Origin of the sequence: Paraburkholderia sp. BR14312, assembly GCF_040948675.1 — a bacterium.
Taxonomy (GTDB): domain Bacteria; phylum Pseudomonadota; class Gammaproteobacteria; order Burkholderiales; family Burkholderiaceae; genus Paraburkholderia; species Paraburkholderia nodosa_A.
Genome location: NZ_JBFPKI010000003.1, coordinates 336,730 through 394,400, shown reverse-complemented (window position 1 = coordinate 394,400; position 57,671 = coordinate 336,730). Strand labels below are relative to the sequence as shown.

Here is a 57,671-nt window from a genome sequence, read left to right as displayed (position 1 = left end):
AAAGCGTCAACATGAAGAGACAGGCAAATGGAGTGAATACCCCTTTCACCCAAACACCGAGACCAAGGACCAGACCGAGCGAAGTTGCGGTCAAAAGGTCTTTGCGACGAATCAGGGAGAGAAGCAGGCCGGAAGCCAGGAGGAAGCCGGTGGTCACAAGCAAGTCTGGACACGCGGCTGAAACGGAATCGAGCGCGAGACAGGCGCCAAGAAAAACGCAAACCCCAATCCAGACGGTGAACGGGTGCTTGCCCAGCGCAAGCGAACCAGGCGAATACAGCGCGAGCGCACTCCGGATCAGTCCGCGCCAGGCGGCATAGGCAACGAGATAGATTACCCAGTTGACTGCCGTAATGGCATACCACTCGCCGTCCGGCGTGGGCGCGGCCAGTGCCCGGGCGCCGGCAACCAATGCGGGATAGCCGGGATTCCAGAAGGGGTTGAAAATTTCGCGCCAGTCGAGGTGCGTGACGGCCCAGCTGACATTGAGATAGGAAATCCAGTCGCCATAATATTGCGTCCGACCGTAGAGGCCTTCGACGATACCGAGTATGCCGACGACGATCCAGGACAGGATCAAATGCACATTCCCCCGTGACCACTTTATTGTCATGTAGCACCTCCACGCTTGCAGCTAGAAGATCAGTAGATAAGGGAGTTAACCGCCCAGTGGCCCAATCAGCAAAATGAGCTATTAACGCCCAATATCAGTCGAGGTGTGAGCACGGGCCGCTGTTCGCCTTGTCGGACGCAAACGCCGGTACGGTCCGGAGCGATCCAGCACAATGTGGCGAATCCTCGGAATGGATGGCGTGTTTCTGCACGCCCGTTCGTCGCTCGATGTCGTCCCGGCCGTCACATGACAGCAGGGCGTCTCGCTTACGGTCGTGCAGGCAAGTCACGCGATGAATTTAGCCGGTCGAATCGAACCTCTCTGTGCGTTGGGCAACGCGGGCTTTCGATCGAGCGAGGCAGATTCATCGGCGTGTGCGTGCGCACAGACAATTCCCAGATTCGCCGAAAGGGGAGCGGCGTTCAGGACGGCGGTGCATCGCCTGCCGTCGGGACCTGATTCGACGCATTGGAGGCCGCTCCGGAAAAGCGCGCCTTTTCGTTGAACGTCCACGCCGAGTTGAGCAGATAGGTCAAGCCGAGAACGAGGGCAGTCGTGACCAGCTGCGCAATGAGATAGTTCAAACCAAGACTGGTGACGAAGAACTTCATGCACACACCGTTCATCAATACGCCGAGCAAGGCGATGATGGCGAACTTCGGTGCGGTCGACAGGGGATTGCTCTTGCTTCGGAACGTGATCTGGCGGTTGAGGCTGTAGTTGACGATCGCGCCGACGGTCGCCCCGGCCATGGAACTGACCGCCGGGGAGGCAAGACCGGAGTGGACCATCGCAATCAAAATCGCATACTGTGCGACGGTGCCGATCGCACCGACGCCCGCATAGACCACAAACCTTCTTGCCGCGCGCAGATCAGGCATCGCTCGTGCCCGCAGATTGATAGCGGTGGCGGATCAGGTAAACCGGCCGATTTTTCGATTCGTAGTAGATGCGGCCGATGTATTCGCCAAGTACGCCTATACCGATCAACTGAACCCCGCCGAGCAGGAGCACGGCCGAGATCAATGACGCGTAGCCAGGTACGGCGACCCCTTGAATCAAGGTTCGCACAATGAGAAACGATGCATACAGTATCGCGATACATGCCACGAAGCTGCCGACGTAAGTCCATACGCGAAGCGGCAGCGTGCTGAAACTCGTGAAGCCCTCCAGCGCGAAGTTCCACAGTTTCCAACCCGAAAACTTCGATCGGCCGGCGAGGCGAGGCTCACGCACATACTCGACGACTGCGGTCCGGTAGCCGACCCAGGCAAACAGCCCCTTCATGAACCGCCGCGTCTCGGGGAGTTGTTTGAGGGCGTCCACGACCTCCCTCGTGATCAAACGGAAGTCACCCACGTTCTCCGGGATCTTCGTGTCGCACATCGCGTTGTGTATGCGATAAAAGATTGCCGCGGTCTGGCGCTTGAGGAAGGAATCCGTGAGCCGGCTCACACGTTTGGCAACGACGACATCGTGGCCTTCGCGCCATTTCTCGACCAATAGCGGAATGATTTTCGGCGGGTCCTGCAAATCCGCGTCGAAAGGAATCACAATGGCGCCGCGCGCTTCGTCGAGTCCTGCAGAAAGTGCAGCCTCCTTGCCGAAGTTGCGCGTCAGGTCGATGACACGGATGCGGCTGTCTTGCTTCGACATGCGAATCAGCATGCCCAGCGTGTCATCGCGGCTGCCGTCATTCACGCAGACGATTTCAAACCCGGTTCCGTCAATCGATTCAAGTACAGGAATGACCGTGCTGAAGAACGCGCCGATCATCTCCTCCTCGTTATAGAACGGCACGACGAGCGACAACAGGCAGGGCTCACTAACCGAGGGAACCTCCATAAGCGCAGGATTGGACCGCGCAGTCGTCTCGCGCGCGCCTGCCGGCGAGGTTGACGCTTCCCTCAGGAGAGGCTCCGGAGCCAGAAAGTGAGGGCGGCCGATATAGTCCATGATTACCTCGCGCAGATGCCGCGGTTGTCCGACTGGCGTAACGATTTCATCGCGGGCGCTCAGCGTTTGACCAGACGCCGAACCGCGTTCAGCGGGGACTTCAATCGGGTTACCGGCGAGTGAACGACTTCCGCAAATGTTTTGGGATGGCGATGTTCGAGCGTCGAGATGACTTTTCTTTTCAAACTGTCGCGCAATGGCGAAACACCGGGTGGCAACGGCTTCAGCCCCATCATGCGCAGAACGTAGTTAGCCTGGTAAACCCGCGCGCGTCGCTCGAGCGACTTCATGCAGTAGTTGATGCTGATACTCACCGAAATGTTGTCGTCGTTCTTGACCCAATGCGGCGCCAATGGAGGGTGATGCACCACTTCGCCCGGGTTGAGCCGGAAGATCGTGCCGCGACTCTGCAGTTGACGACGATAACGCGCGGCCTCGAAGTTGCCCGCGTAGTAGCGTTCCACTTCCTGGTCCGGAACCAGCTCGCGATCGGTAGCCGGGAAGAGGCATACGTCTTTCGAGCCTTGCAACTGGAACAGGAAGTTGGTTTCGTGATCGATGTGGAAGGGCGTCGAGATATTCGGCGACGAGACCAGCAACGTCATCGTCACAAGGGTGATGTCGCTGCGCAGCGGGTAATCGGACAACGCCTCGAGCTCGGCTGTAATCGTGTCAAGGACCTGGGCGTAGTCTGCGTCGTAAAGGTGTGCCTGAGTGAGCTTGATCCAGGAGTCGTTTTCGTGAACGCTCGCAAACGCTTCTTTCAGCCGCGTGCTGTGGGGCATGGCGCTGAATCTGGCTTCCAGCGAACTATTCTTGAAGTTGATCGCGCGGACGTTGCCATTCTTTTCAAGCATCCGCAGGGCGACCTCCTCGATCCTTGGGATCTCGAACAAGCCGCTTTCATGCAACAGGTGGTTGAATTTGAACGGATGCAGATTGAAGTTGCTTTTGAATTCCTTGTTGCAGGCGTGCAGGATTTTTCCGTCTGAGGTGAGTTGGGGTGATGCATCGTCCAACGCCGCACCATTGCTAGTCACAGACATGGCACACCTTTGCAGGTTAGAGGGTATTGCTTGCAGGCTACTATCGCGCCCGTGGGCCAGATGTGCGTTGACGAACATCCAGGCCGGTTTAGGGCGTTTACCCGCGATGAGCGGTCTAGTTGACAGCTTCCTGCCTGGTCGCCGAAGGTGTGTCGGCGGCTCTGAAGCTTGGCCGGAGAAAATCGACGACCTCGGCGTCCGTGATCGGTTTGATATGCAGCCCGAAAGCGGCGTTCAGTGAAGTGACAAGGTACTGTGCCCAAAGGGTATTCCAGACGACGCCGGCATGAGTGTCTGAAAGGTAGGTGTTGTGCGGATCGTCGCCAGTGGTATTGGTGATTGCCCAGCCAGGCCCCAGATGCACGGTCTTGTAATTCGGGCGCCCATGATCATCGCGATTGCCCCACAGGCTTCTGAACCATAAGCCAGCGTCGAGAACATGGACATGGCGGTTCGCCGAGGCGAGCGCGCGCAAGCCATTGTTGAAACGATCAATGCCGGCATCGATATTGGCGATCTCCCTGGCGGATTGCCAGCTGTTGAACTCGCCAGGCCAATCGGCGTCGCTGCCCCCGGTCACAAGCACGACATAGGTATCCGGATGATATTTTTGGATTAGCGCGACGGCTTCGCCAATGGACTTGATGCAGGCGTTGATTGCGCTCGCGGGGCGCACTGCATCGGGATCGCGGGACAGCTCGTCAAAAAGCTCGTGGCTGCTGAGATCGTTGTCGCCGATCTGGATCAGTACGACGCCGCCTCGCCACGCTAGGGGTTCCATGTCCATCAAATCGACGAGTCGGATCGCCTGGCGCTGCGATTGCCCCATCAACTGGCTGCAGGTCGCGCCGCTAACCGCAAAGTTATAACGGTAGTCCTCTTTGGGAGGCGTGCGGGCGAGCGCACCCAAAGCTTCGCTGGCCATGGCCCGATACTTGCCGGTTCCCCAAACGCCCCATTTGCCCTGGTCGATCTGGTCTCCCCGCAACTGGGCGAGCACCTCGGTCCACTGCCACGTGGTCGCGCGCCACTGGCCTCCTCGCGCGTGCGGATCGCTCGACATGACCGTGTCGTGGTAGGACTGGCTATTGGAGTCACCAAGCACGGCGAATCGCACCCTTCCAGATGGCGGCTCCGACGCGCTGGCGACGGCGACCGGCACACGGCGAAACAGGCCGGGAACGGCCAGCCTGACAAAAAGGCCGGTGACGGATAGTGCGCCGAACAGCGCGATCAGCAACACCCTACGCGAACGGGACATAGGCCATTTACCCTATCGTGGCGCACCGAGATCATGACCCTTCGAGGGCGTTTTCCTGTTCGTCGTGCGCGGTTTCGGCAAAGCGGTCGAGCAGCTGCTTGCCCATCACCGCCGCGCCGGCCGCGCGGAACATCTGGTTGTGCATGCCGGGAACCTCGGTGACGACCAGTTTGCCGCTGATCACTTCACCCCAGCCCATGTCGTGCGCAAACAGGCGGCCCTTGAGCACCTGACCGCTGCGGAAGATCTGGACATTGCCGTCGTAGGGCTTCGGACGGTATCGCACCTGCTGCTCGCGCAGATAGCCGATATTGCGGCCATACCAGAGATTGTCGTCGATCATGTTGTTCGCGCTGTCGTTCTTCAGGAAGCCGAACTTCACCGCAAGCTGCGTCAGACGAAGCCAACGAACGGTCCGAAACTGCTGGAGGAACGCAATCATGGACATCTCGCCACGCTTCGCCAGGCGGTAGTCGCGCGGAATGTCGTCCATACGCACCTGGACTTTGCGCAACAGGCGATCGTACCAGGGCATCGATTCCCGATACCCCGGGCACCAGGAGTCGGTGAGGACGACGAGTTCCACCGTTTCGCCTTCGCGGCGCAACTGGTGAGCCGCCTCCAGCGCCATCGCGCCCAGCACGCAGTAGCCCATGAGAATATAAGGGCCGCTTGGCTGGATCAGTCTGATGAGTCGCACGGCGTCCGCGGCGAGATCCTCGAAAGCGCGCAACGGGAAGTTGGGCTGAGGCGTCTTCGGCACCATGGGAACGTCGACGATGGGCCGCACGTCGCCGACCTGTTTGGCCAGTTCATACAGGACCGCGATGTTGTTGAGCACGATGACGGGCGTTTGCGAACCCTCCTCGTTGAAGCGCACGACGTTGTGCGCTTTCGCCTCCAGCTCCGCACGGCTCATAAAGCCGCTCACGCCCACGCCCCCCGCGACTTGCGCCGTGTCGTTTCCGGCGGCGGGCGCGGGCGCTCGCTGCGGCATGACCTCGGCGGTTTCCAGCACCGCGCGCCATTGGGCCAGATAGCGGTCGATCGTCTCGATGTCGTAGAGGTCGGTGTCGCCCTCACAGGAGATGCGCCAGCCCTCCGGGCGCCGCACCATGAAGAAGTTGAGGTCGTAGAGCGCGCCCGCGTTGAAGGAGGGCGAAGTCGTCGCGGCGAAATCCTGGCGTCGGACCTCATCGCCCATGCCGACGAAGCTTTGCTGCAAAGCGAAGTTGACCGAGCATAGCGGCGGCCGGTTCATATCCGACACTTCGCCGGCCATCTCCATCATCTCTTCGAACGGCACGTGCAGATGCTCGATAGCGTCGCTGAGCTTGGCGCCGCACTGTGCGGTGATATCGGCAAGCGTGCTGCCCTGGGTCACATCGAGGCGCAGGATCACCGTGTTGATGAGCGGCCCGATTACACCTTCGAGTTCCTGCTGATCGCGCACCGACATCTGCGTGCCCATGGCGACTTTGGGCTGCTCAGTCGTCTTTTGCAGCGACATCGCGAGGCCCGCGGCCGCCACGCTGAAGAGCGTCACGCCTTGCGCCTTGGCTGCCGTGATCAGACGCTCGCTCAAGTCGCCCGGCAACAGAATCGAGCGAATGACGCCCTGGAAGCGCCGCTCCGGCGGCCGGGCGCGGTCGCCCTTTACGTCGAAGCGGCTGAACCCTTTAAGCTCCTGGCGCCAATGGACGCGAGCGCGATCGATCGCCGCACTGGCCAGGAACTCACCCTTCCATAGCGCGTAATCGCCATGGTGCAGCTCGACGTCCGCGTACTCGGGATCATGGCCCGCGTGCAACGCCGCGAGTCCTTCGACGAGTTCGCGCACGAGGATCGCGAAGGACCAGCCGTCCATCACCAGCGAATGGAAGGTCAGCTGCAACTCGCCTTGCGTGCTCGACCTCGGCAACCACACGGCGCGGAAGAATGATGCGCACGACACGTCGAAAGGCGTGCGTGCCTGCTCTTGACCCACACGCTGGGCCTCGGCCAGCGCGGCTTGTTCGTCCAGACCGCCGAGATCCACGACGGCGAGCCGGAAGGGGGCGCGGCTCCAGACCTGCTGGCGCAGCCCCGCGCCCGTCATCAGGAAGCCGGTGCGCAAGATCTCGTGCCGCGCGACCAGTTCGCTGAGCACCTGCTCGATGCTCGCGGCAGTGAGCGGGCCCGACAATTGCAGCCGGAAGGCGATGTTGAGCGCGGAGGCCTTAGGCGACGCCTTCTGCTCGTGCCAGTAGCGTACCTGGCAGGCGGTCGCCGGGAACAGGGCGTGGCCCGCCTCGACCTCCTGCACAGGTGCGATATTCAAGGCTATCGAGTTCATCGCTCAGGCTCCCTCGGCAATCCTGCGCTTGAAGTTGAGGATCGACGGCCGCGCCGCCGCGGGCGCCTCGACCGGCTCGTCCGTCTGCGTGCCGTCAAGGCTCGCGGCCAGCTGCTCGATCGTGACGTTCTTCATGAGCTGACGCGCATCCACGCCGAGCCCGCGCTCGTTCATTCGTGCAACGATGCGGAACAGCTGCAGGCTGTCTGCACCGAGGCTGAAGAACTTCTGGTCGATGCCTACCTGCTGCAGGCCGAGCACCTCGCCCCAGATCGCGGCGATGGTGGCCTGCGTCGGCGTCATGGCCGCGGGTTCGGCTGCGGCGACCACGATTTGCGCGGCCTCGCGCGCCGCCGGTTCGATCGGCACCGGCGCTTGCGGCACGACCTTGAGCGCGGCATGCGGCTGGCGCACCGGCGCGGCCACCATGTCCGCCGTCGGCACGGGCAGGGCCTTGCGGTCGAGCTTGCCGTTGCTGGTCTGAGGCAGCGCGTCGAGCGTCATCCACAGTGTCGGCACCATGTAGGACGGCAGTTGACCGGCGACATGCGCTGCGACTGCGCTCTGATCCGGTTTGTCGGAGCCAGCGCCAACCAGGTAGCCCACGAGGCGCGCGCTGTCGGCCACGGTATGCAGGGCGACGGCGGCTGCGGCAACACCGGGAGCCTTGCGCAGGGTGGCCTCGATATCTTCGATCTCGATGCGGAAGCCGCGCAGCTTGATCTGCTGGTCGCGACGGCCCAGGTGCTGGAGCGAGCCGTCGGCGAGCCGCTTCGCGAGATCGCCGGTACGGTAGAGCCGGCGCGGTGCGGCGCCTTCGATGACAACCGACTTGAAGGCGGCATCGGTCAAGTCGGGGCGGTTGAAATAGCCCTTCGCCAGGCCTTTACCGCCAATCCACAGTTCGCCGCTCACGCCTTCGGGCGCCAGATGCAGGTCGTCGGTCAGGACGTGCAGGTCGGTATTGGCGAGCGGCGCGCCGATCACCACCGGTGCGTTCGCAACGACACGCGAGGCGGAGGACCAGATCGTCGTCTCGGTCGGGCCATAGAGGTTCCACACCTCCGCGCCGGTCGCGAGCAGGTCGTCGGCGAGGTCACGTGGCAACGGCTCACCGCCGCACAGGATCTTGAAGCCCTTCGGCGCCTTGAAGCCGGCCTCGAGCAGCATGCGCCACAGCGAAGGCGTCGCCTGGAGCACGGTGGTGGCTTCTTCCTTCAGGCGGGTCACCAGTTCGAAACCGGTGCGCACTTCCGCGTGGCCGGCGATGAAGGTCCGCCCGCCGGCGATGAGCGGCAGGAACAGCTCGAGACCCGAGATATCGAAGGAGAACGTCGTCACCGCGACGATGGTGTCCCTGACCGTAAAGCCCGGCGCGTGCGCCATCGAGAGCAGGAAGTTGCTCAGCGCGCGATGGCCGATCTCCACGCCCTTGGGCTGACCCGTCGAGCCCGACGTGAAGATCACGTAGGCCGAATCCGCGTCCGTTACGGTGGGCAGCGCCACAGTCTCGTCATCGTCCTGCGCGAGGAGCGCCTCCACGTCCAGCACGCGATGCGCGCCCGGTTCCAGCACCGTGAGGCTTTGCTCATCGCTGAGGATGGCGGCGATGCCAGCGCCATCGAGAATCTGGCGCAGGCGTGCAGGCGGCATCGTCATGTCGAGTGGCACGTAGGCGCAGCCCGCGCGCCACACGCCGATCATGGCGGCCACGATCATGGCGCTGCGTTCCATCGCGAGGGCGACGCGTGAGCCTGAGGCGATACCCGCCGCCATGAGCCGGCGCGCGATCTGGCTGGCGCGCGCATCGAGTTCGCCATAGGTCAGGCTCGTCGAGTCGTCCGACACGGCCGTCGTATCGGGAGCCTGCCAGGCCTGCGCGGCGATCAGCGCCGGCGTCGTCTGCGAGAGATCGTAGTCGCGCTGGGAAGCGTTCAGCTCGTCACGCAGATGGTGGATTTCCGCATCGCTCAAGAGCGGCAGGGCTGCGACAGGCGTTTCGGCATCGCGGGCGATCGCCGTCAGCAAGGTTTCGTAGTAGCCGAGCCAGCGCTGGATCGTCGTTTCGTCATAGACGTCGGTGTTGAAGTCGCAATCGAGCCGCAGGCCCTGAGCCGATTCGATCACGTTCAGGAACAGATCGAAGTTGCTGTAGGCCTTCGCGTTCGGCGCGAAGTGCGTGGTGACGCCTGCCATGTCGAGTTCGCCGTCGACCTTTTCCAGGTTGAACTGCAGATCGGTCAGCGGCAGCCGGTTGAGATCGCGCTTGATGCCGAGATCGCGCACGAGTGCGCCGTAGGTGTAGTTCTGGCGGTCGCCTGCGTCGTAGAGGTGATCGCGCACTGCCTTCATGTGCGTGGCGAAAGGCTTCTCGCGGTCGAATTTCACGCGCAGCGGCAGGAAGTTCACGCAGTGCCCGACCAGCAGCGCTTCGCCCGCTTGCGACTGGCCAGCCATCGGTGCGGCGATCACCACGTCGTCATTGCCGGACAGCCGGCCGAACAGCACCTGGGCCGCGCCGAACAGCGTGGCGAACAGCGAGCAGCCCTGCTTCGAGGAGGCGGTCTTGACCTGCTTGAGCAGGTCCGCGCCCAGATGGCGGGTCGTCGACGCGCCGTTGAAGCTCTTGCGTTCCGGACGCGGGCGGTCGCCGGGCAAATCGGGTTGCGGCGCCGGGACGCGATGGACGTTCATCCAGAACTCGCGCGTTTCCTTGTCGACACCAATTTCGTCCTGCGCCTTGGCGAAGGCGAGGAAGCTCTGCACCTCGTCGAGTTCCGGCTGCGTGCCCCAGACTTCTGCGGCGTAGAGCGCAGCCAGATCGCGCAGGATGATGTTGATCGACCAGCCGTCGCAGACGATGTGATGCGCCGTGAACACGAACGCCCACTTCTGCGCTTCGAGGCGAACCAGTGCGGCGCGCGCGAGCGGGCCCCGGGTCAGGTCGAAGAACTCGCGGGCTTCCGCGTCGATGATGGCCTTGAGCTCGCCCGCCGGATCGGCGTGAGTGGAAAGGTCGATCGGGACCAGCGGCACGGTCGTCGTCGGTTCCGCGAACATCATGTCGCCCACGCGCGAGAAGTGCACGCGCAGCGCATCGTGGCGGGCAACCGTCGCGGCGAAGGCCCGTTCGAACGCGGCCTCGTTCAGCTTGCCATTGAGTTCGAGCGTGAACGACTCATTGAACGCGAGCGAGGCTTCGTGACCCTGCTGGGCCGACATCCAGATTTCCTTCTGCGGCTCGGTGAGCGCCGATTGCGTGAGCGCCGGTTCGACCTGCGTCAGCGCCGCGGTGTCCTGCGCGCCGCCGAGAATGCCGACGCGCTGGAGCGCATCGATGCTCGCGATGAAGGCGTCGCCGATCTTGCGGATGTCCTCGTCCGAATGGCTCGTCGTCAGGAAGCAGGGGAAGCCCTCCATGATATGCACGCCGAGGTAGCGCATATACGGATAGAAGAGACTGCCCAGCCGATCCTCGCCCGAGAGATTCACATAGAACCAGCTCGAGAAGGATTCGGCCCGCGTAGCGATGCCGACCTTCTCCAGATGCGCGTTGACGCGCTGCACGAGGCCGGCCATGCGTTCGCCGAGGCCTTCCTGCAGCGCCGGGCCCGCTTCCTTGAGGTGCAGGAGGACGGCTTTCATTGCGGCCAGCACGACGGGGTGGCGCACGAACGTGCCGGCGAAGAACGTCGGCGGAACTTCGGGCACCGAAGCATCGCCGAATTGCCACTGACCACCGTCGAGCGCGTCCATGTACTGCGTGGTGCCGGCGAGCACGCCGATGGGCAGGCCGCCGCCGACCACCTTGCCGTAGGTCGCCATGTCGCCCTGGATGCCCCACAGGCCTTGCATGCCGGCCGGATGGACGCGAAAGCCCGTCACGACCTCGTCGAAGATGAGGGCCGACTCATTGGCGGCCGTCACGTCGCGCAGCTGCTGCACGAACTCCTTCGGACGCAGATTGGGATGGCGCGACTGCACCGGCTCGATCAGGACGGCTGCGATATCGTCGATGTTTGCCTTGATCCACTCGAGGCTTTCGGGACGCGCGTAGGGCAGCACGACCATGTTGCCCACGGAGGTCTGCGGAATTCCCGGGGCGAGCGGGAATGCGCGCGGCACGCCCGCTTCGCTGCCAGGCTTCACGAGCACTTCGTCGAACTGGCCGTGATAGTCGCCGTCGAAGCAGACGACCTTGTCCTTGCCGGTCACCGTGCGCGCGAGACGCATCGCCGCCATCACGGCTTCCGAGCCGGTATTGCAGAACGTGACGCGCTGATGGCCGGTCATGTCCGAGAACATCTGGGCGACTTCGCCCGCGAGCGGCGACTGCGGTCCGATCGCGAAGCCTTCCGCCAATTGCGCGTTGACCGCCTCGACCACGAAATCGGGCGTGTGGCCGAACGCGGTCTGGCCGTAGCCGTTGACCACGTCGATGTATTCGTTGCCGTCCACGTCCCAGATCTTCGAGCCCTTCGAGCGCTGGGCGACGATCGGATAGACGAGCTCCTTCCATTCCTCGCGGAAGCCGCTGGCGGTACGCGGATCGGCAAGCACCGACCGATAGGACTGCGTACGGGACTTCGAGGTGGCGGTTTTCGCCGAGTAGCGCGTGGCCAGATCGGTGATGAACGCCTGCTGCGCGTCGGTCATCTGGGCCGAGTGCGAGGCGCCGGGCTTGTACGCGGTGAAGCGCGACGGGCGGTTCTCCTCGAACTTGATCTCGGGGCCGGCGGCGTGCGCGGGCGCGGTGGCAGGCGCGGGCGCTGCAGCGGCAACGACCGGCGCGGCGGCGACGGCTGCGGGCACCACGATTTGGGCCGCGGCGGGCTGCGGCACGGCCAGCGGCGCACCTTGCAGCACCTCGAGTTGACGCGCCATCACCGACTGCATCGCGGCGAGCTGGTCGCGGATCACCGACTGGAGGTCGCCCGTGGCTGGCTGAACAGCCACAGGTGCACTCACTTGCACTGCCGCAGCGGCGACCGGAGCAGCCGAGACTTGAACAGCGACCGGCGCAGCGACAGGTGCAGCAACCGGCGCAACCTCAGCCGGCACTTCCGGATCGGGCGGCATGGCGCCATCGAGGAACTGCGCGAGAGCGGGCAGCGTCGGATAGTCGCTCATGATCTGCCGGAAGCTGATCGTGACGTCGTAGCGGCGGCGCAGCTGCCGGGACACTTGCCCCATGAACAGCGAGTCGTAACCGAGATCCCAGAACGTCACGTCCGGATTGGACGTATCCGGTGCTTCGCCGGACATTTCGGCGAGCAGCGACGCCAGTTCGGCAATGAGACGCGGTTTGCGGTCGATTTGGACGGTTTGGGCCATGGCGGTCTCAGGAATATCGATTAGGGCTTCGGACGGGGCTTGTGCGGCAATCGCTGCGGCAACGGTCGTCGGCTGGCGTGAAGAGGCGGTTGCCGGGGCGTCAATCCAGTGCCGTTCCGGCTCGAAGGGGTAGGTCGGTAGCGAAACGCGGCGGCCGGCTTCAGTCCGCAGCGTTTGCCAGTTCGGCTTGACGCCGTTCAGCCACAGGCGCCCGGTTGCCTCGGCGAGGACGGCAAGCTCGCGCTCGCGCGTCGCGAAATCGGGCAGTGAGGCAATCGCACCTTGATGCCGGTCCTTGGGCAGGCCCTGCAGGACAAAGGTCGAAAGCGTGCGGCCGGGGCCGATTTCGAGCAGAAGCGGCTTGGCCTCTGCCGTGACCGTGGCCAGCGCGTCGCTAAAGCGCACGACATTGCGGCAATGGCTGGCCCAGTACTGTCCCGAGACGGGCTGATCCATCGCCGCCCACTGCCCGGTCACGGAGGACACGTACGGAATCTTCGGCCTCGCGAAAGAAAGACCGTCCGCGACCTTGGCAAGATCGTCGACGACGCCCGACATCATGCGCGAGTGGAACGCGTGCGAAGTGTGCAGACGTCGATGCTCGATGTCGCGCGTCTTGAGCGTGGCCTCGAATGCCTCGATGGCCGCGAAGGGGCCTGCCACGACGCTGAGCGTCGGCGCATTGATCGCGGCGAGATCGACGTCGGCGGGCAGCATCGCGCTGAGTTCGGCTTCCGACAGGCGCACGACCAGCATCGCGCCCGGTTCGGCCGACTGCATGAGCGCGCCGCGTTGCGCGATGAGGCACAGCGCATCCTCGAAGGCGATCGCCTCCGCCACGCACGCCGCGACCAGCTCGCCGACGCTGTGGCCGATCATGGCCGTCGGCTTGATGCCGCGCGAGATCCACAACTGCGCGAGCGCATATTCGACGAGGAAGAGCGCAGGCTGCGCGTAGATCGTCGAGCGGATGGGGTGCGGGGTGTCGTCGCCTTCCGGGGCTTCGCTCAACAGCAGCGTGCGGATGTCCAGGCCGAGATGGGGGACGAGCGCCTCGGCGCCCCTGTCGATCCACTCGCGATAGACCGGCTCGGTGCGATAGAGCGCGGCGCCCATGCCCGGATACTGCGCGCCCTGGCCGGGGAACATGAAGACGACTGCGGGCGTGGCCTGCGGGGCCTGTGCTTCGATCGCGCCTTTCTGCAGCTTGGCCCGGGCCTGCTCCACGCTCTCGGAGACGACAACGGCGCGGTGCGCGAAATCACGGCGTCCCGTTTGCAGCGTCGCGGCCACGTCGGCCAGTGCGATCTCCGGATGGTTTGCGAGGTGCGTGGCGAGATTCGCCTTCGCGCGTTCGAGTGCGGCGGCGCTGCGGGCCGATACCGGCAGGATCTGGAGTTGTTCGCATTGCTCGGCCGGGGCGGTACGGCAAGGTGCCTCTTCGAGCACCACATGCACGTTCGTCCCGCCGACGCCGAGGGAACTCACGCCGGCCCGGCGTGGCGTGGCGCCCTCAGCCCAGGGACGCACGGCCGTATTGAAGAAAAACGGACTGCTGGCCAGGTCGATGCCGGGGTTGGGCGAACGGAAGTGCGTGAGCGGCGGCAAGGTGCGGTTGCGCAGCGCGAGCGACGCGGCGATGAAACCCGTCACACCTGCGGCCGCGTCGAGGTGGCCGACATTCGCCTTCGCCGAACCGAGCGCGCAGAACTGGCCGCCCTCGGCGCCGCCCAGACGAAACGCCTGCACGAGGCCTGCGAATTCGATCGGATCGCCGAGGGGCGTAGCCGTGCCATGGGCCTCGACATAGCCAATCGAGGCCGGATCGATGCCGGCCTCGGCGTGCGCGATGGCAATGGCGCGGGCCTGGGCGTCGACGCTCGGCGCGGTGAAGCCGACCTTGTCGGAGCCGTCGTTGTTGATGCCCACGCCGCGGATCACCGCATAGATCGGGTCTTCGTCGGCGATGGCGTCTTCGAGACGTTTGAGCAGGACGACGCCGGCACCGCTGCCGAATATTGTGCCCTTCGCATCGGCATCGAACGGACGACACACGCCGTCGGGCGCGCCCATACCGCCTTCTTCGTAGAAGTAACCGCGCTTCTGCGGGAAGGTGATCGAGACGCCGCCGGCCAGCGCCATGTCGCAGCGTCCCGCACGAAGGTTCTCGACGGCGAGGCTGATGGCGGTGAGCGAGGTGGAGCATGCCGTCTGCACGGAGATGGCCGGCCCCGTCAGTCCGAGCTTGTAAGCGGTGCGGGTCGCGACGAAATCGCCGGCCCCGACGAGCTTTTGATACTCGCCGATCTGGAACTGGCTCGTAAATTCGTCGATGACCGCGCGATCGGAGAGGATGTGCTTGAGGAAGTACGTGTTCATCGACGTGCCGGCGAACACCCCGACGGCGCCGGTGATCGTCGCCGGGTCGTATCCGGCATCTTCGAACGCTTCCCAGGCGATCTGGAGGAAGAGGCGCTGTTGCGGGTCGGTCAGCGCGGACTCGCGCGCGAGCATGCCGAAAAAGCCGGCATCGAAGTGATCGACATCCGCCAGGATCGGCCGCGCCTTGACATAACTCGCGTCGCGGCGCGACTTGTCGTCGAAACTGTCTTCCAGTTCCGCCAGGTCGAAATGCGTGATGCAGTCGCGCCCCGCGAGGATGTTCGCCCAAAATTCGGAGACATTACGCGCACCCGGAAATCGTCCGGACATGCCGACGACTGCAATCGCTCCGCTTTGCGCGCCTCGGCGTAGACGGATCGCCTCTTTGCTTGCTGCCGGGAGCGTCGTGCGCAGTTGTGCAGCCAGCGCCTCGACATTGGGGTGGCGGAACAGATCCACCAGCGCGACCTTGGTTGCGACGTCGCGCGCGATGATGGCGTGCGCGCGCATCAGATCGAGCGAGCGCAAGCCGAGGTCGAAGAAGTTCGCACGGCGATCGACGGATTTGCCGAGGAGCCCTTCGAATACGGACGCGAGCTTGTCGGCAATGTCGTCGTCAATGGGCAAGGACGCTGCTAATGCTTCGGATTGCGTATCGATTGTGGCAAGCAACGCTTTGCGGTTGATCTTGCCATTGGGCGTCAGCGGAAAATCCGGCAGCACACGCAGCTCAGACGGCATCATGTAGTCGGGCAGGGCCGACCTGAGATACGTGCGGATTTCCTTCAGGAGGAGTGCGACGTCCGCCGCGTCGGCCTTCACGAATCCCGCGATGGCCTTGCCCATGCGGCCATCGAACGCCGCCACGGCCGCGTCGGCCACGCCGGGCGCCACGCGCAACGCATGTTCGATTTCGTCGAGTTCGATGCGTTTGCCTGCAATTTTGATCTGCCGATCGTTGCGGCCCAGAAATTCGATTGCGCCGTCCGCGCGGCGGCGCACGAGGTCGCCCGTGCGATAGAGCTTGGCACCGGGAGCGAAAACGTCGTCGACGAACTTCTCGGCCGTCAGTTCAGGGCGATTGAGATAGCCAAGCGCGACGCCGTCGCCGCCCGTGACCAGTTCGCCGACCTCTCCATCGGCAACAGGCATGAGCTTGTCGTCCACGATGTAGGCGCTCGTACCCGCGATGGCGTAGCCGATGGGAATGGCATCGCCATGCGCGAGCGCCTCGCCGTCACGCGGAATGCGGTAGCAGCAGGTGAAGGTCGTGTTCTCGGTCGGGCCGTAGCCATTGATGATCTGCAGACCCGGATGAGCCTCCATGACCTTTCGAACATGGACGGGGGACAGCACGTCCCCGCCCGTCAGCGCCTCCTTGAGCGGAAGAAAGGCTTCCAGCCGATAGTCGGCGAGCGCATTGAAGAGGCCAGCCGTGAACCAGGCGCTGGTAACGCCAAGTCGCGCTATCTCGGACGCGATCGTGTCGAGAGAGGGCTGGACCTCGTTGATGATGGCGGCACAGCCGCCGTTCAGGAGCGGTCCCCAGATCTCCAGCGTGCTCGCATCGAAGGCGAGCGGCGCGAGGTTGAGGAAGCGCGTGTGGGGCGAAAGCTCGGTGAACGTCTGGCCCTGCACGAGGCGCAGGATCGCGCGCTGCGGCACGATCACGCCCTTGGGTTTGCCGGTCGAGCCGGAGGTGTACATCACGTAGGCAGCGTCGTCACGAGCGCTAGCGTAGAGCGGTGCGGGCTCGGCCGCCTCCGCAGCCGCCACGACATGCTCGAGATCGACCGAGACGCCGTTCAGTTCGCCAACGCTGGCGAGCGCGGCCGCTTCAGCGATGATGAGCTTGGGTGAGCAGTCGGAAACGATGAAATCGAGCTGCGCCTTCGGATAGGCGCGGTCCAGCGGCACGTAGACGGCGCCCAGCCGCAGGATCGCCAGCATCAAGGCCAGCGTGTCGCGGCTGCGTGCAACCATGATCGCGCAGCGCTCGCCCGGCTCCAGTCCCATTTCGTGCAGGACGGTGGCGAGCCGCGCCGAACGTTCGCCGAGGGCGGCGTAGTCTTCCTCGCCCGTCGCGTCAATCACAGCAAGATGATTGCCGAAGTCGGCACATACGGCATCGAAGCGCGCTGCCACGCCAGGTACGTGATCGGTCCCGCCCGGCAAAACGCCTGAAAGTCCATCTCTGTGTGACATTTGCTACTCCCCCACGATTTTGACGAAGGCCGCTGCTGAGCAAGGCTTGGCGATGCGCTCGCCGCACTTGCGCAGAACGGCAGCCGGTCACAGGAAGCACAAGCGCCAGGCGGCTTTGCGCACCGGCTCGCGTCCCAAATTTGAAATTTGCTGTAGGAGGAAGTTAATCTTCCGTGGGATGCCTATCCGTTCGCCGTCGCACACACGATGTGCTGCAGCAACACATCACGCCGGGACTGCGCGGGCGCATCGGCGCGCAGGCCGCGGCCTGCATTCCGCCATGCGAGCGGCTTCGGCGTATTCGCGGCGTGGGTCCAGGGCGCGTTGTCTCAAGGCGAAGACTGGCGATTCCTGTGTTGCGTTGTGCGCGGCAACAAGCGGCTCGTGCGGCCGGAATGGACGATGCCGGCGTTCCCGAGGCCTTGGGAAGTCAGTTCATGTCGATGATCGACCAGCCACGGTGGCGCGCCGCCACTGCGCCCGCGCAGGTCGGACTGGGTGACAGGGCGCGAACGCGCCAATGCGAGGCTTCCTGAGCCGCGCCGCCGACGAAGCGCGGTGTCGTGTCGCCATGAACGGCAAGATCGAACTCGAAATGCTCCGGCGGCAGAATGAAGCCGGTCCCGAGCGCTTTCAGGCAGGCTTCCTTGCGCGCCCAGGTTTCAAAGAAAACCGTTTGCCGTTCCGATGCCGGGAGCGCGTCGAATTGTTCGCGCTCCCTGGCGGAGAAGACCTGGAGCGGCATGCTTTCCTCGATCGCACGAACCCGTTCAACGTCGATGCCCACCTCGAAGCCGTTCGAAATGGCGAGTGCCGCCGTATTCTCGCTGTGGCTCAGGTTGAAGCAGATCCGCCATCCAGCAGGTTGGCTCGTGCAAAACGGTTTGCCTTCCGGACCATACTCAAGTGCGACCACCCGCGGGGATCGCGCGAGATAGCGGCCAAGAACTTGTCTGACTTCTCCCCGGCCAATTACGTAGCGGCGGCGATGCAACTCGAAGCGAAAGTTGCCGGCGCGCTCGTGTTCCTGCGCGGATAGCATCGCCCAGTACCGATCAAAATCGCTCCCACAGGCATCGAGGTCCCATTGCCAGACATGGACTTCTTGCATGGTGGGTGGCGTGAGGGGCGACGAGGACATTGAGGGCCTGGTTCGACTTGCGGTTGGAAGTGTCGGCGCGGCAGGGCTTCGCGCCCATCCGGTTGCGTGCGCAACGAGCGGCTCACACACAAGAGAATGTACAGATACATCTCTCGCGGATTTGTTGGGCAACCCACGGAACGGGACTTCCGACACGGCCTACGATTCATGAAAGCGTGATGAAATAACGCTGCACTGCGTGCGCGCATGTGTACGGGGTCCGACTAGCCGACGCGGCAATTGCCGAAACAAGGCGACGACACAAAACCTGTGAGGCTCTCCGAAAGTAGCTGGGCTGCAGAGACCTTTGTGACTCGATGCGGCGCCGGACGAATCGTCTATTGCTTCGGCTTCCAGAACGCCTCCCGGTTACGTTCGTTACTGGTCCGAAGCCCGTTTGGGGAAGGTTGCCAATCGATTCTGTATTGAATTAGAAAGTATGAAGAATTTAAATGTAAGACATATTTCTGGATTCCCAACGGTAGCCCTGTTCCGGTAAGGAACGGTAAGAATATGTGTGATTGACGTGCTATCAGATCGAGACCGATAGTTTTACTCTTTGCACGAGGAAGTTGTCGAAATTCAGATCGAGGTGTGGGATGCAGTGTGATTTTGACAATGTCTATAACGTGAGTGTGATCATTCCACACTACAACAGCCTTGATTTGCTTTGGGTGGCAATAGACTCGATTTCCAGTCAAACCGTTGTTCCGCGGGAAATCATTGTCGTCGATGATGCATCGGGGCTGCAGTTCGAGTTGCCGGGTCGTTGCGGAGACAACATTGCCTTGCGCCTGATTCGCGAAAGCGAGAACCATGGTGCGGCGTGGTGTCGAAACCGGGGCATTGAAGAGGCCACCGGTGATCTGATCGCCTTCCTCGACGCTGACGACCGATGGCTCCCGAACAAGCTCGAGCGCTGCATCGCCGCGTTCGGCCCCAGGCCTGTGGGGAACGAAGCGAAGGTGCTCTTCAGCAACGTCGTGCTAACGGACGCAGGGCGGCGCATCGTGGGCAACCGCTCTCCCTACGATGGGCAGTCGATGCTCGACTTCATCCTGCTGGAGGGGGGCTATATTCAGACCTCGTCGATCATGATGTGGCGCCATCAGTACCCGCTGATCAGCTTTGATGAATCGTTGCGCCGTCATCAGGATTGGGACTTCGCCATTCGGGCTGAAATGGCCGGCTGCGTATTCGTTTATCTGCACGATGCACTGGTGGAGTATTCCTTGAGCGAAAGTCCCGCCAGAATTTCGAAGGCGGTCAGTTGTGAGCCCAGTCTCGTATTTTTTGAAAAATATAACAAGCTCATGTCCAAAGGGCATGTCTCATCGTTTATATTTAATGTTTTGATTTACAAGAAAATGAGTATTGCCTTGAGGCTTGCCATTGTCGAGCGAGTTCTGTTAAGAGAGATAGAGATTCCCAGCAAGGATTGGGCGTCGCACTTTGCGAGGCTGCTCATCGGGTGGGGAGGTGTGAATTTAATCAAGCAGTTGAGACGAATAATCCAGGCTGAGGATTATTCGACTTGAGTGTCATCGCCCTCGAAAAATAAAAGTCATAGCCGGCAGCCCGGCAAGCGTGCATATCCAGTCTCTCCCCTCCAGTTTTCCACTTTGAAGTTCGAAGCTCTCATCAAGGGCTGGTTCATTCCCCTTTTATCTCCCCAATCGGCACCGTTATGGCAAGGACGTTTATAAACGTCATGCGTGCCGTCGCAGGGATCATCCGCTCGGGGTTGTGTATGTCGGCGCACAGATGGTGCATTTGCGCTCTGCTCTAATCTCAAGGCCGATGCCGCCTGCGGGTGGAGAAAGTTTCGACTCCGAGGTCCTAAATGCGTCAATTTGTCCGCGATTTGTTTTACTCGTCGGTCGCCGATAAACAGGTCAACCTGCCGCTGCCACCGACGTCGCTCGCGATCCATTCGCGCAAGCTCAATATATTGCTGCTCGGCACGTGTTCTGTGGAGATGCTCGTCAAGCGAAGCGCAAACTCGGGGCACAACATCCGCCACATACTGATGGGCTCGAGACGCCACGCTCCGATCCCGGAGGCCGCGCCAACCGATGACGTCGTCGTCGTGAATCTCACGCTCCGTCACATTCTGGGCGAAGTGACGCAAACGCCTGAACCTGTCGTGGACATGGTCTTCTCGCGCCTGCGTTCCGACGACGAAGCGCACGCTTTTCTGGAAAGAACAGGGGAGTATCTCGCCCAGAAGGTGGCACAAGTCGCCGCGCAGATCACGACGGCTCCTATTGTCTTCATGTCGTTTTTCGAGCCGAGCTTCAACTACGACGGCGATCTCATCGATCCATTCGGTATGACATCGCCTGGATATCTGGCGCGGGAGATCAACCGACTTTTGTCGGACGCCGTGCGCAAGACGAATAATTGCTACTTTCTCGACGCCAATGAAATATTGAATTTTATTGGCCGCCGGCACCTGCAGGACGATGTCCTGTTGAGCAGCTCCCACGCTTCGTTCATCAACGATTGGGACTTCAAGCTGGACGCGAATCGGCTGATTGCGCCCAAAGCGATTGGCCATATCCTGACATATGAGGTCGCGTCGCGCGAATTTACTCTCGCGTTCCTTTCCCGGATTGAAGCGATAGTCAAGGTCATCGAGCAGCGAGACCCTGTGAAGCTGATTATCGTCGACCTCGACGACACCCTGTGGCGCGGCGTGGCAGCGGAAGGCGAGAGCGTGAGCCAGGAACAGCGCATCGAAGGCTGGCCTATCGGCCTCGCTGAAGCCTTGCTGTTCTTCAAGAAGCGTGGTGGATTGCTGGCGATCTGCAGCAAGAATGAAGAAGCGCCCACCGTTGAACGGTTCAACGCCATCTGGCGCGGCGCCATCGCCATGGACGACTTCGCGTGCGTGCGCATCAACTGGAAGCCCAAGTCGCAGAACATCCTTGAAATCCTCAAGGAGGTGAACCTGCTTCCGGGCAACTGTGTCTTTATCGACGACAACGACCGTGAGTTGTCGGAGGTGAAGGCGGCGATTCCTGCCATCCGCTGCCTCGGCGGCAATCATTACGACTGGCGACGAATCATTCTGCGATCGGCCGAAACGCAGGTCCCCATCGTCACCGAAGAGTCATCGCGCCGTACCGAACTCGTGCGCGCGATTTCGCAGCGCGAAGCGAGTGCCGACGCGAACAATGGTGTTTCGCGGGAAGAGTGGCTAGCTTCGTTACAGCTTCGCCAGTCATTCTTCTTGATCAAGACGCCGCAATCCAGGCACTTCGATCGCGCGTTCGAGCTTATCAACAAGACGAATCAATTCAATACGACGGGGAAAAGATGGGAACGGTCGGAGTTCGAGGCGTTCATCAGCCAGGGCGCGTACTGCGTGGTCTCTTCGCTGCGGGATAAATTGATCGACAACGGCATCATCGCTGTTTGCCTGATCAACGGCGAGAAGATTGTTCAGGTTGTCCTGTCGTGCCGCGTGTTTGGGCTCGGCGCAGAGTTGGTCGTCGGGGCGATTGCTACGCGGTTGGCGTTGAAATCCGGATCTGAAGTCCGCGCTGAGCTGGTCGATACCGGGAGGAACGCGACCTGCCACGACTATTTCAAACGGCTCGGGTTCTCCCAAACGGCCGTGGGTTTGTACTCGCGCGCCGCGAACGAGCTGCCGTCCTACATCGAGATCGAGAATCTGGGCGCGGCCGAGTTTCCACCTGTGCGGATTTAGTGCTGCGCTTGATTGAGGCGCTTGCAATACAACGCAAGCGCCTCAATCGCCATCCTCGGCGCCCAATGAAGGCAAGCAGGTGGGAAGGCCCAGTATGCCGACGTGGCGCTCCCGCAGGCTGGCTCTTCTGAGAGGTCGAAAGAAGAATGATAACCCCGACTAGTCCTTTCCCGGTGTTTGCCGCGGTGCTCCTCGCACTCGCCACTGCCAGGGTTTTGATCTGGCGATTCGGTGCCCCCAACGCTGCAGGACGCTTTGCGACGATTGACGGATTGAGAGGGTACCTGGCGTTTTTCGTTTTTCTGCACCATTCCTGCATATGGTACTACTACATCAGGACCTCACAGTTTGACTCCCCCCCATCGACTTTCATGGCAAATATCGGACGAGCCAGCGTGTCGCTGTTTTTTATGATTACCGGATTTTTGTTTTCGACCAAAATAATCAATGACAAAGAGAACGGAGTTGACTGGATCAAGCTTTACGTCTCCCGAGTCCTGCGGCTGACGCCGTTGTATCTGTTCACCATGCTGCTGCTTTTCGTTGCGGTCGCTTTTATGTCACGTTTCGCGCTAACGCAATCTCCTTTGACGCTAACGGTCAACGCGTCGAGATGGTTAGCGTTTTCAAGTTTTGGAGAGCCGGATCTCAACGGGGTCAAGGACACCAACCTCATTTTGTCGGGTGTGCCGTGGACGCTCGCCTATGAATGGGGATTCTATCTTTGCCTCCCTTTGCTGGCGGTGATGATTGGAGCTATTCCGTCGCTTGCGGTATTGGTAATCGGATTTGTCGGCGTGCTGGATCTTGTCCATTTTCATGCGGAATCGAGATTCCTGACACCGTTTCTTGGGGGGACCATTGCGGCACTCCTTTGTCGTCACGCCTGGTTCCGCCACCTTTCACAGAAGAGCATTGCCTCGATCGTTGCAATCGCTGCGATCACCGTGGCGGTTACCTTGTTTCCAACGACCTATGCGCGGATCCCGTTAGCGCTGCTTTCCCTGAGCTTTGCCGTAATCGCGGGCGGTGCCTCCTTGTTCGGAGCCTTGACCAGCCAGCTATCCCGCATGCTAGGAGAGCTCGCTTACAGCATCTATCTGCTCCACGGGTTCGTTCTGTTTACGCTTTTCAACCTTGTCGTTGGAAAGCAAAGCGCGTGCGTATTCACCCCTCTGGAGCACTGGTTCACGATCCTGCTGACCACCCCCGTCCTGGTTCTTGTCAGCTATACGACTTTTCGATTGATCGAGAAGCCCGCTATGCAATACACCGAAAGTGTTAGCAAGTGGGTACGCCAGGTCATCTTTGCGAAGCGTGGCGCGTTGGAAGAGTCGCTTTGAATGCGTTTGCGCGGGTTCCACCTTAGCAGAAGGTGTGCGAACGTCTGATGGATATCGGCCTGAATCCGGGGCAGGGGACTGAGTTCGTCGAGTGGCAGCGCATTACTTCTCATGCCCAACGCTGGCACGTGCTTTTGTCCAAGAGTTGCGCGGGGCCCAATGGCAGGCCACTGCGGCAACCAGCAGGACGTAGGTTGCGAGGAAGTAGTACGTTAGAGAATGCACTCGAATATCGAACAATGCTTCGAGGCATAGAGGCAGGATAGTCAGGAAAGGGAAAATCTTCAAAAATAGGCCCACCCACCCATCGCCTCGTGACGAGAGGATCATGGACAAATAGAGGCAAACCGCCAAAACGCTGAAATCATACGACATCAACCTCGGGTTGAGCAGAATGAGGATGGCGAGGAAATAAAACAACTCGCTGGCGGAGCTGATCTGCACAGCGCGTTGCCCATGCCTGTATCGAAGAGCTGCCGATATCAGTACAACGAGAAGCATCAGGAGAAGATGGAGAGCAAAGCCGACTTTCCCCATGCCGAACCTGGAAAACACGCCGAAAATTGTCAGCCCTGCATCCCCATGCTGGATGATCTGATTGTAGATGGCGCCCTGGAATCCAGCCCACAGCTGAGGATAGAGAGCAGGTTGCGCAATGTAGATTCCGGCAACCGATAGCAGCACTGCGACGAATGCGAGCAAACTGCGGCGGGGCAGAAAAAGATAGAGCAAGGCATAGGCAAGGAAGTAGGGCTTTATGGCAGAAAATAATATGATCGCGATTGCATGTGGCGCCAACGTGTAGGCCGACCGCCTCGTGTATAGAAAGTACGATAGCGAAACGAGAAGCAGGTGTGCGAAGACGCTGATGTTCCCCGTCTGGATCGAAGCAAAGCCCGATCCGCCAATCAGGAAGCCGAGAACCAGGCAAGGCGCCAGGCGATGGTAGGGAATTTGAGACTTGAGACTCAGGCTAACGCAGACGATGCCTGCGGCAGAGGCTAGAACCAGGAAAGCAAATGCGCTCGGGAAGTCGACAACGGAAAACACTTTGAGGAAAGCTGGCGGGTAAACAAATGGAAAATCACCCGATGCGCACGCGTAGGGATCCGGTCCCTGCGAATAGCAACTCAAGCCTTTCTCATAGACATGGTAGTCCCAGAAAAACGAGCCGCTTGTTCCGCTGAATGAGAGAACCAAAATGAAACAAGTGGCGGCAGATAAGCTCCATAGAAGCCATGCCTTGTCGTCGTTAGCGCTCGCCATATCTAGCTTCAAGTCCACCCCCATCTCGGTTAATGACCGTCAAACACTATGGCGGCATAACGGCCGGACATGAGTCCCATCTTCGAATTCCCGAACGGTTGTTGCCCAGCTCACGCAGTTTCTGGCGGTGAATACGATCGCGTAATCGTGCACGCGTTGGACAAACGTGAGGAACCCGTTATGACTTCGCCCATAGAGCGAAAGCGCGAGCACTGTCCTTGGGCTCGTTGGACGGCCGCACACGCGCATTGCGGGATTCAGTCATCAACCATAGAGCATGGTTGTGAGTGGGTCTGTACGCCAGCGTACGTCACCCGACCATGTAAATGCGAAACGCCGCTCGACTTGCCGGTGTCTTGCACGTTACCAGCGCGGAAACGAATGGATCGCCCACGAGCATGCCGACCGGGACGTGCCACCGGGTACACATGCGCGATCCGCGATCCTTGGCGCAACCGAAGCTATGGACTGCCTGCAGGCTCTGTACTGCTGCAATCGAACTCAAGCAAACGTAAAGCGTTTATCCAGCTGGTATTTTGTGAAATAGCCGATCACCAGACCGACTGCGCCACCGGCGAGCCGTCCGGCTTCGCCATGAAAGAGTGCGTTCGCGATGAATTCCACGGACCAGAAAAGGAGCGTGGTGCCCAGCCCCATGACAACGTACAGCGAGAATGTGCGCACGCCGTGTGCAACACTCTGGTGCTCGTAGCGGAATATCCAGGCCTTATCGAGCAGATATTTGACGACAAGCCCAACACCGGTGCCTACGCACACTGAAAGCGGAATCGCAAACGGGCCCCGGTATAAGTGAAAGGCGAGGCTTTGACTGCCCAGATTGGCGCCGATAGAAATGGCGGCGAACGTCGCGTACCAGAACACGAGCCGCGAGCGGCTCAGTGACATGCTAGCAGCGGTGCTGCTCATAGCGTACTCCTCTTGAACGCCGCGCAGGGCAGCGCGCGCATGACAAGCGTGTACTCGGCACGTGAACCGCTCGCCTTACCACGCACGACGCCGGTTATCCAGTCCATCGCGATAAAGCGATCGTAATGGCCCCAGAAAGCAGGCATCGGGATGCTGATGACGTGTGCTCGCCGGACAAAGGAATAACGGTCAACGCATGTTAGGCAAACTGCACCGGAACCACCGTTCGCCGGAGCACAAAGCATTGCCTTCTTGCATGCGCGCTCATCCTTGTCGGTCGCGACTCGAATACAAGCAGCGTCAGATTCGATCGGGATGCGTACCTCAGGAAAAGCGATGCGTGGCGACGTAGACCGCAACGCGATCGAAATACGCGGCGATTTCGTGGTCAGCGCGCAGTATTTCTATCGCATCCGTGAGCGGAGCTGCGTTCCGTGGCGGAACAAGCCTGTCATTTGTCGGGACGCAGGAGATCGCGATTGTGCGTGCTGCGAGAGCAGCACCGCGGGGCCGCTGCCAGGCGCTCTAACCGCGTCGAGCGGTTCGATGTGCGCGGTCCGCGGCCTGGTGGAAGATGTCCATTCCGTGTCAAATTACTTGCAAAGCAGGAGCAGGCGCTCCTGGTCCGAACACGGCCGTGCATTGACTTGTTCTGTGGCGACGGCGCGCGGCGCCGCGGCCGCCTGCATCGCGGCGCGATGCGCGAAACACGCCTTCAGGCGTCGCTCAACGGGCGGATAGTATTGCCAGCCTTTGCCGAGGCCCGGCAGTTCGAGCTTCACTTGCTTCCATTTCGGATGCCCGTGCTCCTGCAGGTTGTCGAAGTTCGCGCAGAGCGAATCGGCAAAGCGCTTCAGGTTGCCGACCGTATCGCGCAGGTTGTAGTCATAGGTGACGAGAAAGGCCTTGACCGTCCATGTCGGCACGTCTTCCTTGAGCCAGTTCGGGTAACTCGACACGTGGATCGTCGCGGGATAGTAGGTCTGCTTGGCGCGCGCCGTTTCCGGCGCGTTCGCATCGACGCGCAAGAAGCGGATCTGCTGCAGCAGTTCGGGGTTCATGTCGGTAAAGAGCTTGGCGGGTTGCCCGGCGACGATGATCGCCACGTCGATCTTCTTGACGATGAGTGCGGCGAGTGCGTCCTCGTTGCTCAGGTGCTGCGCGTTCTGCTCCGGAATCGGCTGGCCGAACATGAGTCGGTACAGCGTCGTCGCCGACTGCGCGGTGCCGCTGCCGATCAGCCCGACGCTCATTACCTTGTCCTTGATCTCGTTGATCGTCTTCATCGGCGAGTCGTTACGCACCACGAAGTAAATCTCTTCGTCGTAGAGCGGCATGATGAGCCGCAGCGGCCGTATCAGCGTGCCGGCCTCTTCGTTGCCGGAATTGGCCATGTCGACGTAGGCCTGATAAACGTCGGACTGCACGAGCGCGAGCTTCACGCCGGGCTCGAAACGCATGCGCTGCACGTTTTCCGCCGAGCCTTTCGATGGGATCACTTCGAGGTCGATGCCCGCCGGCTGCGCGACCCATTTCGCGAGGTCCTGGCCGATCTGAATGTACGTCCCGCGCTCCTGGCCGGTCACGATCTTGTAGTTCGCGTCTGCGGCAGCGGCGAGCGCGAGTGTCGAAAAGAGCAGGGTGATCAGCGCCGCCAGTCCTGCGAGCATCGTTTTCAGCATGGTCTCTCTCCCGCCTTGGATACGTTCTACGGCAGACTTCGATTTAATCTGTAATCGTTTTCAATGCGTGCCTTCTGAGGATGGGGCGTCCTTCCACCCGAGTTGGCGAATCGCGCGCTCCTGGGTATCGACGCCGTCGTCGTTGCTGCCAGGGACGTTGGCGCCGGCGGCAGCGGATTGATTCGCAGCTGCCGACGTAACGCTCGTATCCGCACTTTCGACGTCCGTTGGATGCCCGTTAGCTGACGTGCCACTCGCGCTCGGCAGCGGGGGAGGTGACGCGACTGTGGCCGGGGCGTTCGGCGCGGCCGGCGCGGCGGCGCCCCAATCCCGCGACGACGGCAGCGGAACGCTGCTTGCATCGCGCGGCCGCGGCACAGCCGCGTCCGATCGCGCGGTGCCGATCGGCGTACGAAGCGGCGACCAGCCCGTCGCCAGGATGGCGCGCTCCATCAGCGATCGTGCGTGCAGGCTGGCCGGATCTATCGCGAGCGCCAACGATGCCTGTTCTCGCACGCAATCCCAGGCACGTTGCGAGGCACATCGGTCCGCGCTTTGCAGCGCATCATCGCGGCGTTGCTCCGCAGGTGCGCTGTCGCGCTGCATCTCGCGCGCTGTCTGATTGTTCGCGCCACGTGGAAGTGTGGCATTCGCGCTTGGCAAGCTTTTCTCCGCGAGGCTCGCGCGCGTGACGCGTACTTCTCTTTCCTGGCCGCGCCTTTCGCCGTATAGCAGAAACGCAGCGTATGCGATTGCGACAATGAACCAGGCGAGCAAAACGCCCTTCACGAAGCGCCCTTTACCGGTGCGCCAGAACGGCCGGTGTTCCTCGAGTTGATAGTGGTGCAAATAGTCTGCGTGCACCGCCGGGCGATGGGATGCGGCCGCGCCGGCAAGCGACACCTTTTCAACGGCAGGCATAGGCGCTGCGGCGGAACCGATGACTCTTAAGGTGGCTTTCGGGCGCGCGTGCGCAGCCGCGTCGAGCGGGCGATCCGTGCCGCAATAAGGGCAGGAATCGACGTGCTGATAGAGCGTCCCGCCACAGAACTTGCATGGTGTGGGGAAACTCTGGTTACGAGTCATCTGAACTGACATGCTGTCGTTCCACCGTCATGGCGACGCCATTTCGGCATGTTCAGGATCGTCGTTGAAGCGATCGGCGAAGCCTCGCGGAACTCACGATCTGCATGCGCAGGAGAGCGGCGGTGCCCGATCGGGCGCAGCCGCTCGAAAGATCATATGAGTGATTTTCCGTTCATCCGTTGATTGCCGGTGTTGCCTACCGCACATATGCGCTGCCTGCGAGCAGTAGGGCGCCAACAAACCGCTTGCGCATATAAATCGCGCCGGATCATGGCAAGATCGGGGATTTCCCCGAGAGGCGTCCCGGAGGACCCGGCGGGCTGGGGCCCGCTTGCTGGATGCCGTTGCTTCCAGAGTCATGCGGTTTCTTAAGGGGTCGGATGGTGAGGCAATCTATCCTATTGTTTTTATTAGAAAATATTTAGATATGGCACGGAAGCCCGACATCCAATAGTTTCCACCTGAACTAGCAAGAGTGCCTCTGGGGTTGAATCAATTTCAACGGAAATTCCCCATTCCGCCCCTTCTTGAATTTGTCACTCCCCGTCCATATAATTAGCACTCACCGCATGAGAGTGCTAACAACTCCGGTGCGAACAACATCTCTGGCTGGCGGGTTGCCGGCAGCCAGGTTTTCTTGAGTCGCTTCAAGTCCTAATCAAGAGAGGATCTATCCATGAACCTTCGTCCTTTGCATGATCGCGTGATCGTCAAGCGCCTGGATCAAGAAACCAAGACCGCTTCGGGCATCGTGATCCCGGACGCAGCGGCAGAAAAGCCGGATCAAGGCGAAGTCCTGGCCATCGGCCCGGGCAAGCGCGACGACAAGGGCGCCCTGATCGCGCTCGACGTGAAGGTCGGCGATCGCGTTCTGTTCGGCAAGTACGCTGGCCAGACCGTCAAGGTCGATGGCAACGAACTGCTCGTGATGCGTGAAGAAGACATCATGGCCGTGGTGAACAAGTAAGTTCATTCCACCGCTCACTATTCAAGAATTCAAGGAGTTAGAAGATGGCAGCTAAAGACGTCGTGTTCGGCGATTCCGCCCGTTCCAAGATGGTTGAAGGCGTGAACATTCTCGCCAACGCAGTGAAGGTCACGCTGGGTCCGAAGGGCCGCAACGTGGTGCTCGAGCGCTCGTTCGGCGGCCCGACGGTCACCAAGGACGGTGTCTCGGTCGCAAAGGAAATCGAGCTCAAGGACAAGCTCCAGAACATGGGCGCGCAAATGGTCAAGGAAGTTGCTTCCAAGACCAGCGACAACGCCGGTGACGGCACGACGACGGCTACGGTTCTGGCCCAGTCGATCGTCCGCGAAGGCATGAAGTACGTCGCATCGGGCATGAACCCGATGGACCTGAAGCGCGGCATCGACAAGGCCGTCGCAGCAGCAATCGAAGAGCTGCGCAAGGTCAGCAAGCCCTGCACGACCAACAAGGAAATCGCTCAAGTCGGCTCGATCTCGGCAAACAGCGACACGTCGATCGGCGACCGTATCGCTGAGGCGATGGACAAGGTCGGCAAGGAAGGCGTCATCACCGTCGAAGACGGCAAGTCGCTGCAAGACGAGCTGGAAGTCGTCGAAGGTATGCAGTTCGACCGCGGCTACCTCTCGCCGTACTTCATCAACAACCCGGACAAGCAAGTCGCCGTGCTGGAAAGCCCGTTCGTCCTGCTGTTCGACAAGAAGATCTCGAACATCCGTGATCTGCTGCCGGTTCTGGAACAAGTCGCGAAGGCTGGCCGTCCGCTGCTGATCATCGCTGAAGACGTCGAAGGCGAAGCGCTCGCAACGCTGGTCGTCAACAACATCCGCGGCATCCTGAAGACCGTCGCCGTCAAGGCTCCGGGCTTCGGCGACCGTCGCAAGGCCATGCTGGAAGACATCGCGATCCTGACCGGCGGTCAAGTCATCGCTGAAGAAACCGGCCTCACGCTCGAAAAGGCAACGCTGGCCGAACTCGGTCAAGCCAAGCGCATCGAAGTGGGCAAGGAAAACACGACGATCATCGACGGCGCTGGCGAAGCCGTGAACATCGAAGCGCGCGTGAAGCAAATCCGCACGCAAATCGAAGAAGCGACGTCGGACTACGACCGTGAGAAGCTGCAAGAGCGCGTTGCCAAGCTGGCAGGCGGCGTGGCAGTGATCAAGGTCGGCGCTGCGACCGAAGTCGAAATGAAGGAAAAGAAGGCACGCGTGGAAGACGCGCTGCACGCAACCCGCGCTGCCGTTGAAGAAGGCATCGTCCCGGGCGGCGGCGTTGCGCTGATCCGTGCACGTACGGCAATCGCCAGCGTGAAGGGCGCCAACGCAGACCAGGACGCCGGTATCAAGATCGTCCTGCGCGCCATGGAAGAGCCGCTGCGCCAGATCGTCACGAACGGCGGCGAAGAAGCTTCGGTCGTCGTGGCAGCAGTTGCCGCTGGTCAAGGCAACTATGGCTACAACGCAGCGACCGGCGAGTACGTCGACATGGTCGAAGCCGGCGTGGTCGACCCGACGAAGGTTACGCGCACCGCACTGCAAAACGCAGCTTCGGTTGCCGGCCTGCTCCTGACGACGGACGCAGCTGTTGCTGAAGTGCCGAAGGAAGATGCTCCGATGCCTGGCGGCATGCCCGGCGGCATGGGCGGCATGGGCATGGACATGTAATTGCGATCCGGAGTTGGTGCTTCAGCGCCTACTCCGGTCCCATGCAGAGCCAGGCTCACGCCGAAATTGCATCGAAGTGCACAAGTGCAGGGGACGCGCCGTGAGGCGTGTGCCCCTAGCCCGAAAAGAAGAGCCCGCAGCGATGCGGGCTTTTTTTCGTCTGTGCGGTTTGCACGCCTGGCCTCCGCGCAGAAGGCCAAGCCGTGGTCTTATTGCTTCGCTTCGCCGGGCGAGGCTTCGTCGGCGTCCGTGTCGTTGCTGCGCGCCCAGAAGAACCGGTCGGGCAGCCACGCGCCCATCCCCGGCCTGAACGCGTTCTGCACGGCCTGATACACATATTCCTGCGCTTCGCGCACGGCCTCTGGCGGCTCTTGCCCATTGGCAAGCAACGCGGCGATGGCGGCGCCAAGCGTGTCGGTCACGCCCATCATCGGCTGCGTGGAGCGGTCCCACAGGTCCTGGCGCAACTGGCCGTCTTCGCAATAGAGCGTATTGACCACGCGATGCGTGCCCGTTTCCATCGCCAGGATGTACTCGCAACCGGTGGCGAGCAGGTGCGCAATGGCCGCGTCGACGCTGGGCGCTTCCGCGTCGCCGTCTGGCTGTGCGAGCGCGATCAGCGTGGCGGAGTCCGCCACGAGCAGCGTGGTCTGCGGTACGAGCAGGTCGGCCATCGCTTCACGCAGTTCGTCGGCGGCGAGGACGTGTTCGTCGTCGAGCGTGAAGTCGGGGGCGAGGATGAGCGGCAAGTCGTCATAGTCGGCGACCACCTCGGCGATTGCGCTCACGACCTCGGCGCGCGCGCCCGCGCCGACCTTGAACGCCGCGATGGGCATGTCTTCGAGCAGCATGCGCGCCTGGGTGGCGACGGTTTCCGGGTCGAGCCCAGTCACTTCGTCGCAGCCTGCGGAGTCGCGCACCGTGTAGCCGGTCAGCGCGGTGACGCCGTGGCAACCCATGCTGGCGAGCGTGAGCAGGTCGGCTTGAAGTCCGCCGCCGCCGGTCGGGTCGGAAAGGCCGAAGGTGAGGACGATGGGAGGGGTGTCGCTGGGCATGAACGTGGCGAGATGGATTGGACTTCGGGCGCGGCGTACCGTGCCGTCATAAGCGAATGCTTTAATTATGCGGCCTATCGACGAATCCGGGGGACGGATGACCCCGGCGCGCGCGAGGATTTCTCCGCGCTGCACGCGCCGCCCGCGTCAACGCATTCCGTTTGATCCCATGCAGGCCAGATTTCCTCTTGCTAGGCATGGAAACGGCAACAAGGTACCATCATGGCTCTCGTTTCCCCGATTTTTTTTCCGACTGGTTTCGGACTTTTCGACGCGGCATAAGAATGGAATATAGAAGCTGGATGTGCCTGATCTGCGGCTGGATTTACGACGAAGAAGCCGGTTTGCCAGACGAAGGCATTGCCCCCGGCACGCGCTGGGAGGATGTCCCGATCAACTGGACCTGTCCTGAGTGCGGTGCGCGCAAGGAAGACTTCGAGATGGTCCAGATCTGAGCGCGTTGCCCGGATAGCTGGCGATAGCCGGCGCGCAGTCTGGCTGCAGATTCCAGAAGTGTGGCGGGTGTGGAGTGCGGTGTCGCAACAGCGGGCACCGTATTTGCGCTTGCCGTCGCGGTTGTCGACGTCAGCGTCGACGCCATTGTCGAGATTGCCCGCCTGGTCGGCCCGCTAACGTTTTCGGCGCTGCCCTATGAGTCATCCTTCAAGCTCTGATGTGCGGTTCGAAGCGTTGCCGAATCCGCGCGGCGGCACGGTGCCGTTCGCGCACGGCGCGCTCGCCCAGGCGCTGGACGCGCTCGAAGAGCAGCGTGATGTGGCCCGGCCGCTGCGCCAGGCTGCCCGCACGCTGCACGACGCCGGCTGGCTTGCCGCCGCGCGCTTTGCCGATACGCTGCTCCTCGCTTCCCCGCTCGCGCTCGCTGCGCCCGTGCCCATAGAGCCGCCGCCGGGCTTGCCCGTGCGGCCGCTCCACGCACCCGAGGAAGCGCAGGGCGCTGAATTCCGCGTCCTGTTCAGCGAGGCGCTCAAGGAACTCGTCGCCGCGCTCGAGCGCCGCAATCTGCGCGAGCTGGCGTGCTCGCCCGCGCTTTTTGCGCGGCAGCATGCGCTCGTGGCCGCGCTCGCGGAGCACGTGCCGGGCATCGCGCTCGCCTATGAGGACGTGGCGCTGCAGGGCCGGCCGCTGGCGCCTGCTTCGCTGCATCCGCAGCCGGCCCAACGCTTCGGCCAGGTGCGCGCGCGCTTCGAGCAGGCGCTGCTGCATGCGCTGAAATCGCACGTCGGCAACGGCAGCCGTGCGGCCAACGCGCTCGCGCTCGCGGCATTCGACGAGATGGACGCCTGCATGGCCGAGCTATCGAGTCCCGATCCCTACGACTTCTGGCGGCTTGCATCCGCGTGTGGACGTGCGCTGCGACGTGGCGTGGCGTCGTGGGGCGACGAGGGCGTGCGGCGGCTTTACGCGCGCTGCAATCTGCTGATCGGCGAGCACGCGCGCGGCCTGCGCTTCGCGCCGCAAACGCTCGTGCGCTCGACGCTGGCGTTGCTCTGGCGGGACTACGCGCTCTTCGGGGCCGCCGCGGAAGACACCGCGGACGTCGATCTGCTGCACGACTACGGCTTGACCGTCGAATGGCATATCGCCGGCACGCAAGCCTCGGAGGCGCTGTGGGAAGCCGGCAGCGCGCAGGCCGGCGCGCTCGCGGCACGCGTGGCGCCCACGCGCGAGCTGGGCGCGCTGGTCGTGAACGGCAACGCGTATGAAGATTTTCTGCAGACTGCCGATGCGGCGATGATCGCGCTCGGCACGCACTCGCGCACGCTGACGTTGCGCGGCGCGGGGGCTGCCGCGGAGCCCGCCGACGCGCTGGTCGCGGCCGAAGCGGCGTACCGCATCGGCGCTGCGGCCTGGGCGCTCGGGCTCGGTCATGTCGGCCAGCTCGCAGATGCGCTGGGCCTCGCCTGGCGGCGCACCGCGCATGCGGCAACGCTCTCGGCCCTCGAGGCGCGGGGCGCGCCGTCGGTACAGGCGCCCGGCGCCGAGGCAATCGAGCACGCCAGCGAGGCGCTGCGCGCCATGCTGCACAAGGTCGCGGCGGGCGTCGCGCAGCCCGACGCCACGCCGGCGGTGCGTGCGCTTGGGGCGGCGATCGTCGGCGGCGCGGCGCAAACCGCGGCGCAGCCCGCAGTGCAATCCATTGCGCACTGAATGCACGGGGCGGGCGGATCCACGGCGCGCGTCTGGCTGCCGAGGCACCGGGCACCGGCCTTGCGCCATCGGCCCAGTGCCTTGCAAGGGCACAGCGCGCGCGTGTTAGAGTGAGCCATTCCCTGCAATGCGCAACGCGTAGCGGCCGGCAAAGTGCGAGGCGGCCATCGGGCGCCCGACTTCCGGCCTGGCAGCGCGCCGCCATTGCGCATCGTCTTTGCTAGAATTCAAACCATGTCCAAGAGTACCGATCGCATCAATCTGACCAACCAGTTCCTGATCGCCATGCCGAACATGGCGGACCCCACGTTTTCAGGAACGGTGGTCTACCTTTGCGATCATTCGGAGCGCGGCGCGCTCGGTCTCGTCATCAATCGGCCCACGGACATCGATCTCGAGGCACTCTTTTCCCGCATCGACCTCAAGCTCGAAATCGAGCCGCTCCTGCACGTGCCCGTCTATTTCGGCGGCCCGGTGCAGACCGAGCGCGGCTTCGTGCTGCACGCGCCCGCCGAGGGCACGAGCTATACGTCTTCGATGTCGGTGCCGGGCGGGCTCGAGATGACCACCTCGAAGGATGTGCTCGAAGCCGTCGCCAACGGCAGCGGCCCCGAGCGCTTTCTGCTCACGCTCGGCCATGCCGGCTGGGGCGCGGGTCAGCTCGAGGACGAAATCTCGAAGAACGGCTGGCTCACGGTCGAGGCCGATCCGAAGATCGTGTTCGACGTGCCCGCCGAGGAGCGCTTCGAAGCGGCGCTCGCGCTGCTCGGCATTTCCTCGACGATGCTGTCGGGCGAGGCGGGCCACGCATGAGCGTGGCCGCTGGGCGAGGGGCCGGCGAGGCCACCTTGCTTGCGTTCGATTACGGCGAAAAGCGCATCGGCGTGGCGCTCGGCAACGCGCTCACGCGCAGCGCCCGGGCGCTCACCGTCATTCCCAACAAGAGTCGTGACTACCGTTTCGAAGCGATAGGCGAGTTGCTGCGCGAATGGCAGCCTGACGTGCTCGTGGTCGGCGTGCCGTGCCATCCGGACGGCACGCCGCACATCATGACGCAGCACGCGAAGCGCTTCGGCAACCAGCTCAACGGCCGCTTTGGTTTGCGGGTGGTGTGGGTGGACGAGCGCTATTCGTCTGTCGACGCCGAAGCGCGGCTGCGTGAGCGCGGCGAACGCATCGAACATGTCGACGCCGAAGCGGCCTCCGTGATTCTCCAGCAGTACCTCGACGAACTCCCGCTCTGATTAGCCCGCGAGTTGCCCGATGCGAGTTGCCTGATGATTACTCCCGACGCTGAAGCGCTGTACTTCGCCCTTCTCGACGAGATTCGCGCGGCGTATCACGCCGATGCGTTTGGCGCGCCCGGTGGCGTGGCGATCGTTGGCATTCATAGCGGCGGCGCGTGGATCGCCGAGCGGCTCGCGCAGGACGTCGGGACGCACGAATGGGGCGTGCTCAACGTCGCGCTGCACCGCGACGATTACGCGAAAAAGGGCCTGCACAGCAAGGCGAGCCCAACGTCGCTGCCGTTCGCGGTGGAAGGCCGCCACATTCTGCTCGTCGACGACGTGCTGTACACGGGCCGCACCGTGCGCGCCGCGCTCAACGAGCTTTACGATTACGGCCGCCCGGCCTCCGTCGAACTCGCGGTGCTCGCCGAGCGCGGCGGGCGAGAGCTGCCGGTGTCTGCGCGTTTCACCGGCGGCGCAGTGAGTGTCGATGCACACGAAACGCTCGTACTAGCGCACAACCCCGACGGCCGCTTCACCTTTGAAGTCGAGCAGAGCAGCGGTAGCTGACGCGCGCATCGAACCCATTCGGCGGCAGCGACGGCAGATGTACAGGCATGCACGCTGGCCACACGCCGCCCATCACATCCAGGATTCACGCGATGAACACACAGCCCACGCCCGCCGCGTCCCCAGCGGACGATACGCGTTTTCGCTACGGCTTCCTCAAGGGCAATCCGCAGCTCACGAAGAACGGCGAGCTCAAACACCTGCTGTCGATCGAGGGCCTCTCGCGCGCGATCCTCACGCATGTACTCGACACTGCCACTCAGTTCGTGAGCGTGACCGATCGCGACGTGAAGAAGGTGCCGCTGTTGCGCGGCAAGTCGGTGTTCAATCTGTTTTTCGAGAACTCCACGCGCACGCGCACCACTTTCGAGATCGCGGCCACGCGTCTTTCTGCCGATGTGCTCAACCTGAACATCAACGCTTCATCGACGAGCAAGGGCGAGTCGCTGCTGGACACCATCGGCAATCTTTCGGCGATGCATGCCGACATGTTCGTCGTGCGCCACGCGTCGAGCGGTGCGCCGTACCTGATCGCCGAGCACTGCGCGCCGCACGTGCACGTGATCAACGCCGGCGACGGCCGCCACGCGCACCCGACGCAGGGCCTGCTCGACATGTACACGATCCGCCACTACAAGCGCGACTTCACGAACCTGCGCGTGGCGATCGTGGGCGACATCCTGCATTCGCGTGTGGCGCGCTCGGACATCCACGCGCTGACCACGCTCGGCGTGCCTGAGGTACGCGCCATTGGCCCGCGCACGCTTTTGCCGGGCGGCCTCGAGCAGATGGGCGTGCGCGTGTTTCATAACCTCGACGAAGGCCTGAAGGATGTGGACGTCATCATCATGCTGCGCTTGCAGAACGAGCGCATGAGCGGCGCCCTGCTGCCTTCCGCGCAGGAGTACTTCAAGAGCTGGGGCTTGACGCCCGAGCGGCTCGCGCTTGCCGCGCCCGACGCAATCGTCATGCATCCGGGGCCAATGAATCGTGGCGTGGAGATCGACTCGCAGGTCGCCGACGGTCCGCAGTCGGTGATCCTCGATCAGGTGAGCTTCGGCATTGCGGTGCGCATGGCGGTGATGGGCATCGTCGCCGGTAACAACGATTGAAGCGCTCACGCGGCAAGAACGACAAGGGCAGCAGATGAAGATCCATATTCAAGGCGGCACGCTGATCGATCCGGCAGCCGGGACGGAACAGCAGCAGGACGTGTACATCGAAGCCGGCAAGATCGCGGCGCTTGGCGCGGCGCCCGCGGGCTTCCAGGCGGACCGCACGCTCGACGCGCGCGGCCTCGTCGTCACGCCGGGTCTTGTCGACCTGAGCGCGCGCCTGCGCGAGCCGGGCTACGAACACAAGGCCACGCTCGATTCGGAGATGAACGCGGCGCTCGCGGGCGGCGTGACGACCCTCGTGTGCCCGCCCGATACCGACCCCGTGCTCGATGAGGCCGGCCTCGTCGAGATGCTCAAGCACCGCGCGGGCAAGCTCGCGCGTGCGCAGGTGCATCCGCTGGGCGCGCTCACCGTGGGCCTGAAAGGACAGGTGATCACCGAGATGGTGTCACTGACCGAAGCGGGTTGCATCGGCTTCACGCAAGCCGACACGCCGATCGCCGATACCCAGGTCCTGCTGCGCGCGCTGCAGTACGCGAGCACCTACGGCTACGCCGTGTGGCTGCGGCCGCAGGACGCGTACCTCTCGAAGGGCGGCGTGGCCGCGAGCGGCGCGCTGGCTTCGCGCCTCGGCCTCTCCGGCGTGCCGGTGAGCGCGGAGACGATCGCGCTGCATACGCTCTTCGAACTGATGCGCGTGACGGGCGCGCGCGTGCACGTGCAGCATCTTTCGTCGGCGGCGGGCGTGGCGCTCGTGCGCGCCGCGAAGGCCGAGGGCCTGCCCGTGACCTGCGACGTGACGGCCAACCATCTGCATTTGATCGACATGGACATCGGCTATTTCGACGCCCAGTTCCGGCTCGACCCGCCTCTGCGCCAGCAGCGCGATCGCGAGGCGATTCGCACGGGTCTCGCCGATGGCACGATCGACGCGATCTGTTCGCAGCACACGCCGGTGGACGACGACGAAAAGCTGCTGCCCTTCGCCGAAGCGACGCCGGGCGCGACGGGGCTCGAACTGTTCCTCTCGCTGACCGTGAAATGGGCACAGGAAGCGCGCATCCCGCTCGCGAAGGCGCTTGCCCATGTGACATCGGCGCCGGCAGCCGTGATGCAGCGTGACGTGGGGCGGCTCGCCGTGGGCGCGAGCGCGGACCTGTCCGTGTTCGATCCCCATGCGCACTGGCGCGTCGAACCGCGCGCGCTCAAGAGTCAGGGACACAACACGCCGTTCCTCGGCTACGAATTGCCCGCCGTGGTGCGCGCAACGCTCGTGGCGGGGCGCGTTGGCTTCGAGCGGGGGTTCGATCGAGTTGCAAGCGCATGACAGATTTGTGTCACGCAGGTCTGCTAGGATCTCGCGATTCAGCCTATCGTCAAATATGAGCCTCTTCATTCGCAAGACCCGCCTGCTCGCGCATCTGCTGCGCGGCGCCTGCACCGTCGCACTGCGCTTTCCGCGTGCGAGTGCCGATCAGCGCCACGCCATGAACCGTGCATGGTCCCTCAAGATGCTCGAGCTGTGCGGCCTGAAGCTCGTCGTGCACAACGACGCGGCTCGGCTCGACGCGGGCGCGCTCGTCGTGAGCAACCACATTTCGTGGATCGATATCTACGTGATCAACGCGTGGCGGCCCACGCCGTTCGTCTCGAAGGCCGAGATCCGCAACTGGCCCCTCATTGGCTGGTTCGCGCAGAATCTCGACACGGTGTTCGTCGAGCGTGAGAAGCGCAGCGATGCGAAACGCATCATGCATGAGCTGGCGGCGCGGCTCGAGCGCGGCGAGCTGATGTGCGTGTTTCCCGAAGGCACGACCTCGGATGGCCTCGCGCTCAAGCCGTTTCACTCGAACATGTTCCAGGCGGCGGTATCGGCTGGGCGGCCCGTGCAGCCGCTGTGCATTTTGTATGAGGATGCGCAGGGGCGGCAGTCGGTGGCGCCGGCGTATATCGACGACCTTTCGCTGAAAGACTCGCTCGACGCGATGCTCAAGTCCGGGCCGCTGACCGCTCACGTTTATGTTGGTGAGGCGATCGAAGCGGGGGATGACCGGCGCAAGCTGGCGGCGCGTGCGCAGGAGGCGGTGGGGCAGGCGTTGGAGGCGATGCGGGGTGAGGCGGCGCATGTGCAAGGACCCGGGGCCGTTCAGGTATCGTGACGCCTCGACGCGTTATCGAAAATAAAACATCGAAAGCAGGACAGTCATCATGGATCGCATGGAACTCGGCGCGCGCATCGCAGAGCGCCTCGAAGCAGAGCGCGCGCGATTGCGCGAACAGTGGACGCAGACGGCGCCCGTCAACCACTTCCATATCGACGACGTACTTCCGGAGGATGTTGCACGTGCAATTCGCGCGGCCTTTCCCGACACGTCGAAGATGATGCTGCGCAAGAGTTTGCGCGAGCTTAAGTACGTGTCGGCGCAAATGGACGCGCACGCGCCGCTGCTTGAAGAGATCATCTTCGCGTTCCAGATGCCGCGTGTGGTCGAGCTCATCAAGGAGATCACGGGCCTGCGTTCGCTCTATCCAGACGAGCATCTCTACGCCGGCGGGATTTCGATGATGGGGCCGGGCCATTTCCTCAACCCGCATCTCGACAACTCTCACGACAAGGATCGCGAACGCTATCGCGTGCTGAATTTGCTTTATTACGTTTCGCCGGGCTGGTCGCTGGAGAAGGGCGGCAACCTGGAAGTCTGGCCGCAGGGCACGAAAGCCGAGCCCACGACGATCGTGAGCCGCTTCAATCGCCTCGCCGTGATGGTGACCAACCAGCACTCGTGGCATTCAGTGTCGAAGAATGCGAGCACGGAGCAGCGCTGCTGCGTGTCGAACTACTACTTCTCGGATCACCCGGTGGGCGACGCCGAATACTTTCACCCGACCTCGTTTCGGGGGCGACCCGACGAGCCTGTACGCGACGTCGTGCTTCAGGCCGACGCCGCGGCGCGCGGACTCGTACGCCGCGTCTTTCCCAAAGGTGTGAAGAGCACCACGCACGTGTACAACAAGAAGCGCTGAGATGACGTGGCGGCGCCAGGTTCAGCCGCTCGTCGCGCGGCAGGTCTCACACGGCACCTGGGTGAGGAGGCGCTGGGACGGATCGGCGTGGAGGTGCACCGCTGAAAGCTGTTCGCCCCAAACGCAGCCCGAATCGAGCCCAACCACGTTCTTGCGCAGGGTGAGGCCGAGCGCCGCCCAATGGCCGAACACGACCGTAATGTCGGCGGTCTTGCGCCCGGGAACATCGAACCACGGCATATAACCCGGCGGCGCCGAATCGAGGCCGCCGCTCGTGGTGAAGTCCATCGTACCTTCGCGATCGCAAAAACGCATACGAGTGAGCGCGCTGCAGGTCACGCGCAGCCGGTCGATACCCTTCAGGTCCTTCGACCAGCGGTTCGGCTCGTTGCCGTAGAGGCCCGCGAGCGTCTCCTTCCAGTTGTCACGCCGCAAAGCCTTTTCGAGTTCGTGCGCGAGCTCCATCGTGAGATCGACATCCCATTGCGGCAGCACGCCCGCGTGCACCATCAGCATGCCGTTTTCATAGTGTGCGATTGGACGGTGGCGCACCCAGTGCAACAAGTCATCGGCGTCGGGCGCGTTCAGGATGTCGTCGATGGTGTCGCCCTTTTTCGACTTGCGGATGCCCGCCGACACCGAAAGCAGATGCAGGTCGTGATTGCCCAGCACGGCAACGCCGCGCTCGCCGAGCGCGATCACTTCGCGCAGCGTCTCGAGCGATTCGGGTCCGCGATTGATCAGATCGCCCGCAAACCACAGCGGCGTATGAGCAGAGGGCGCAGCCTTGGCGAGCAGTTCGCGAAACGGTGTGAGGCAGCCCTGGAGATCGCCGAAGGCGAGGGGGGCTGTAACGAGCGCATGCTTGGTCATTAAATCGGAATCAGTTGCAGTACGGCGCGGGAAGAGAGAATGACGGTATCACAGGAATAGTTTTGCCGCGCGGTGTGAAGAGTAGGTGACGCGAGTCATTGATGCGGCCCGAAGTGACCATCGGAGATGCGGCCGATATGTCGCTATCGTGCGACAGACTCCAGCATTAGCCGGAGGCGTGTACCTGTGAGAGTGTCGAATCGGAATTTGTCAAGCTGTTTCAAGATGTTAGCGGTATGGTTTTCGCTCTGGCTGGCCTTATAATTGTCGGGGCATAAAATCAGAGCCAGAGTATGCAAAGTGGTTAAAAGGCGCGCATTCACTCGCCAAACGGCCATTTTTACAGCATTCTTTCGGGCACTCTGCGTCCGGGGGCGTCAGGCCAGAGTCGCTATCAAACAGAGCTATAAAGGAGTTCCATGATTCTCGTAACGGGCGGTGCCGGCTTTATCGGCGCCAACTTTGTGCTTGACTGGCTGCGTCAATCGGATGAAGCCGTTCTGAACGTAGACAAGTTGACCTACGCGGGCAATCTCGGAACATTGCAGTCGCTGCAAGGCAATCCGAAACACGTGTTCGCGCGTGTGGACATCTGCGACCGTGCGGCGCTGGATGCGCTCTTCGCCGAGCACAAGCCGCGTGCGGTGCTGCATTTCGCCGCAGAAAGTCACGTCGACCGTTCGATTCATGGTCCCGCCGATTTTGTTCAGACGAATGTGGTAGGTACCTTTACGCTGCTCGAAGCGGCGCGCCAGTATTGGAACGGTCTGCCTGACGCCGAGAAGGCCGCATTCCGCTTCCTGCACGTGTCCACCGATGAGGTGTTTGGCTCGCTCTCAGCAACTGATCCGCAGTTCTCGGAAACCACGCCGTACGCTCCCAACAGCCCGTACTCGGCAACAAAGGCAGGTTCAGACCATCTCGTGCGTGCGTACCACCACACGTATGGCCTGCCGACGCTCACCACGAATTGCTCGAATAACTACGGCCCGTACCAGTTCCCCGAAAAGCTCATTCCGCTGATGATCGCCAATGCGCTCGCTGGCAAGCCGCTGCCCGTGTATGGCGACGGTCAGAACGTGCGCGACTGGCTGTATGTGGGCGACCACTGCAGCGCGATCCGCGAAGTGCTTGCGCGCGGCCAGAGCGGCGAAACGTACAACGTCGGCGGCTGGAACGAAAAGAAGAACCTCGAAGTCGTGCATACCCTGTGCGACCTGCTCGACGAACTGCGCCCGAAGGCGACCGGTTCGTACCGCGACCAGATCACCTATGTGACCGATCGGCCCGGCCATGACCGCCGCTACGCGATCGACGCCCGCAAGCTTGAGCGCGAGCTCGGCTGGAAGCCCGCAGAAACCTTCGAAACCGGTCTTGCGAAGACAGTGCGCTGGTATCTCGACAACCAGGCGTGGGCTGACGAAGTTGCTTCGGGCGACTATCGCAAGTGGGTCGAAACGAACTACGCGCAGCGCGCGTAAAGGCGGTAGACATGGCGCGCAAAGGCATTATTCTCGCCGGTGGTTCCGGCACGCGGCTCTATCCGATCACCCATGCGGTTTCGAAGCAGCTGCTTCCGGTGTACGACAAGCCGATGATCTATTACCCGCTGTCAACGCTGATGATCGCGGGTATTCGCGATGTGCTCATCATCTCAACGCCGCAGGACACGCCGCGTTTCGAGTCGATGCTCGGCGACGGCAGCCAGTGGGGCATGAACATCCAGTACGCGGTGCAGCCGTCGCCCGATGGTCTCGCGCAGGCGTTCATCATCGGCAAGGAATTCGTGGGCAACGATCCGTCGGCGCTCATTCTTGGCGACAACATCTTCTACGGTCACGATCTCGCAAAGCAGCTCGAGCGTGCGGACGCACAAGAGTCGGGCGCAACAGTATTTGCCTACCACGTGCACGATCCGGAACGCTATGGCGTGGTCGAGTTCGACAAGGGCTTTCGTGCGCTGTCTATCGAAGAAAAGCCTGCGCAGCCGCGTTCGAATTACGCAGTGACGGGTTTGTACTTCTACGATAACCACGTGTGCGATATCGCAGCCGACATCAAGCCGTCGCCGCGTGGTGAGCTGGAAATTACGGACGTCAATTCGCGCTACCTGAGCGATGGCGCGCTGAACGTCGAGATCATGGGCCGCGGCTATGCGTGGCTCGACACCGGAACGCACGACTCACTGATCGAGGCGGCGACCTTCATCGCGACGCTGCAAAAGCGCCAGGGGCTCGTGGTCGCATGTCCTGAGGAAATTGCGTATCGCCAGTCGTGGATCGACGCGGAGCAACTACAGGCGCTGGCCAAGCCGCTCGCCAAGAACGGCTACGGGAAGTATTTGTTGAACATTCTTATGGATCAGGTCGCATGGCCATCACGGTAACCGCTACGGCACTCCCGGAAGTCAAGATCATCGAGCCGAAGGTGTTCGGCGATGCGCGCGGCTATTTTTACGAGAGCTTCAACGGCCGCGAGTTCGAACAGCTGGTTGAGCCGGGTGTCGTGTTCGTGCAGGACAACCATTCGCGCTCGGCGAAGGGTGTGCTGCGGGGCCTGCATTATCAGATCTTGCATGCGCAGGGCAAGCTCGTGCGCGTGGTGGAAGGTGAGGTGTTCGACGTGGCCGTCGACCTACGCCGCAGCTCGCCTAATTTCGGCAAGTGGGTGGGTGTGCACCTCTCGGCCGAGAATCATCGTCAGTTGTGGGTGCCACCCGGGTTTGCGCACGGCTTCGTAGTGCTGTCGGAATCCGCGCAGTTCCTTTACAAGACGACCGACTACTGGTTCCCCGAGCACGAGCGCAGTGTAGTGTGGAACGACGCGGATATCGGAATTGAATGGCCGATTGACTTCGAACCGCTGCTGGCGGCCAAGGACGCGGCGGGCAAAAAGCTGGCCGAGGCCGAAGTGTATGCGTGAGGGGACGATGGACAAGCAGCCGACGATTCTCGTCACGGGTGTGAACGGACAGGTGGGCTACGAGCTGCTGCGCAGTCTGCAGGGGCTGGGTCGCGTCGTGGGTCGCGACCGCTCGGCGCTCGATCTCGACGACCCCGATGCGATTCGCCGCGTCGTGCGCGAGGTGAAGCCGACGATCATCGTCAATCCGGCCGCCTACACGGCGGTAGACAAGGCCGAAAGCGATGTGGACGCAGCGACGCGCCTGAACGTGCAGGCGCCGCGCGTACTCGCAGAAGAAGCAAAGCGCCTGGGCGCTGCACTCGTCCACTATTCGACCGATTACGTTTTCGATGGAACGAAAGATTCGCCTTATGTCGAGTCCGATACGGTGAATCCGCAGAACGTCTATGGCCGCACGAAGCTGGAAGGTGAGCAGGCGATCGCGGCAAGCGGCTGCGATCATCTGATCCTACGCACGAGCTGGGTATATGGCACGCGTGGAAAGAACTTCTTGCTGACGATGTTGAAGCTAGGCGCGGAGCGTGAAGAGTTGAGCGTAGTGGCCGATCAGATCGGCGCGCCGACGTGGTCGCGAACGATTGCGACGACGACCGCGCACGTGCTCGCACAGGCCGCCAGGGTCGACGATCGCGGTCAGTGGTGGGCACAACAAACCGGTGTTTATCATCTGACCGCCGGCGGCGCGACTTCGTGGCATGGATTTGCCGAAGCGATTTTCGAATTGTCATCTCTCGCGAAGCGTCCGGTCGTGAAGCCAATTCCGGCGTCGTCCTATCCGACGCCGGCGAAGCGTCCGGCCAACTCCCGGATTTCCAACGACAAGTTCGCTGCGGCGTTTGGGGTACGGGCACCGGACTGGCGAGAAGCATTGGCGCTGTGCGTGCAGTAAGGACAGGGCGCGCATGACGTGCCCGTGCGGCGAATCCTTTTTTCCGAAGTCTATGTCCGTAATCGAAAGTGTATTGGTGAAATCGAAGTTGGAATCCATGCTGCCCTCAGTTTCGCGTGAGCGGCTAGCGGGGGCTTCCGTGCTGGTCGTCGGCGACGTGATGCTCGACCGCTACTGGTTCGGCGACGTCAGCCGTATTTCTCCAGAGGCGCCTGTTCCGGTCGTGCACGTGCAGCGCAGTGAGGAGCGTCTGGGCGGCGCGGCAAATGTTGCCTGTAATATTGCGGGATTGGGCGCCGACGCCGCGCTCCTGTGCGTGGTGGGTGTCGATGAGCCCGGTGAGCGGCTCATGACTCTGCTCAGTGAAAGCAATGTGAAGGCATACGCCGAGCGCGACCGTTCGATCTCGACGATCATCAAGCTGCGCGTCATTTCCCGGCAGCAGCAACTCTTGCGCGTCGATTTCGAGGAAACGCCCACGAAGGAGATCTTGCTGGCCAGCCTTGCGCGTTTTGACGCGTTGGTCGGAGACGCACGCATCATTCTGCTCTCCGACTACGCAAAGGGTGGCCTGACGCACGTCTCAAGCATGATCGCAACCGCGCGTCGGCTCGGGAAGCGGGTGTTGATCGACCCGAAGGGTGCGGACTGGCAACGGTATCGCGGCGCGAGCCTGATCACCCCGAATCGCGCCGAACTTCGCGAGGTAATTGGCGCGTGGTCGTCCGAAGCCGACCTGACGTCTCGCGTTGCGCAACTGCGAAAATCGCTCGACATCGACAGCCTCCTACTCACACGGTCCGAGGAGGGCATGACGCTCTTCACGGATCACGATCCGGTGCACGTCCCCACGGCGGCTCGCGAAGTCTACGATGTCTCTGGCGCTGGCGATACAGTTATCGGCACTGTCGCGGCCATGTTGGGCGCAGGCGTGTCGCTGCTCGACGCTGTTGACTATGCGAATCGTGCGGCGGGAGTGGTCGTTGGCCGGGTCGGGACCTCGCCCATCTCTTACGAAGAATTGTTCGTAAACGAAGTCGCGGCCTGACCGCTTCATCACTGGACGACTCAAGAAATACTATGACCCTCATCGTCACCGGCGCGGCCGGCTTCATCGGCAGCAACATCGTCAAGGCGCTGAACGAACGCGGCGAAGACCGCATCATCGCCGTCGACAATCTCACCCGCGCGGACAAGTTCAGGAATCTCGTCGATTGCGAGATCGACGACTACATCGACAAGACCGAGTTCGTCGAGCGCTTTGCGCGCGGCGATTTCGGCGACGTGCGCGCGGTGTTCCACGAAGGCGCCTGTTCCGACACGATGGAAACCGACGGCCGCTACATGATGGACAACAACTTCCGCTATAGCCGCGCCGTGCTCGACGCGTGTCTCGCGCAGCGCGTGCAGTTTCTGTATGCGTCGTCGGCGGCGATTTACGGCGGCTCGACGCGCTTCGTCGAAGAGCGCGAAGTGGAAGCGCCGCTGAACGTGTACGGCTATTCGAAGTTCCTGTTCGACCAGGTGATCCGCCGCGTGCTGCCCACCGCGCAAAGCCAGATTGCGGGCTTTCGCTATTTCAACGTGTACGGTGCGCGCGAAACACACAAGGCGCGCATGGCGTCGGTGGCGTTCCACAACTTCAACCAGTTCCGCGCCGAAGGTCGCGTGAAGCTGTTCGGCGAATACAACGGCTATGCGCCGGGCGAGCAGACGCGCGACTTCGTCTCCGTCGAGGACGTGGTGAAGGTGAACCTGTTCTTCTTCGATCATCCGGAGAAGACGGGCATCTTCAATCTGGGCAGCGGCCGTGCCCAGCCGTTCAACGACATCGCCACGACCGTGGTGAATACACTGCGTGCGATGGAAGGCAAGCCCGCGCTCTCGCTCGCGGAGCAGGTCAAGGAAGGGCTGATCGAGTACATCCCGTTCCCGGACGCGTTGCGCGGCAAGTATCAGTGCTTCACGCAGGCGGACCAGTCGAAGCTGCGCGCGGCGGGCTACGACGCGCCGTTCCTGACGGTGCAGGAAGGCGTGGATCGTTACGTACGTTGGCTGGCGAAGTAAAGTGTCAGCGAAGTTGCAACCGGGCATCGTCGTGGTGCTGTATCGGCCCGACGAAGCGTGTATCGCGCGCGCCAACCGTCTGGCAGACTTTGGCCAGTGCGTCGTGGTCGACAATACCGAGGAGGCGCGCAGCGCCGCCGCACTGGGGCTGAAGCCGGACATTGCGTTTATCCCCAATGGTGCGAATCTCGGCATCGCAACCGCGCTCAATCAGGGCGTGGAGCACGTACGCCGCGCAGGTTGTCGCTTGGTGCTGCTCTTCGATCAGGATAGCGAACCCTCAGAGCAGTTGCTGCGTGAGCTGCCGGCAACGCTGTCGCGCGAGGTCGAAGCGGGGCGCCGTGTTGCGTTGATTGGGCCCGCTTACGAAGATATTCGTCTCGGCGGCATAGCGCCCTTCGTACGCTTCGGGTTTCCCGCTTTGCGCCGTGTCGAAGCCGACGGCGCGCGGCTGATCGACGTGGACTTTCTGATCACCTCGGGATCGTGTATCAATCTCGACGCGTGGCCAGTGATCGGTGCAATGGACGATTCGCTTTTCATCGATTTTGTCGATCTCGAATGGTGCATTCGAGCGCGTGCTGCGGACTATCGCGTCGCGGGTGCGCCGTGGCTACGTCTGGCGCACGAACTAGGTGGAGAGCCGGTGAGCATCATGGGGCGAAGTTACCCCAGCCATTCACCGATTCGGCACTACTACATGTTCAGAAATGCCGTCGCGCTGATGAAGAGGCGGTACGTGCCCTGGAGGTGGAAGGCGAATGAATTGTTGAAGATGCCGTTTCGCCTCGCCATTTATGGCATCTGGCTCAAGCCGCGGCGACGTCATCTCAAAATGGCATTTCTTGGCCTATGGCACGGGTTGAGGGGACGCAGTGGTCCGCTCGATTCCGTGCGGTGAAACAAGCAACGCGAAGCAAACGTGATTTCGCGAGCAATGCAATCCCACGATTACAGCTATGTTCAAACTAATATTTGCAGACTTGAAGCAGAGTGTCGCGTCCTATCGGTTGTGGACGCTGCTAGGCTGGCTCGAAATCCGGCAGCGCTACGCGCGCTCGCGAGTGGGACCGTTTTGGCTGACCATCAGTATGGGCGTCATGATCGGCTCGATCGGCGTGGTGTACGGGTCCCTGTTCGGCCAGAAAATGAGCGACTATCTGCCGTTTCTGGCGATCAGCCTCGTGATGTGGACGATGTTCGCGCAGACGGTGCAGGAAGGCAGCATCGCCTATATCAATAGCGCGACATACATTCGTCAGGCGGCCACGCCGAAGCTGATCTACGTCTTCCAGGTCATGTGGCGCAACCTCGTCATTCTTGCGCACAACTTCATCATCGTGCTGTTGCTGCTCGTGATCTTTGGCGTGAAGAACTGGGCCGCGTTGTCGATCTTCCTGCCGGCGCTGCTACTTTATCTCGCCAATGCGCTCTGGGTCGCGATGCTGGCCGGTCTGCTCTCGGCGCGTTTCCGCGATCTTCCGCAGATCATTGCGGCACTCATCCAGATCGCCTTCTATGTCACGCCGATCATCTACCGCCCCGATTCGCTGAAGCGGTTTTCCTTCATCGTGGATCTGAATCCGCTTGCCCACCTGATCGAGCTGGTCCGCGCGCCGCTGATCGGGCAGTTCCCGTCGCTCACGACGTGGCTGGTCGCGATCGGCCTTGCCGTGATCGGATGGACGGTTGCGCTGGCAATGACCGGCCGATATCTCAAACGCATTCCGTATTGGGTCTAGGAGAGCACGATGGCATTTATTGAATTGAAAGGTGCGAGTCTGGACCTGCCTATCTACGACGTCCAGGGTCGGTCGCTGAAGAAGCAGGTGCTTCGCATGGGGCGCCGCAACACGATTGCTGAGGACAGCGATGGCGTGGTCGTCGTGAAGGCGCTCGACAACGTCGATCTGCGCTTCGAAGCGGGTGACCGCATCGGCCTGATTGGCAGAAATGGCGCCGGCAAGTCGACGCTGCTTCGTACTATGGCGGGCATTTACTCGCCGACTCGCGGTACGGTCGAGAGCAACGGCAAGATCGTTCCGCTGCTCGATATCAGTCTCGGCATGGACGACAATTCGACCGGCATGCAGAACATTCGTCTGCGGGGTCTCCTGCTCGGCATGACAGATTCGGAGATCAAGGAAAAGACCGAAAGCATCGTCCAGTTTTGTGAGCTGGGCGACTACCTCGATCTGCCGCTGCGCACGTATTCGAGCGGTATGCGGGTTCGTCTCGCGTTCGCTGTGTCGACGGCGGTCGACGCCGAAATTCTCTTGCTGGACGAAGTGATGGGCGTCGGCGACGCATCGTTCATGCACAAGGCGCAGGAGCGCCTGCGTGATCTGCATAGCCGCGCCGAGATCGTGGTGCTGGCTATGCACGCGAATTCGGAGATTCGCCGCGTGTGCAACAAGGCGCTGTGGATGGATGGCGGCCGCGTGCGCGCATTTGGTCCCGTGGAAGAAGTTGTCGCCGCGTACGAGCAGCAGGTCGGCTGAGATGCGCTGGAGTTCGGTGCCAGGTTCCGCATGCCGTGCCTGGCGCGCAGCCCGTCAGGCCGTGCGCTCGCGCGGCGGTGTCCTGCCGGTTGCGCGAGCGGCGATGGCGGTGATTCGCCGGCAAGGTCCGGGTGGTCTGCGCAGCCTTCTCGCGCGGGCCGCTAACACCGACGACTACGGCGCGTGGATTGCCCGGTTCGACACGATCGACGATGCCAGCCGCGCCTTGCTTCGCGAGAAAGTTGCACGGCTCGCGGCTCGTCCGCGTATCTCTATCGTCGTGCCAGTGTTCAACCCGCAGGCCGCACATCTGCGGGAAATGCTTGACTCCGTGCTGGCGCAGATATATCCCGACTGGGAACTGTGCCTCTGTGACGACGCATCCACCGAGCCTCACGTCGCGCAGATTCTTGCGCAATACGCTGCTGCCGATCCTCGCATCAAGACTGTGCGCCGCGCACGCAATGGTCATATTTGCGAGGCCAGCAATGATGCCCTTGCGCTGGCAACGGGCGCGTTCGTCGCACTGCTCGATCACGACGATCGGCTCGCTGAGCACGCGCTTTATATGGTCGCGCAATATCTGCAGCTGCATCCCGACGCAAAGCTGCTCTATAGCGACGAAGACAAGCTGACGCCAGGCGGCGAGCGAATCGAGCCGTATTTCAAGCCAGACTGGGATCCGGTGCTCATGCTCGGCCAGAACATGTTTTCGCACCTCGGTGTGTTCGACACGGCATTGGTGCGTGAGGTCGGCGGTTTCCGCGCGGGCTTCGAAGGCAGTCAGGATCTTGACCTCGTATTGCGTTGCGCAGAAAAAGTGCCTGAAAGCGCAATCGTTCATATTCCCCACGTGCTTTATCACTGGCGCATTAGCGACCAAAGCACGGCACGTGAGGTGGCCGCCAAGCCCTATGTTCGAGAGGCAGCCAAGCGCGCAGTGAGCGAACATCTGCAAAGAACGGGGCGCGTCGTCGATGTCGACTGGTTGCGCACATCGTCGTCCATGCTGCGAGTGATCTTTTCGGTGCCGGAGCCGGAACCGCTGGTGTCGATCATCATCCCCACGCGCGATAAGCCGGAACTGGTGGCGCAATGCGTCGAGGGTCTGATGCAGCGGACCCGATACGCGAATGTCGAGATCCTGCTTGTCGATAATGGCTCGACCGATGCGCGCGCGCTGGCTTTGCTGACACGATACGCTGCGATGGAAAACTGTCGTGTAATACGCGATGACTCGCCGTTCAACTATTCCGCGCTGAACAACAAGGCGGCGGCACTGGCGCGCGGCAGCATGCTTTGCCTGTTGAACAACGATATCGACGCGCGCGATCCGGAGTGGCTCTCGATCCTGTGCGGCTATGCCTTGCAGCCGGGTGTCGGCGCCGTGGGCGCCGCTCTGTGGTATCCGAACGAACGGCTGCAGCATGGCGGCGTCGTCCTGGCGGGCGATGCGATTGCGGGCCATCTCCATCACATGCTCGGCCGCGACGAAGCCGGTTATTTCGGCCGCGCGCTGCTTGCGCACCGGGTCGCCGCGGTGACCGGCGCATGCCTCGTCGTCAGGAAGGCTTTGTTCGAACAGGTTGGCGGACTTGATGCGGCGAATCTTGGCGTTGCCTACAACGACGTCGATTTTTGCTTGAAGTTAAATGTGGAAGGCTATCGTAACGTCTATGTACCTTACGCCGGCCTTTATCATCACGAGTCTGCATCGCGCGGGACCGACCAGACCGGCGAGCGTGCCGCCCGACTGAACCGGGAGGCATGGTGGATGAGGCAGCGGTGGGGGCGCGATCTTGTATGTGATCCCACGTACAACCCGAATCTGGAAATCGATGGTGGACGATTCTTCCGGTTGTCGCAATCGCCGCGCATAGGCCAGTTCGATTAGCATCTAGTTAGCGGAAATTCAACGAAGGAATCATGAAATTCACCGGCGAACGCTTTGTGCCAGACCAGACAGGCAACATCGAGCTCGAACACGTGCACCGGTATCTTTGTGCCGCGGAGCTATGCGAAGGTAAAGACGTCCTGGATATCGCCTGCGGCGAAGGCTATGGATCGTCCCTGCTTGCCTCCAAGGCGGCTTCTGTGATCGGTGTCGATATCGCACAGGAAGCGATCGACCACGCATCGCGTCATCACTCTGGCGCCAACCTCGAATACCGGGTCGGCCCGGCGGCAAATATACCTGTCGCGGATGCGTCTATTGACGTTGTCGTGAGCTTCGAAACAATCGAGCACCACGATCAGCAGAATGAAATGATGGTCGAGATTCGGCGCGTCTTGCGACCGGGCGGCGTACTCATCATGTCGAGCCCAGATCGCGTGGTCTACTCCGAGTTGTCGGGCTTTAATAATCCGTATCACGTCAAGGAACTCACTCGCGAGGAGTTTCAGGCGTTGCTGCGCGCGTCCTTTAAGCACGTTGCGATGTACGGCCAGCGCGTGGTTTATGCCTCGGCGTTGCTATCAGAGCAGGACGGGCGCATCGAAAGCTTCCGCAAGGCGCCTGGCAGAGTCGAGCGCGGCACGGGGCTCGTCGCACCGATGTATCTTGTCGCCGTGGCGTCCGATGGCGATCTGCCTGTGTTGGCATCCGGTGTCTTCGAAACCGAAATCGGTGAGTCTGATGCCGTAACAGGACTCAAAGCGACGATTGCGGCGCGCGATCACGAGATTTTGGAGTTCCGTGAAGGCCGTACCGCGCTCGAAGCCGCGTTTCAGCAGGTGCGTGCGGCCGAGGAAGAGGCCCGTGCAGCTCACGCGCGCGCCGATGAGACGCGCGTTCGCCTCGAAGAAGCTTTGCAAAGCGCTAATACGCGCATCGAAGAGCAAGCCTCGCAACTGGATAGCGTTAACTCCACCGTCAACACGCTGCGTACCGTGGCTCGTTCACAGCGAACGGAGTTGACGCGATTGCAAACCGAAAAGCAAGAACTCGAAGCCTCGCTCAATCGGATGGGCGCATCGGTTGAGCAGCTCAATGCGTCCGTGCACGCTTATCGCGCGTCGTTCAGCTGGCGCGTTACAGCGCCAGTGCGCATGGCGAGCCGCGTGGCCCAGCGCGGGCGCAATATCGTTCGCGCGCTGTCGAGGTTGATGACCTCGGCGGGTACGCCGGCATTTACGCCTGTCCATGAGATGGAGCCGACGGGGGCTGATGGTTTCGTGTCCACGGGTGCCGATCCTCAAGTTGCCGTCGCGCCGCATTGGACGGGACTGCGTCCGGGTTGGGCCGTGCTCACCGTCGATATGGATTCGACGGAACCGAGCCTGAATCCAGTTCTCTACGCGTTTCACGGTGCGGACGGCGCGCAGGTTGCGTCGTATGCCATGCCTGGATATGGCAAAGGGCGCGAAAAGCGCCTGATCGTGCTGCCTCCGGAAGTGCGTTCGCTGCGTTTCGATCCGACCGATCGCCGCGATGTTTGCTTTCATCTGAGAGACGTTTCCGTTCGTAATGTCGGTAAGTGGGGTCTCGTGCGCGAGGGCTATGCGGCGCTGGCGCCGACGCAACGCGCCGAAGTCTGGCGTGCCTTGTTTGGCGGAAAACTACAACTCGCGAAAACGCTGGTGCGCTCGGGTATTGTCGGCAAATACGACAAGGGGGAATACCGCGCGTGGGTGGAGACTTACGATACGCTCACCCCTGAGGATCTCGTGCGCTTGCGTCAGCTTGGTGAAGAACTGCCGAACAAGCCACTCATTTCTATTGTGATGCCCGTCTACAACACGCGTCCGAAATATTTGCGCAAGGCACTCGAAAGTGTCATTACGCAAACGTATCCGCATTGGGAACTGTGTATTGCCGACGATGCTTCGCCGAATCCGGAAGTTCGTGCGGTGCTGGAAGAATATATGCGCAAAGATCCGCGAATCCGGGTCGTCTTCCGTGAAAAGAATGGACACATTTCCGCATCGAGCAATTCGGCTCTCGAGATCGTCAAGGGCGAATTTGTTGCGCTGATGGATCACGACGACGCCATCCCGGCCCACGCGCTGTTCATGGTGGCGGACGAGATCAATCGTTACCCTGAGGTCGACCTGATTTATACGGACGAGGACAAGGTCGACGAAAACGACCAGCGTCACGATCCGCACTTTAAGACTGACTGGAATCGCGAGTTGTTCTACTCGCAAAATTTCATTGCGCATCTTGGCGTGTACAGAACGTCGATCGCGCGCCATATCGGTGGCTTCCGCGTGGGCTTCGAAGGTAGTCAAGATTACGATTTTGCGCTGCGCTTCCTCAAGCATACGGATGGCAGTCGTATCCGCCATATTCCGCACGTCCTCTACCATTGGCGCATTTTCCCTGGTGTGACCAGTTTCTCGACGGACAATCCGGATGCCTCTGTCGAGACCGCGCGCCGAGCGCTGGTGGAGTACTTCGCGGAAGTTGAGCCGACTTCGGAAGTAGTGGGGATCGACAGCTTCCCGGGCTGGTGGCGCATCAAGCGTCGACAACCCGCTGAGCTGCCGCGTGTCTCGCTCATTGTGCCGACCCGTGACCGGCTGGGCGTGCTGCGCGCCGCAGTCGATGGATTGATGCGCGAAACGAACTACGAGAACCTCGAAATCATCGTGGTCGACAACGACAGCGAAGAAGCCGAGACGCTCGAATACTTCGAGGAAATCAAACGCGACCCACGCGTGAAGGTGCTGCCTGTCCCGGGCGTATTTAACTTTTCGGGGCTTAATAACGCAGCGGTAGCCGTTGCCACTGGTTCGATCATCGGTTTCATTAACAACGATATCGAGATCATCCATCCCGACTGGCTGCTGGAGATGGTTACGCAACTGAGTCAGCCAAATGTCGGCGCGGTCGGCGCGAAGCTCTATTACTCCAACGACACGATTCAGCACGCTGGCGTGGTGCTCGGTCTATATGGTGTGGCAGCGCACGGACATCGCCATTTTCCGCGCAATACGATCGGCTATTTTGGTCGCCCGATGCTGGTGCAGAACGTGACTGCCGTAACGGCGGCCTGCATGCTGGTCCTCAAGGACGTCTTCGAGCGCATCGGCGGCTACGACGACGTCAATCTGACAGTGGGCTATAACGACGTGGATCTGTGCCTGAAGGTTCGCGAAGCTGGCTACGACATCGTCTACACGCCGTTTGCGGAGTTGTATCACCTTGAATCGATTTCGCGAGGCGCGAACCTTTCGGCTGCACAGATCGAGCGCGATGCTCGAGAGCGTGCATATATGATGTCCCGTTGGGGGAACGTCATAGCTCACGATCCTTTTTATAGCCCGAACCTCACAATTGCTGGCGAGAACTACGGCCTCGCCTTTCCTCCGCGCGCAATGAAGCGCTGGAAGTCGGCTAATATGCAGGTGCGATAGTCATGAAACCAAGTGCAAAGCGTGAATTGAAGCGCATCATCAGACGTGCTGCGCCGGGGATTGCGGATCGCCTGAGCGTGGCTTTGCGTGCGGCGCGTGGTGCCGCAGTGCGCAATGCGGCCAAGTTCGGAAACCTGATGGCGCATATTCAGGAGAACCAGAGCGCGTTCGATGAGCGTGTACTAATCGATGACGCAGATGTCGCGGCCCTTGCCGCCAGATCGTCGATCGTCGTGGTTGGCACCACGCCGTTCGACAACATATCGACTTTTATCGACGAGCTTCGCAGAGAGAAGCTGGACATTGCGGAGATCGTGGTGGTCGACGCGACGGCGGAACAACCTCGTCTCGTAGCGATTCGCGATCACATCGCGGCATGGCGGCGGCGCCTGCCGCTCACGCGCTTCAAGGTAGTGCCGTACTCGCTGCAGGACATTCGCTATGCCCATGCGCTCTCGCTGGGGTGGCATGAAGCGCAGCATGAGAACGTCTGGATTGTGGGTCGCTATGACGTACCTCTCGATGGCTGTTTTACCTATTTGCTCAAGACTCAGCTCGAGCAAAAGGGCAGTGCTGTGATCGTATCGGGGGCGGTCGCGCCGGATGCGAGCTTGCGCTCGATTACCGTCGACCCGAGCCAGTTGTTTGAGCAGGAAGCTGCGATTCTCGAGATAGAGGAGAGCGCCGCTCTGCTTGCTCGCGCGATAACCGAACGCAAACTTCAGGCGGCAAAATTGCCGTCAAACCAGCCGGCAGGTGTCTTTTCGGAGGGCATTTTCGGTGGACCGCGCACGTCGCTGGCGGACGAAACCGGGCAATTGTTCGATACGAGCCTGCTTAGCAATCTCGCCGTCACCGCTCTCTCGCACAGGCTGAAGGCGGACGGCGTGCCGGTCGTGCGCAGCGGCTATGCGTATTCGCGCTCAATGTTGGCAAAAATCACCGATGGCGGACCGCCTTGGGAGGCCATCTACGATTTGCGTCGGATCGGTGACAACGCCGTTTCCGTGGAGCCGGACAAAAATGAAGCGATAGAAATCGTGTGTCCGTTTCATCGCGGGGACATGATCCTCGCTGTGCAAGTTGCTGCCAGTGTGGCCGCGTCTGGCAAGCGCGTTCGGCTGCATGTTGCCGAGCAACTCGTTCCCTGGGCCAAGGAATTCGGAACGGGCATCCATGTTGAGTCCGTACCCGTTCCGGTTGCAGCTGCGGAGGATACCTATCCCGTGCTGCTCGACGCCTTTCAGTATGTCTCGTTGCGTCGAGACGCAGCGCCGCGTATCGCTCGGTGTCATCCGAGCCGGAGCTTGTCTGAAACCGGGCGCAATCTCGTCGAATATATGCTGGAAGAGGTAGGCCTCCCGCTAGAAACCCGACTGCCCAATCTGCAACCGAGCAGCACCGACGCTCAGCAGCGTCGAGCACGTGAAATTGTCGCTGGTATCGGCGAAGACCTTGTCTTTGTGCATCCGGTCGGTGGGTGGAGTTTGAAATCGATTCCGCCCCACATCATGGCCGGTTTGGCCGAGGAAGTTCATCGCGCAGGGTTCAAACTTATCCAGATTGGCGGCGCCAGTGACCGACGTGTAGCGCATACCGATGGTGCGATTCTCCAAAATCTCATGCCGTCACAGTGGAAAGAGATACTCGCGCTTGGCCGGGCGTTGATTTGCGTCGATTCGTGGACATCGCACTTCGCGGCGATCCTCGACATCCCGCAAATCTGCATGTACGGCTCGACGCACCCGGATCATGTAAGTTCCAAGCGCTGGTTCCGCAGCCAGCTGAGTCCGTGCTTGAATCTCGGACCGATCGTCAATTGTTCACCGTGCAATTCATTGACCTGCGTTGCATATCCCGAGCGTGACTACTGCACGGGTTACACGGTTGATCGGTTTGCGCTGCAGGAATTCTTTTCGACGCTGCCAGCCGTCAGTGCGAGCTAGCGTTGCGTAGGCGATCCCCCGCCGTCGGGGCAAGGATCGCCGTGTCGAGAATGGCTCTCCGTGACGGAAGCGCTGCGTCGTGCCTGGATCGCCGGAAATTCGACGAAACGGTAGGTCAGCGCCGCTATCAGCACCGTGACGCCGACCACGCACGCGCCGAATCCGAGGTAGCTCTCGTGCGGGAGCGACGCGACAGGGACATAGTGATTAACGAGTCGTGAGGCCAAGTAAAGCACCCAATTGTGCAGTAAATAGACGCTATAGCTGAGCAGGCCAAGCAGGCGGGCTGCTTTGTTGCTCAGCAAGCCGATCAAGGTGTTGCCGCCGGCGATGATCAGGAATGGCACGAATAGCAGCGCAGCGCCGCCGGGCGAATAGACCAGCGGTTGCCAGTAGATGACGGAAGCCGTGCAGGCAATAGCTAGCGCCGTGGCAAATGTGTTTTGGCACATCCGGTGAATCGCTGGAGTGCGCACTGCCATCGCAGCCATGCAGCCCGCGACGAAATACCATTCGACCTGGCTCGGCGAGAACAGGGCAATGCACGCGCCCACGCCCAACGCGACCCCCGATGTTCCCCATCGAAAAGCGAGGGCACCGATCAAGGGCAGGACCAAGTAGAACTTCCACTCGTAGATCAAGGACCAGAAGACGGTATTGATCAGCGCGGTTTGGGGGAATCCATTGATCGGCGGTACGCCGGGGAAAGTGAAAAGTAGCCATGAGCCGATTTGCGTCGCGAGGTCATCAAGGGGCACATTGAGCCGGAAATGGGTCAAGGCCATCGCCGTCACGACCACAAGGGCGGCACTGACGAGATACATTGGGACAAGGCGGAGCACGCGGTTCTGAAAGAAGCGGATTGCCTCGAATCGCCCCTTACTCTCCATCACCCGGCCCCAAAAAAGGAACGCCGTGATCATGAAGAACATGGCAACTGAGCCACGGCCGAAAAGCGTCGAAAGCCGGGAAGGCGTCAGTTCCCATCCGCCAGTCAGGTAGA

At 61.7% G+C, this 57,671-nt stretch carries 41 protein-coding genes (2 of these 41 only partly in view); 26 read left to right on the top strand and 15 right to left on the bottom strand.

The genetic code is table 11. The features are described from left to right. From AB3X98_RS11050 to AB3X98_RS11015, 8 genes are all read right to left on the bottom strand, one after another. Window positions 1-613 carry the 5' end (the start) of a hypothetical protein gene (locus tag AB3X98_RS11050; RefSeq protein WP_368603915.1) on the bottom strand. The gene continues 1,292 nt to the left of window position 1, outside the view, so the window shows 613 of its 1,905 coding nt (coding positions 1-613); it begins with the start codon at window positions 611-613; its stop codon lies beyond the left edge, outside the window. A 422-nt stretch (window positions 614-1,035) separates the two neighbouring features. Continuing rightward, entirely contained in the window at window positions 1,036-1,494 is a 459-nt protein-coding gene (locus tag AB3X98_RS11045; RefSeq protein WP_368603914.1) for a GtrA family protein, read from the bottom strand. Then, on the bottom strand, window positions 1,487-2,458 hold the full coding sequence (locus AB3X98_RS11040; RefSeq protein WP_368603974.1) for a glycosyltransferase family 2 protein: 972 nt from the start codon (window positions 2,456-2,458) through the stop codon (window positions 1,487-1,489). The genes AB3X98_RS11045 and AB3X98_RS11040 overlap by 8 nt, the downstream gene beginning before the upstream one ends. 170 nt (window positions 2,459-2,628) lie before the next feature. Then, a complete protein-coding gene (locus tag AB3X98_RS11035; protein WP_368603913.1) occupies window positions 2,629-3,615 on the bottom strand; it encodes a cupin-like domain-containing protein in 987 nt (328 codons plus the stop codon). A gap of 115 nt (window positions 3,616-3,730) precedes the next feature. Next, complete coding sequence (locus AB3X98_RS11030) at window positions 3,731-4,876, bottom strand: SGNH/GDSL hydrolase family protein (protein ID WP_368603912.1); 1,146 nt, start codon at window positions 4,874-4,876, stop codon at window positions 3,731-3,733. A gap of 31 nt (window positions 4,877-4,907) precedes the next feature. After that, window positions 4,908-7,211, bottom strand: coding sequence for a condensation domain-containing protein (locus AB3X98_RS11025; protein WP_368603911.1), 2,304 nt, complete (start codon window positions 7,209-7,211; stop codon window positions 4,908-4,910). Between the two features lie 3 nt (window positions 7,212-7,214). Beyond that, a complete protein-coding gene (locus tag AB3X98_RS11020; protein ID WP_368603910.1) occupies window positions 7,215-17,132 on the bottom strand; it encodes an amino acid adenylation domain-containing protein in 9,918 nt (3,305 codons plus the stop codon). Window positions 17,133-17,562: 430 nt separating this feature from the next. Then, on the bottom strand, window positions 17,563-18,429 hold the full coding sequence (locus AB3X98_RS11015) for a 4'-phosphopantetheinyl transferase superfamily protein (RefSeq protein WP_368610244.1): 867 nt from the start codon (window positions 18,427-18,429) through the stop codon (window positions 17,563-17,565). Window positions 18,430-18,872: 443 nt separating this feature from the next. Between AB3X98_RS11015 and AB3X98_RS11010 the strand changes: the two genes are divergently transcribed. The 3 genes from AB3X98_RS11010 (at window position 18,873) to AB3X98_RS11000 (ending at window position 23,331) form a co-directional block, all read left to right on the top strand. Further along, a complete protein-coding gene (locus AB3X98_RS11010) occupies window positions 18,873-19,811 on the top strand; it encodes a glycosyltransferase family 2 protein (protein ID WP_368603908.1) in 939 nt (312 codons plus the stop codon). Between the two features lie 305 nt (window positions 19,812-20,116). Then, on the top strand, window positions 20,117-21,988 hold the full coding sequence (locus AB3X98_RS11005) for an HAD-IIIC family phosphatase (RefSeq protein WP_368603907.1): 1,872 nt from the start codon (window positions 20,117-20,119) through the stop codon (window positions 21,986-21,988). 146 nt (window positions 21,989-22,134) lie between these two features. Then, on the top strand, window positions 22,135-23,331 hold the full coding sequence (locus AB3X98_RS11000) for an acyltransferase family protein (protein WP_368603906.1): 1,197 nt from the start codon (window positions 22,135-22,137) through the stop codon (window positions 23,329-23,331). A gap of 102 nt (window positions 23,332-23,433) precedes the next feature. Here AB3X98_RS11000 and AB3X98_RS10995 read toward each other — a convergent pair whose 3' ends face one another. From AB3X98_RS10995 to AB3X98_RS10980, 4 genes are all read right to left on the bottom strand, one after another. After that, entirely contained in the window at window positions 23,434-24,615 is a 1,182-nt protein-coding gene (locus AB3X98_RS10995; RefSeq protein WP_368603905.1) for a hypothetical protein, read from the bottom strand. Window positions 24,616-25,098: 483 nt separating this feature from the next. Continuing rightward, window positions 25,099-25,524 (bottom strand): GtrA family protein, encoded by a 426-nt coding sequence (locus AB3X98_RS10990; RefSeq protein ID WP_368603904.1) that lies wholly within the window; start codon window positions 25,522-25,524, stop codon window positions 25,099-25,101. Window positions 25,525-26,117: 593 nt separating this feature from the next. Then, complete coding sequence (locus tag AB3X98_RS10985; RefSeq protein ID WP_069267693.1) at window positions 26,118-27,206, bottom strand: TAXI family TRAP transporter solute-binding subunit; 1,089 nt, start codon at window positions 27,204-27,206, stop codon at window positions 26,118-26,120. Between the two features lie 60 nt (window positions 27,207-27,266). Beyond that, window positions 27,267-28,127 carry a hypothetical protein gene (locus AB3X98_RS10980; RefSeq protein WP_368610243.1) on the bottom strand — a complete coding sequence of 287 codons (861 nt, stop codon included), beginning with the start codon at window positions 28,125-28,127 and terminating at the stop codon, window positions 27,267-27,269. Between the two features lie 841 nt (window positions 28,128-28,968). Between AB3X98_RS10980 and groES the strand changes: the two genes are divergently transcribed. Further along, a complete protein-coding gene (groES, locus tag AB3X98_RS10975; RefSeq protein ID WP_028202123.1) occupies window positions 28,969-29,259 on the top strand; it encodes a co-chaperone GroES in 291 nt (96 codons plus the stop codon). A 44-nt stretch (window positions 29,260-29,303) separates the two neighbouring features. Next, a complete protein-coding gene (gene groL / locus AB3X98_RS10970; protein WP_042262253.1) occupies window positions 29,304-30,944 on the top strand; it encodes a chaperonin GroEL in 1,641 nt (546 codons plus the stop codon). Between the two features lie 209 nt (window positions 30,945-31,153). Here the strand turns inward: groL and AB3X98_RS10965 are convergent, their stop codons facing one another. Continuing rightward, window positions 31,154-31,999, bottom strand: coding sequence for a hydroxymethylpyrimidine/phosphomethylpyrimidine kinase (locus tag AB3X98_RS10965; protein WP_069267691.1), 846 nt, complete (start codon window positions 31,997-31,999; stop codon window positions 31,154-31,156). 284 nt (window positions 32,000-32,283) lie between these two features. Here AB3X98_RS10965 and AB3X98_RS10960 point away from each other — a divergent pair, with 284 nt between their 5' ends. From AB3X98_RS10960 to AB3X98_RS10920, 9 genes are all read left to right on the top strand, one after another. Next, window positions 32,284-32,454 carry a rubredoxin gene (locus AB3X98_RS10960; protein WP_008342674.1) on the top strand — a complete coding sequence of 57 codons (171 nt, stop codon included), beginning with the start codon at window positions 32,284-32,286 and terminating at the stop codon, window positions 32,452-32,454. A gap of 196 nt (window positions 32,455-32,650) precedes the next feature. Next, complete coding sequence (locus AB3X98_RS10955; protein ID WP_368603902.1) at window positions 32,651-34,168, top strand: hypothetical protein; 1,518 nt, start codon at window positions 32,651-32,653, stop codon at window positions 34,166-34,168. Window positions 34,169-34,402: 234 nt separating this feature from the next. Continuing rightward, window positions 34,403-34,981 carry a YqgE/AlgH family protein gene (locus AB3X98_RS10950; RefSeq protein ID WP_028202127.1) on the top strand — a complete coding sequence of 193 codons (579 nt, stop codon included), beginning with the start codon at window positions 34,403-34,405 and terminating at the stop codon, window positions 34,979-34,981. Continuing rightward, complete coding sequence (ruvX, locus tag AB3X98_RS10945; protein WP_368603901.1) at window positions 34,978-35,412, top strand: Holliday junction resolvase RuvX; 435 nt, start codon at window positions 34,978-34,980, stop codon at window positions 35,410-35,412. The genes AB3X98_RS10950 and ruvX overlap by 4 nt, the downstream gene beginning before the upstream one ends. 33 nt (window positions 35,413-35,445) lie before the next feature. Then, window positions 35,446-35,967 carry a bifunctional pyr operon transcriptional regulator/uracil phosphoribosyltransferase PyrR gene (gene pyrR / locus AB3X98_RS10940; protein ID WP_368603900.1) on the top strand — a complete coding sequence of 174 codons (522 nt, stop codon included), beginning with the start codon at window positions 35,446-35,448 and terminating at the stop codon, window positions 35,965-35,967. 92 nt (window positions 35,968-36,059) lie between these two features. Then, window positions 36,060-37,079, top strand: a complete 1,020-nt coding sequence (locus tag AB3X98_RS10935; protein ID WP_324140716.1) for an aspartate carbamoyltransferase catalytic subunit — start codon at window positions 36,060-36,062, stop codon at window positions 37,077-37,079. Window positions 37,080-37,113: 34 nt separating this feature from the next. Beyond that, complete coding sequence (locus AB3X98_RS10930) at window positions 37,114-38,412, top strand: dihydroorotase (protein WP_368603899.1); 1,299 nt, start codon at window positions 37,114-37,116, stop codon at window positions 38,410-38,412. A 55-nt stretch (window positions 38,413-38,467) separates the two neighbouring features. Next, a complete protein-coding gene (locus AB3X98_RS10925; RefSeq protein ID WP_368603898.1) occupies window positions 38,468-39,244 on the top strand; it encodes a lysophospholipid acyltransferase family protein in 777 nt (258 codons plus the stop codon). Between the two features lie 49 nt (window positions 39,245-39,293). Then, window positions 39,294-40,109 carry a 2OG-Fe(II) oxygenase gene (locus tag AB3X98_RS10920; protein ID WP_368603897.1) on the top strand — a complete coding sequence of 272 codons (816 nt, stop codon included), beginning with the start codon at window positions 39,294-39,296 and terminating at the stop codon, window positions 40,107-40,109. Between the two features lie 21 nt (window positions 40,110-40,130). Here the strand turns inward: AB3X98_RS10920 and AB3X98_RS10915 are convergent, their stop codons facing one another. Further along, the gene (locus tag AB3X98_RS10915; protein ID WP_368603896.1) at window positions 40,131-40,982 is read right to left on the bottom strand and encodes a symmetrical bis(5'-nucleosyl)-tetraphosphatase; all 852 of its coding nucleotides are present in this window, start codon (window positions 40,980-40,982) and stop codon (window positions 40,131-40,133) included. A 419-nt stretch (window positions 40,983-41,401) separates the two neighbouring features. Between AB3X98_RS10915 and rfbB the strand changes: the two genes are divergently transcribed. The 12 genes from rfbB to AB3X98_RS10855 are packed head-to-tail and all read left to right on the top strand — an operon-like array spanning window position 41,402 to window position 56,668. Next, on the top strand, window positions 41,402-42,463 hold the full coding sequence (gene rfbB / locus AB3X98_RS10910; protein ID WP_368603895.1) for a dTDP-glucose 4,6-dehydratase: 1,062 nt from the start codon (window positions 41,402-41,404) through the stop codon (window positions 42,461-42,463). 11 nt (window positions 42,464-42,474) lie between these two features. Next, window positions 42,475-43,368, top strand: coding sequence for a glucose-1-phosphate thymidylyltransferase RfbA (gene rfbA / locus AB3X98_RS10905; protein WP_368603894.1), 894 nt, complete (start codon window positions 42,475-42,477; stop codon window positions 43,366-43,368). Then, the gene (rfbC, locus tag AB3X98_RS10900; RefSeq protein ID WP_368603893.1) at window positions 43,353-43,904 is read left to right on the top strand and encodes a dTDP-4-dehydrorhamnose 3,5-epimerase; all 552 of its coding nucleotides are present in this window, start codon (window positions 43,353-43,355) and stop codon (window positions 43,902-43,904) included. Before rfbA ends, rfbC begins: the two co-directional genes overlap by 16 nt. Further along, a complete protein-coding gene (gene rfbD / locus AB3X98_RS10895) occupies window positions 43,897-44,796 on the top strand; it encodes a dTDP-4-dehydrorhamnose reductase (protein WP_368603892.1) in 900 nt (299 codons plus the stop codon). Before rfbC ends, rfbD begins: the two co-directional genes overlap by 8 nt. 52 nt (window positions 44,797-44,848) lie before the next feature. Further along, complete coding sequence (gene rfaE1, locus AB3X98_RS10890) at window positions 44,849-45,844, top strand: D-glycero-beta-D-manno-heptose-7-phosphate kinase (protein ID WP_368603891.1); 996 nt, start codon at window positions 44,849-44,851, stop codon at window positions 45,842-45,844. Window positions 45,845-45,876: 32 nt separating this feature from the next. Beyond that, a complete protein-coding gene (gene rfaD, locus AB3X98_RS10885) occupies window positions 45,877-46,863 on the top strand; it encodes an ADP-glyceromanno-heptose 6-epimerase (protein WP_368603890.1) in 987 nt (328 codons plus the stop codon). A 1-nt stretch (window position 46,864) separates the two neighbouring features. Then, window positions 46,865-47,764 (top strand): glycosyltransferase family 2 protein, encoded by a 900-nt coding sequence (locus AB3X98_RS10880; RefSeq protein WP_368603889.1) that lies wholly within the window; start codon window positions 46,865-46,867, stop codon window positions 47,762-47,764. A gap of 58 nt (window positions 47,765-47,822) precedes the next feature. Next, a complete protein-coding gene (locus AB3X98_RS10875; RefSeq protein WP_368603888.1) occupies window positions 47,823-48,605 on the top strand; it encodes an ABC transporter permease in 783 nt (260 codons plus the stop codon). A 9-nt stretch (window positions 48,606-48,614) separates the two neighbouring features. Beyond that, window positions 48,615-49,364 carry an ABC transporter ATP-binding protein gene (locus AB3X98_RS10870; RefSeq protein WP_368603887.1) on the top strand — a complete coding sequence of 250 codons (750 nt, stop codon included), beginning with the start codon at window positions 48,615-48,617 and terminating at the stop codon, window positions 49,362-49,364. A 1-nt stretch (window position 49,365) separates the two neighbouring features. Further along, window positions 49,366-51,258, top strand: coding sequence for a glycosyltransferase (locus AB3X98_RS10865; protein WP_368603886.1), 1,893 nt, complete (start codon window positions 49,366-49,368; stop codon window positions 51,256-51,258). A gap of 32 nt (window positions 51,259-51,290) precedes the next feature. Further along, the gene (locus tag AB3X98_RS10860) at window positions 51,291-54,722 is read left to right on the top strand and encodes a glycosyltransferase (protein ID WP_368603885.1); all 3,432 of its coding nucleotides are present in this window, start codon (window positions 51,291-51,293) and stop codon (window positions 54,720-54,722) included. A 2-nt stretch (window positions 54,723-54,724) separates the two neighbouring features. Beyond that, window positions 54,725-56,668: a glycosyltransferase family 9 protein gene (locus AB3X98_RS10855; protein ID WP_368603884.1), complete on the top strand. Its 1,944-nt coding sequence runs from the start codon at window positions 54,725-54,727 to the stop codon at window positions 56,666-56,668. On the opposite strand, the gene AB3X98_RS10850 is transcribed toward AB3X98_RS10855, so the two are convergent. Further along, window positions 56,665-57,671, bottom strand: the 3' portion of a protein-coding gene (locus tag AB3X98_RS10850) for an acyltransferase family protein (protein WP_368603883.1). 211 nt of this gene lie beyond the right edge of the window; the window shows 1,007 of its 1,218 coding nt (coding positions 212-1,218); its start codon lies off the right edge, out of view; it ends in the stop codon at window positions 56,665-56,667. The genes AB3X98_RS10855 and AB3X98_RS10850 overlap by 4 nt on opposite strands.

What these genes read in the sequence shown, in the direction of transcription:
- AB3X98_RS11045 (WP_368603914.1), bottom strand. Translation starts at nt 1,494, where the DNA reads ATGCCTGATCTGCGCGCGGCAAGAAGGTTTGTGGTCTATGCGGGCGTC.
- AB3X98_RS11040 (WP_368603974.1), bottom strand. Translation starts at nt 2,458, where the DNA reads ATGGAGGTTCCCTCGGTTAGTGAGCCCTGCCTGTTGTCGCTCGTCGTG.
- AB3X98_RS11035 (WP_368603913.1), bottom strand. Translation starts at nt 3,615, where the DNA reads ATGTCTGTGACTAGCAATGGTGCGGCGTTGGACGATGCATCACCCCAA.
- AB3X98_RS11030 (WP_368603912.1), bottom strand. Translation starts at nt 4,876, where the DNA reads ATGTCCCGTTCGCGTAGGGTGTTGCTGATCGCGCTGTTCGGCGCACTA.
- AB3X98_RS11025 (WP_368603911.1), bottom strand. Translation starts at nt 7,211, where the DNA reads ATGAACTCGATAGCCTTGAATATCGCACCTGTGCAGGAGGTCGAGGCG.
- AB3X98_RS11020 (WP_368603910.1), bottom strand. Translation starts at nt 17,132, where the DNA reads ATGTCACACAGAGATGGACTTTCAGGCGTTTTGCCGGGCGGGACCGAT.
- AB3X98_RS11010 (WP_368603908.1), top strand. Translation starts at nt 18,873, where the DNA reads ATGCAGTGTGATTTTGACAATGTCTATAACGTGAGTGTGATCATTCCA.
- AB3X98_RS11005 (WP_368603907.1), top strand. Translation starts at nt 20,117, where the DNA reads ATGCGTCAATTTGTCCGCGATTTGTTTTACTCGTCGGTCGCCGATAAA.
- AB3X98_RS11000 (WP_368603906.1), top strand. Translation starts at nt 22,135, where the DNA reads ATGATAACCCCGACTAGTCCTTTCCCGGTGTTTGCCGCGGTGCTCCTC.
- AB3X98_RS10990 (WP_368603904.1), bottom strand. Translation starts at nt 25,524, where the DNA reads ATGAGCAGCACCGCTGCTAGCATGTCACTGAGCCGCTCGCGGCTCGTG.
- AB3X98_RS10985 (WP_069267693.1), bottom strand. Translation starts at nt 27,206, where the DNA reads ATGCTGAAAACGATGCTCGCAGGACTGGCGGCGCTGATCACCCTGCTC.
- AB3X98_RS10980 (WP_368610243.1), bottom strand. Translation starts at nt 28,127, where the DNA reads ATGCCTGCCGTTGAAAAGGTGTCGCTTGCCGGCGCGGCCGCATCCCAT.
- groES (WP_028202123.1), top strand. Translation starts at nt 28,969, where the DNA reads ATGAACCTTCGTCCTTTGCATGATCGCGTGATCGTCAAGCGCCTGGAT.
- groL (WP_042262253.1), top strand. Translation starts at nt 29,304, where the DNA reads ATGGCAGCTAAAGACGTCGTGTTCGGCGATTCCGCCCGTTCCAAGATG.
- AB3X98_RS10965 (WP_069267691.1), bottom strand. Translation starts at nt 31,999, where the DNA reads ATGCCCAGCGACACCCCTCCCATCGTCCTCACCTTCGGCCTTTCCGAC.
- AB3X98_RS10960 (WP_008342674.1), top strand. Translation starts at nt 32,284, where the DNA reads ATGGAATATAGAAGCTGGATGTGCCTGATCTGCGGCTGGATTTACGAC.
- AB3X98_RS10955 (WP_368603902.1), top strand. Translation starts at nt 32,651, where the DNA reads ATGAGTCATCCTTCAAGCTCTGATGTGCGGTTCGAAGCGTTGCCGAAT.
- AB3X98_RS10950 (WP_028202127.1), top strand. Translation starts at nt 34,403, where the DNA reads ATGTCCAAGAGTACCGATCGCATCAATCTGACCAACCAGTTCCTGATC.
- ruvX (WP_368603901.1), top strand. Translation starts at nt 34,978, where the DNA reads ATGAGCGTGGCCGCTGGGCGAGGGGCCGGCGAGGCCACCTTGCTTGCG.
- pyrR (WP_368603900.1), top strand. Translation starts at nt 35,446, where the DNA reads ATGATTACTCCCGACGCTGAAGCGCTGTACTTCGCCCTTCTCGACGAG.
- AB3X98_RS10935 (WP_324140716.1), top strand. Translation starts at nt 36,060, where the DNA reads ATGAACACACAGCCCACGCCCGCCGCGTCCCCAGCGGACGATACGCGT.
- AB3X98_RS10930 (WP_368603899.1), top strand. Translation starts at nt 37,114, where the DNA reads ATGAAGATCCATATTCAAGGCGGCACGCTGATCGATCCGGCAGCCGGG.
- AB3X98_RS10925 (WP_368603898.1), top strand. Translation starts at nt 38,468, where the DNA reads ATGAGCCTCTTCATTCGCAAGACCCGCCTGCTCGCGCATCTGCTGCGC.
- AB3X98_RS10920 (WP_368603897.1), top strand. Translation starts at nt 39,294, where the DNA reads ATGGATCGCATGGAACTCGGCGCGCGCATCGCAGAGCGCCTCGAAGCA.
- AB3X98_RS10915 (WP_368603896.1), bottom strand. Translation starts at nt 40,982, where the DNA reads ATGACCAAGCATGCGCTCGTTACAGCCCCCCTCGCCTTCGGCGATCTC.
- rfbB (WP_368603895.1), top strand. Translation starts at nt 41,402, where the DNA reads ATGATTCTCGTAACGGGCGGTGCCGGCTTTATCGGCGCCAACTTTGTG.
- rfbA (WP_368603894.1), top strand. Translation starts at nt 42,475, where the DNA reads ATGGCGCGCAAAGGCATTATTCTCGCCGGTGGTTCCGGCACGCGGCTC.
- rfbC (WP_368603893.1), top strand. Translation starts at nt 43,353, where the DNA reads ATGGCCATCACGGTAACCGCTACGGCACTCCCGGAAGTCAAGATCATC.
- rfbD (WP_368603892.1), top strand. Translation starts at nt 43,897, where the DNA reads ATGCGTGAGGGGACGATGGACAAGCAGCCGACGATTCTCGTCACGGGT.
- rfaE1 (WP_368603891.1), top strand. Translation starts at nt 44,849, where the DNA reads ATGTCCGTAATCGAAAGTGTATTGGTGAAATCGAAGTTGGAATCCATG.
- rfaD (WP_368603890.1), top strand. Translation starts at nt 45,877, where the DNA reads ATGACCCTCATCGTCACCGGCGCGGCCGGCTTCATCGGCAGCAACATC.
- AB3X98_RS10875 (WP_368603888.1), top strand. Translation starts at nt 47,823, where the DNA reads ATGTTCAAACTAATATTTGCAGACTTGAAGCAGAGTGTCGCGTCCTAT.
- AB3X98_RS10870 (WP_368603887.1), top strand. Translation starts at nt 48,615, where the DNA reads ATGGCATTTATTGAATTGAAAGGTGCGAGTCTGGACCTGCCTATCTAC.
- AB3X98_RS10865 (WP_368603886.1), top strand. Translation starts at nt 49,366, where the DNA reads ATGCGCTGGAGTTCGGTGCCAGGTTCCGCATGCCGTGCCTGGCGCGCA.
- AB3X98_RS10860 (WP_368603885.1), top strand. Translation starts at nt 51,291, where the DNA reads ATGAAATTCACCGGCGAACGCTTTGTGCCAGACCAGACAGGCAACATC.
- AB3X98_RS10855 (WP_368603884.1), top strand. Translation starts at nt 54,725, where the DNA reads ATGAAACCAAGTGCAAAGCGTGAATTGAAGCGCATCATCAGACGTGCT.